The organism is Pseudomonas sp. CF161, from assembly GCF_000416215.1.
GTDB lineage: Bacteria > Pseudomonadota > Gammaproteobacteria > Pseudomonadales > Pseudomonadaceae > Aquipseudomonas.
The window spans coordinates 57550-112678 of the sequence record NZ_ATLP01000117.1 but is presented as its reverse complement, the minus strand read 5'-3'; the positions used below and the strand labels follow the sequence as shown (position 1 = coordinate 112678).

At 64.4% G+C, this 55129-nt stretch carries 55 protein-coding genes and 1 pseudogene (2 of these 56 running past the window's edge); 27 read left to right on the top strand and 29 right to left on the bottom strand.

Annotated elements, in window-relative coordinates:
- Positions 1-1429 carry the 5' portion of a quinoprotein ethanol dehydrogenase gene (gene exaA / locus CF161_RS27990; protein ID WP_078473730.1) on the bottom strand. Its footprint begins 467 nt before the window's first position, so the window shows 1429 of its 1896 coding nt (coding positions 1-1429); it begins with the start codon at positions 1427-1429; the stop codon falls past the left edge of the window.
- A 252-nt stretch (positions 1430-1681) separates the two neighbouring features.
- Between exaA and pedF the strand changes: the two genes are divergently transcribed.
- From pedF to CF161_RS27960, 6 genes are all read left to right on the top strand, one after another.
- Positions 1682-2143, top strand: a complete 462-nt coding sequence (gene pedF, locus CF161_RS27985) for a cytochrome c-550 PedF (protein WP_020299999.1) — start codon at positions 1682-1684, stop codon at positions 2141-2143.
- Between the two features lie 5 nt (positions 2144-2148).
- On the top strand, positions 2149-3024 hold the full coding sequence (locus tag CF161_RS27980; RefSeq protein WP_020299998.1) for an ABC transporter substrate-binding protein: 876 nt from the start codon (positions 2149-2151) through the stop codon (positions 3022-3024).
- A 9-nt stretch (positions 3025-3033) separates the two neighbouring features.
- Entirely contained in the window at positions 3034-3795 is a 762-nt protein-coding gene (locus CF161_RS27975; protein WP_020299997.1) for a quinoprotein dehydrogenase-associated SoxYZ-like carrier, read from the top strand.
- Positions 3796-3836: 41 nt separating this feature from the next.
- A complete protein-coding gene (locus CF161_RS27970; protein ID WP_020299996.1) occupies positions 3837-4769 on the top strand; it encodes a quinoprotein relay system zinc metallohydrolase 1 in 933 nt (310 codons plus the stop codon).
- A gap of 186 nt (positions 4770-4955) precedes the next feature.
- The gene (locus CF161_RS27965; RefSeq protein ID WP_020299995.1) at positions 4956-6728 is read left to right on the top strand and encodes a PQQ-dependent methanol/ethanol family dehydrogenase; all 1773 of its coding nucleotides are present in this window, start codon (positions 4956-4958) and stop codon (positions 6726-6728) included.
- A gap of 284 nt (positions 6729-7012) precedes the next feature.
- Positions 7013-8533 carry an aldehyde dehydrogenase family protein gene (locus CF161_RS27960; RefSeq protein WP_020299994.1) on the top strand — a complete coding sequence of 507 codons (1521 nt, stop codon included), beginning with the start codon at positions 7013-7015 and terminating at the stop codon, positions 8531-8533.
- A gap of 206 nt (positions 8534-8739) precedes the next feature.
- On the opposite strand, the gene CF161_RS27955 is transcribed toward CF161_RS27960, so the two are convergent.
- From CF161_RS27955 to CF161_RS27945, 3 genes are all read right to left on the bottom strand, one after another.
- A complete protein-coding gene (locus CF161_RS27955) occupies positions 8740-9111 on the bottom strand; it encodes a MerR family transcriptional regulator (RefSeq protein ID WP_043230645.1) in 372 nt (123 codons plus the stop codon).
- Between the two features lie 61 nt (positions 9112-9172).
- Positions 9173-9748, bottom strand: a complete 576-nt coding sequence (locus tag CF161_RS27950; protein WP_020299992.1) for an NAD(P)H-dependent oxidoreductase — start codon at positions 9746-9748, stop codon at positions 9173-9175.
- Positions 9749-9804: 56 nt separating this feature from the next.
- Entirely contained in the window at positions 9805-10689 is an 885-nt protein-coding gene (locus CF161_RS27945; RefSeq protein ID WP_020299991.1) for a LysR substrate-binding domain-containing protein, read from the bottom strand.
- A gap of 109 nt (positions 10690-10798) precedes the next feature.
- Here CF161_RS27945 and CF161_RS27940 point away from each other — a divergent pair, with 109 nt between their 5' ends.
- Positions 10799-11563, top strand: coding sequence for a sulfite exporter TauE/SafE family protein (locus CF161_RS27940; protein WP_020299990.1), 765 nt, complete (start codon positions 10799-10801; stop codon positions 11561-11563).
- A 570-nt stretch (positions 11564-12133) separates the two neighbouring features.
- Here the strand turns inward: CF161_RS27940 and CF161_RS27935 are convergent.
- Positions 12134-12448 carry a putative quinol monooxygenase gene (locus CF161_RS27935; protein ID WP_020299989.1) on the bottom strand — a complete coding sequence of 105 codons (315 nt, stop codon included), beginning with the start codon at positions 12446-12448 and terminating at the stop codon, positions 12134-12136.
- Between the two features lie 199 nt (positions 12449-12647).
- On the opposite strand from CF161_RS27935, the gene CF161_RS27930 reads away from it, so the two are divergent.
- From CF161_RS27930 to CF161_RS27890, 8 genes are all read left to right on the top strand, one after another.
- On the top strand, positions 12648-13238 hold the full coding sequence (locus CF161_RS27930) for an NAD(P)H-dependent oxidoreductase (protein ID WP_020299988.1): 591 nt from the start codon (positions 12648-12650) through the stop codon (positions 13236-13238).
- Positions 13239-13338: 100 nt separating this feature from the next.
- Positions 13339-14250, top strand: a complete 912-nt coding sequence (locus CF161_RS27925; protein WP_020299987.1) for a LysR family transcriptional regulator — start codon at positions 13339-13341, stop codon at positions 14248-14250.
- Between the two features lie 103 nt (positions 14251-14353).
- Complete coding sequence (locus tag CF161_RS27920) at positions 14354-15247, top strand: NAD-dependent epimerase/dehydratase family protein (protein ID WP_020299986.1); 894 nt, start codon at positions 14354-14356, stop codon at positions 15245-15247.
- Positions 15248-15679: 432 nt separating this feature from the next.
- Positions 15680-17125, top strand: a complete 1446-nt coding sequence (locus tag CF161_RS27910) for a SulP family inorganic anion transporter (protein ID WP_020299985.1) — start codon at positions 15680-15682, stop codon at positions 17123-17125.
- A 246-nt stretch (positions 17126-17371) separates the two neighbouring features.
- Complete coding sequence (locus CF161_RS27905; protein ID WP_043230583.1) at positions 17372-17701, top strand: hypothetical protein; 330 nt, start codon at positions 17372-17374, stop codon at positions 17699-17701.
- 249 nt (positions 17702-17950) lie between these two features.
- Positions 17951-19300: a gluconate:H+ symporter gene (locus tag CF161_RS27900; RefSeq protein ID WP_020299984.1), complete on the top strand. Its 1350-nt coding sequence runs from the start codon at positions 17951-17953 to the stop codon at positions 19298-19300.
- Entirely contained in the window at positions 19301-20161 is an 861-nt protein-coding gene (locus tag CF161_RS27895) for a MurR/RpiR family transcriptional regulator (protein WP_020299983.1), read from the top strand.
- A gap of 1 nt (position 20162) precedes the next feature.
- A complete protein-coding gene (locus CF161_RS27890; RefSeq protein ID WP_020299982.1) occupies positions 20163-21602 on the top strand; it encodes an amidohydrolase family protein in 1440 nt (479 codons plus the stop codon).
- Here the strand turns inward: CF161_RS27890 and CF161_RS27885 are convergent.
- Complete coding sequence (locus CF161_RS27885; RefSeq protein WP_020299981.1) at positions 21599-22627, bottom strand: AraC family transcriptional regulator; 1029 nt, start codon at positions 22625-22627, stop codon at positions 21599-21601. The two genes, CF161_RS27890 and CF161_RS27885, sit on opposite strands and share 4 nt — an antisense overlap.
- Positions 22628-23146: 519 nt before the next feature.
- Here CF161_RS27885 and CF161_RS27880 point away from each other — a divergent pair.
- Positions 23147-23539, top strand: coding sequence for a DUF3077 domain-containing protein (locus tag CF161_RS27880; RefSeq protein WP_020299979.1), 393 nt, complete (start codon positions 23147-23149; stop codon positions 23537-23539).
- 150 nt (positions 23540-23689) lie between these two features.
- On the opposite strand, the gene CF161_RS33815 is transcribed toward CF161_RS27880, so the two are convergent.
- Both CF161_RS33815 and CF161_RS33810 read right to left on the bottom strand, forming a co-directional pair.
- A complete protein-coding gene (locus CF161_RS33815) occupies positions 23690-24394 on the bottom strand; it encodes a methyl-accepting chemotaxis protein (protein ID WP_371106558.1) in 705 nt (234 codons plus the stop codon).
- Between the two features lie 201 nt (positions 24395-24595).
- Positions 24596-25474 (bottom strand): annotated as a pseudogene (locus CF161_RS33810) (methyl-accepting chemotaxis protein); the annotation flags it as partial.
- 498 nt (positions 25475-25972) lie between these two features.
- Here CF161_RS33810 and CF161_RS27870 point away from each other — a divergent pair.
- Entirely contained in the window at positions 25973-26653 is a 681-nt protein-coding gene (locus CF161_RS27870; protein ID WP_043230639.1) for a histidine phosphatase family protein, read from the top strand.
- Between the two features lie 275 nt (positions 26654-26928).
- On the opposite strand, the gene CF161_RS27865 is transcribed toward CF161_RS27870, so the two are convergent.
- The 3 genes from CF161_RS27865 to CF161_RS27855 all read right to left on the bottom strand — a co-directional run bounded on the left by CF161_RS27865 (position 26929) and on the right by CF161_RS27855 (position 29293).
- Positions 26929-28383 carry a glycosyltransferase family 39 protein gene (locus tag CF161_RS27865; RefSeq protein ID WP_020299976.1) on the bottom strand — a complete coding sequence of 485 codons (1455 nt, stop codon included), beginning with the start codon at positions 28381-28383 and terminating at the stop codon, positions 26929-26931.
- 111 nt (positions 28384-28494) lie between these two features.
- Positions 28495-28839 carry a hypothetical protein gene (locus CF161_RS27860; RefSeq protein WP_020299975.1) on the bottom strand — a complete coding sequence of 115 codons (345 nt, stop codon included), beginning with the start codon at positions 28837-28839 and terminating at the stop codon, positions 28495-28497.
- Positions 28840-28843: 4 nt separating this feature from the next.
- On the bottom strand, positions 28844-29293 hold the full coding sequence (locus tag CF161_RS27855) for a hypothetical protein (protein ID WP_020299974.1): 450 nt from the start codon (positions 29291-29293) through the stop codon (positions 28844-28846).
- Positions 29294-29589: 296 nt separating this feature from the next.
- Here CF161_RS27855 and CF161_RS27850 point away from each other — a divergent pair, with 296 nt between their 5' ends.
- Positions 29590-29907, top strand: a complete 318-nt coding sequence (locus CF161_RS27850; protein ID WP_020299973.1) for a hypothetical protein — start codon at positions 29590-29592, stop codon at positions 29905-29907.
- An 83-nt stretch (positions 29908-29990) separates the two neighbouring features.
- Here CF161_RS27850 and CF161_RS27845 read toward each other — a convergent pair whose 3' ends face one another.
- A complete protein-coding gene (locus CF161_RS27845) occupies positions 29991-30773 on the bottom strand; it encodes a helix-turn-helix domain-containing protein (RefSeq protein WP_020299972.1) in 783 nt (260 codons plus the stop codon).
- A 117-nt stretch (positions 30774-30890) separates the two neighbouring features.
- Here CF161_RS27845 and CF161_RS27840 point away from each other — a divergent pair, with 117 nt between their 5' ends.
- Positions 30891-31775 carry an amino acid metabolite efflux pump gene (locus CF161_RS27840; protein ID WP_020299971.1) on the top strand — a complete coding sequence of 295 codons (885 nt, stop codon included), beginning with the start codon at positions 30891-30893 and terminating at the stop codon, positions 31773-31775.
- Positions 31776-31777: 2 nt separating this feature from the next.
- Here the strand turns inward: CF161_RS27840 and CF161_RS27835 are convergent, their stop codons facing one another.
- Positions 31778-32386, bottom strand: a complete 609-nt coding sequence (locus CF161_RS27835) for a TetR/AcrR family transcriptional regulator (protein WP_020299970.1) — start codon at positions 32384-32386, stop codon at positions 31778-31780.
- A gap of 140 nt (positions 32387-32526) precedes the next feature.
- On the opposite strand from CF161_RS27835, the gene CF161_RS27830 reads away from it, so the two are divergent.
- Both CF161_RS27830 and CF161_RS27825 read left to right on the top strand, forming a co-directional pair.
- Complete coding sequence (locus CF161_RS27830; RefSeq protein WP_020299969.1) at positions 32527-33594, top strand: sugar phosphate isomerase/epimerase; 1068 nt, start codon at positions 32527-32529, stop codon at positions 33592-33594.
- Between the two features lie 11 nt (positions 33595-33605).
- Positions 33606-34487: an alpha/beta fold hydrolase gene (locus tag CF161_RS27825; RefSeq protein ID WP_020299968.1), complete on the top strand. Its 882-nt coding sequence runs from the start codon at positions 33606-33608 to the stop codon at positions 34485-34487.
- Positions 34488-34563: 76 nt separating this feature from the next.
- On the opposite strand, the gene CF161_RS27820 is transcribed toward CF161_RS27825, so the two are convergent.
- Entirely contained in the window at positions 34564-35052 is a 489-nt protein-coding gene (locus tag CF161_RS27820; protein WP_020299967.1) for a hypothetical protein, read from the bottom strand.
- Positions 35053-35229: 177 nt separating this feature from the next.
- Here CF161_RS27820 and CF161_RS27815 point away from each other — a divergent pair, with 177 nt between their 5' ends.
- The 4 genes from CF161_RS27815 (at position 35230) to CF161_RS27800 (ending at position 38629) form a co-directional block, all read left to right on the top strand.
- Positions 35230-35937 carry an AzlC family ABC transporter permease gene (locus tag CF161_RS27815; protein ID WP_020299966.1) on the top strand — a complete coding sequence of 236 codons (708 nt, stop codon included), beginning with the start codon at positions 35230-35232 and terminating at the stop codon, positions 35935-35937.
- Complete coding sequence (locus CF161_RS27810) at positions 35934-36242, top strand: hypothetical protein (protein ID WP_043230580.1); 309 nt, start codon at positions 35934-35936, stop codon at positions 36240-36242. The genes CF161_RS27815 and CF161_RS27810 overlap by 4 nt, the downstream gene beginning before the upstream one ends.
- Positions 36243-36446: 204 nt before the next feature.
- On the top strand, positions 36447-38087 hold the full coding sequence (locus tag CF161_RS27805; protein ID WP_020299964.1) for a glycosyltransferase family 39 protein: 1641 nt from the start codon (positions 36447-36449) through the stop codon (positions 38085-38087).
- Positions 38088-38167: 80 nt separating this feature from the next.
- Complete coding sequence (locus CF161_RS27800; RefSeq protein ID WP_043230576.1) at positions 38168-38629, top strand: GNAT family N-acetyltransferase; 462 nt, start codon at positions 38168-38170, stop codon at positions 38627-38629.
- Positions 38630-38797: 168 nt separating this feature from the next.
- Here CF161_RS27800 and CF161_RS27795 read toward each other — a convergent pair whose 3' ends face one another.
- The 4 genes from CF161_RS27795 to CF161_RS27780 form a co-directional block, all read right to left on the bottom strand.
- Positions 38798-39376, bottom strand: a complete 579-nt coding sequence (locus CF161_RS27795) for an SMI1/KNR4 family protein (RefSeq protein ID WP_020299961.1) — start codon at positions 39374-39376, stop codon at positions 38798-38800.
- 27 nt (positions 39377-39403) lie between these two features.
- Positions 39404-39871 (bottom strand): hypothetical protein, encoded by a 468-nt coding sequence (locus tag CF161_RS27790; protein ID WP_043230573.1) that lies wholly within the window; start codon positions 39869-39871, stop codon positions 39404-39406.
- 32 nt (positions 39872-39903) lie between these two features.
- Positions 39904-40671, bottom strand: a complete 768-nt coding sequence (locus tag CF161_RS32945; protein ID WP_156882743.1) for a hypothetical protein — start codon at positions 40669-40671, stop codon at positions 39904-39906.
- A 79-nt stretch (positions 40672-40750) separates the two neighbouring features.
- Positions 40751-42430: a M24 family metallopeptidase gene (locus CF161_RS27780; RefSeq protein WP_020299958.1), complete on the bottom strand. Its 1680-nt coding sequence runs from the start codon at positions 42428-42430 to the stop codon at positions 40751-40753.
- Between the two features lie 76 nt (positions 42431-42506).
- Between CF161_RS27780 and CF161_RS27775 the strand changes: the two genes are divergently transcribed.
- Positions 42507-43994, top strand: coding sequence for a PLP-dependent aminotransferase family protein (locus CF161_RS27775; protein ID WP_020299957.1), 1488 nt, complete (start codon positions 42507-42509; stop codon positions 43992-43994).
- 60 nt (positions 43995-44054) lie between these two features.
- On the opposite strand, the gene CF161_RS27770 is transcribed toward CF161_RS27775, so the two are convergent.
- From CF161_RS27770 to CF161_RS27720, 11 genes are all read right to left on the bottom strand, one after another.
- Positions 44055-44486 (bottom strand): hypothetical protein, encoded by a 432-nt coding sequence (locus CF161_RS27770; protein WP_020299956.1) that lies wholly within the window; start codon positions 44484-44486, stop codon positions 44055-44057.
- A 77-nt stretch (positions 44487-44563) separates the two neighbouring features.
- Positions 44564-46201, bottom strand: coding sequence for an NAD(P)/FAD-dependent oxidoreductase (locus tag CF161_RS27765; RefSeq protein ID WP_020299955.1), 1638 nt, complete (start codon positions 46199-46201; stop codon positions 44564-44566).
- 21 nt (positions 46202-46222) lie between these two features.
- Positions 46223-46594 carry a ferredoxin FdxA gene (gene fdxA / locus CF161_RS27760; RefSeq protein WP_020299954.1) on the bottom strand — a complete coding sequence of 124 codons (372 nt, stop codon included), beginning with the start codon at positions 46592-46594 and terminating at the stop codon, positions 46223-46225.
- A gap of 44 nt (positions 46595-46638) precedes the next feature.
- On the bottom strand, positions 46639-48144 hold the full coding sequence (locus tag CF161_RS27755; protein WP_020299953.1) for an NAD(P)/FAD-dependent oxidoreductase: 1506 nt from the start codon (positions 48142-48144) through the stop codon (positions 46639-46641).
- Positions 48145-48183: 39 nt separating this feature from the next.
- The gene (locus CF161_RS27750) at positions 48184-48939 is read right to left on the bottom strand and encodes an SDR family NAD(P)-dependent oxidoreductase (RefSeq protein WP_020299952.1); all 756 of its coding nucleotides are present in this window, start codon (positions 48937-48939) and stop codon (positions 48184-48186) included.
- A 36-nt stretch (positions 48940-48975) separates the two neighbouring features.
- The gene (locus tag CF161_RS27745) at positions 48976-49815 is read right to left on the bottom strand and encodes an alpha/beta hydrolase (RefSeq protein WP_020299951.1); all 840 of its coding nucleotides are present in this window, start codon (positions 49813-49815) and stop codon (positions 48976-48978) included.
- Positions 49812-51335 (bottom strand): NAD(P)/FAD-dependent oxidoreductase, encoded by a 1524-nt coding sequence (locus CF161_RS27740; protein WP_020299950.1) that lies wholly within the window; start codon positions 51333-51335, stop codon positions 49812-49814. Before CF161_RS27740 ends, CF161_RS27745 begins: the two co-directional genes overlap by 4 nt.
- Entirely contained in the window at positions 51332-52231 is a 900-nt protein-coding gene (locus tag CF161_RS27735) for a diiron oxygenase (protein ID WP_020299949.1), read from the bottom strand. Before CF161_RS27735 ends, CF161_RS27740 begins: the two co-directional genes overlap by 4 nt.
- Positions 52232-52267: 36 nt before the next feature.
- A complete protein-coding gene (locus CF161_RS27730; RefSeq protein WP_020299948.1) occupies positions 52268-52534 on the bottom strand; it encodes a phosphopantetheine-binding protein in 267 nt (88 codons plus the stop codon).
- Between the two features lie 20 nt (positions 52535-52554).
- Complete coding sequence (locus CF161_RS27725) at positions 52555-53337, bottom strand: MaoC/PaaZ C-terminal domain-containing protein (protein WP_020299947.1); 783 nt, start codon at positions 53335-53337, stop codon at positions 52555-52557.
- Between the two features lie 2 nt (positions 53338-53339).
- Positions 53340-54608, bottom strand: coding sequence for a beta-ketoacyl-[acyl-carrier-protein] synthase family protein (locus CF161_RS27720; RefSeq protein WP_043230615.1), 1269 nt, complete (start codon positions 54606-54608; stop codon positions 53340-53342).
- Between the two features lie 439 nt (positions 54609-55047).
- Between CF161_RS27720 and CF161_RS27715 the strand changes: the two genes are divergently transcribed.
- Positions 55048-55129: the 5' end (the start) of an acyl-homoserine-lactone synthase gene (locus CF161_RS27715; protein ID WP_020299945.1), read on the top strand. It continues 599 nt past the right edge of the window; the window shows 82 of its 681 coding nt (coding positions 1-82); it begins with the start codon at positions 55048-55050; its stop codon lies beyond the right edge, outside the window.

Genomic DNA, 55129 nt, shown 5'->3' with positions numbered 1-55129 from the left:
CCTTCCACTGGTTGCCCGGGATGTAGAACAGCCCGGTGTCCTGGCTGTAGGCCATGGGGTTCCAGTTCTTGCCACCCAGGAACGGCGGCGAGACTTCCACCGGCTTGCCCTTGGTTTCACCCGGCAATGGCTTGGCCGGACGCTGGCCTTCGTTTTCCACGGGGCGCCCGGTCTTCAGGTCGATATGGCTGGCCCAGGTGATGTTGTCGACGAAGGGGAAGGCGTTCTGCAGTTTGCCGTTGTTGCGGTCCACGACGTAGAAGAAGCCGTTGCGGTCGGCGTGACCGGTGGCCTTGACCACCTTGCCGTCCTTGTCCTTGTAGTCGAACAGCACCAGCTCGTTGTTGCCGGAGAAGTCCCAGGCATCGTTCGGCGTGTGCTGGTAGAACCACTTGACCTCGCCGGTGCTCGGGTCGACGCCGACCTGGCCCGAGGTGTAGAGGCTGTCGTAGTCGTGGGGGTTGCCGTCTTTCGAGGTCCGGGCCCAGGTGTTCCATGGGCCTGGGTTGCCGGCGCCGACGATGATGGTGTTGGTCTCGGCATCGAAGCTCGCGCTCTGCCAGGGGGCACCGCCGCCGTGGCTCCAGGCTTCGACCTTGCCGGTTTCGGTGGTCTTGTCATCGGGCCAGGACGGCGCCTTGACGTCGCCGGTGGTGGTGCTGTCCTTGCCATTCAGGCGGCCCATGTGGCCTTCGACGAAAGGCCGCATCCACACCTCTTCACCGGTGTCCGGGTCGCGGGCGAACAGTTGGCCGACCACGCCGAATTCATCGCCGGAGCTGCCGTGGATCAGCAGCACCTTGCCGGTCACCTTGTCTTTGATCAGCACCGGGGCGCCGGTCATGGTGTAGCCGGCGCTGTGGTCGCCGAATTTCTTGTTCCACACCACTTTGCCGGTGTTTTTGTCGAGGGCGATCAGGCGCGCATCGAGGGTGCCGAAGTAGATCTTGTCGCCGAAGATCGCCGCCCCGCGGTTGACCACGTCGCAGCACGGACGGATGTTGTCCGGCAGGCGGTGGTTATAGGTCCACAGGCGCTTGCCGGTCTTGGCGTCGAGGGCGAACACCCGGGAATAGGAACCGGTGACGTAGACCACGCCGTCGCTGACGATGGCCTGGGATTCCTGGCCGCGCTGTTTTTCGTCACCGAAGGAGTAGGACCAGGCCGGGGTCAGCTTGAACACGTTCTTGTCGTTGACCTGGGCCAGGGGGCTCCAGCGCTGGGCATTGGTGCCCATGCCGTACTGCAGCACGTCCTTGGTGGTCAGGTGATCGTTGGCGATGTCTTCCCAGGTCACGTTCTTGGTGGCAGGCGCCGCCGGGGCAGTGGCGGCCACGGCGGCCGAGGTCAGCGACAGGCTGCTGACCAGCAAAAAGGCTTGCACAGACAGGGTCAGGGGCGAAAGGGCGGGTAGCGATCTTATTGTCATGGTTGCAGTTCCCAGTGGAGGTTTTGGCCTGCATAGGGTGGGTTGCCGCCGGTTTTGCAGATACGGAAAAAGTCCCGCCCTTGCCGGGAAAAGTTCCCAGGCGGCACATGATTTAGGCCCTCGCCACAAGCCCTACTACCAAGGGAGTAGGGGCCGACCACCAAAGCAGCATACGGCTGGCGCGGGGCTGTTCCTAAGATGGCGGCATAGCCTCTGTAGAGAGGTCTTGCGTGCAATCTTGAGGGCATAACAATGACAACAAAACGCAACGCCTTGCTCGCGGTAGGGCTCCTGGCCGGGTTGATCAGTACCGGTGCTGTCTGGGCCCATGGCAACGTGGTGCCGCAGGCGGTGGAAACCAAAGGCCTGACCCCTGTCAAGGACGCAGGCGTGACCGTGGATGGCGACGGCTGGGCGGCGGTCAACCCGTACCGCACCTCCGCGGAACACGACAAGGCGGTGGAAATCGGCGCCTCGGCCTACAACCAGAACTGCGCGGCCTGCCATGGCCTGGAAGCCAAGTCCGGCGGTATCGCCCCCGACCTGCGCATGCTCGACGTCGGCGAAGCCGGCGATGAGTGGTTTGTCGAACGCGTGCGCCATGGCGCCGTGCGCGACGGTCGGGTGTACATGCCGAAAATGGCCGACTACCTGAGCCAGGAAGCCCTGTGGGCCGTGCGCACTTACCTGGACAGCGTGCACGTCGAGGAGTAAGCGCCATGCGCCTGTTTGCCGCGCTGTTGACCGGCCTGCTGCTGTGCTGCCAGGCGGCGCAGGCGCAGGTGCGCACCTTCGACCAGATGATCGCCGACGGCGAATTGAAGGTCGCGGTCTACAAGGATTTTGCCCCCTACAGCTTCGAGGACCAGGGCCAGGCCAAGGGGGTCGACGTCGAGTTGGCGCAAGCCCTGGCCAAGGCCCTGGGCGTGCGCCTGCAACTGATCTGGGCGCCGCCCGGGGAAAAACTCGACGACGACCTGCGCGACTACATCTGGCGCGGCAGCCAGCTGCGCAACCAGCAGTTGGCCGACCTGATGATGCGCGTGCCCTACGACCACGACTACGCGCAAAAACGCAATGAACTGGGGGAGCTGAACAATGACCATGTGGTGATGTTCGGCCCGTACCAGAGCGAGTGCTGGCAGGTGGCCTATGACCGGCGCCGCCTGGACTCGGTGGCCAGCGTGGCGGTGTTCGAACAGCACCCGATCGGGGTCGAGGTCGACAGCGTGCCGTCGTTTTACCTGACCTCGGTGTTCAACGGCATGCTCAGTGCCAAGACCCATCATTACCCCGATGTCGGCCAGGCCTTTGCCGCGATGAAAGCCGGCGAGGTGGACGCCGTCATGGCCATGCGCGGCGAAATCGACTGGCAGGTGCACCGCGCCGCCGACCCGCAACTGGCGCTCGCCGAAAACGCCTACCCGAACATGGGCAAGCAGCTGTGGGAGATCGGCATGGCGGTGCATGAAAGCAATCGCCAGCTGGCCTACGCCGTGGAAGAGGCCCTGGAAGGGCTGATCCGCGACGGCACGCTCAAGGCGCTCTACGCCGGCTACGGCCTGCGTTACGAAGTCCCGCAGATGTATCAATAGGAGCGTGCGATGAACTGGCGAGCGAGTTGGCTGCTGATCTGCTGGCTGCCCCTGGCGGGCCAGGCGGCGCCGGTCGACCCGGGCAAGGACCCGGTGCCCTCGGTGATGTGGGCCTTCTACCACAAGCAGATGCTCGGCGATGCGCCCTTTGTTTTCGATGACCGGGTCAAGCTGCTGGCGCCGCCCTTTGCCGAGGATGCGCGGCAGGTGCCGCTGGAAATCGACGCCCGGGCCTTCGCGGGGCAGGTGGTGAAGATCCTCGCCTGGGCCGAACTCAACCCATTGCCGAAGATTGTCGACTTCGAGCCCGGGCCCGGGGTGCGGCCCTGGTTGTCGATCCGGATCCGTATCGAACAGGCCACGCCTTTGCGGGCGGCGGTGCAGACCCGCGACGGCCTGTGGCACGTCGGTTCGACCCTGATCGACGCCGCCGGCGGCGGTTGTACCGCGCCCAGTGTGGTGCGCACCCAGCCCGGCTGGGAGGAACACATCGGCGAAGTCCTGGGCGGGCGCTACCCGCGCGGCGACTCCAGCCGCCTGCGTTTGCAGGTGGCGCACCCGATGGACAACGGCATGGTCAGCGGCATCCCCGAGTTCTTCCTCAACCACGCCGAACTGCAGGACGCCCAGGGCCAGGTGCTGGCGCGCCTGGAGCTGTTTCCGGCGGTCAGCGAAAACCCCAACCTGGGGTTCGACCTCGAAGGCGCCGGGCAGACCCGCCTGCTGCTGCGTGACAACAGCGGCAATGAGTTCGAGGCCGCGATTCCCTGAGCCCATTGCCGGACCCCATTCGCTGAACAAGGGAGCGCGCCATGCGCTGGATACTGCTGTTGTGCCTGAGCCTGTGCCTGCCGGCGTGGGCCGAGCTGGACTATCAACTCAAGCCCCGGCAGATCGCCGAGGGCACCTGGCTGCTTGAGGGCAGCACCGACAACTTCGCCAAGGCCAATGGCGGCAATATCGTCAACACCGGGTTTATCGTCACCGACAGCGGGGTGGTGGTGATCGACAGCGGGCCTTCCCGGCGTTACGGCGAAGCCTTGCGCCGGGCGATCGCCGCGACCACCGACAAGCCGGTGATCCAGGTGCTGCTGACTCACCATCACCCGGACCATGTGCTGGGCAACCAGGCCTTCGCCGACGTGCCCATCGGCGCCCTGGCCGGCACCACCGACCTGCTGCGCCAGCAGGGCGATGCCATGGCCGAGAACATGTACCGCATGGTCGGCGACTGGATGCGCGGCACCGAGGTGGTGCTGCCGACCCAGGTGCTGGAGCCCGGCACCCTGAACATCGGCGGCCACCCGTTGCGCCTGCTGGGGTTGGGCGGGCACACCGGGGCGGACCTGGCGATCCTGGATGAAAAGACTGGGGTGCTGTTCGCCGGTGACCTGGTGTTTTACCAGCGCGCCCTGACCACCCCCAACAGCCCCGGGTTGGACGTGTGGCTCAAGGACCTGGACACCTTGCAGGGCCTGCCCTGGAAGCTGATCGTCCCCGGTCACGGGCCGCTGGCCAGCGACGCCGCGCCCTTTGCCCAGATGCGCGATTACCTGGGCTGGCTCGACCAACTGATGCGCGACGGCGCGGCCCAGGGCGATGACATGGCCGAGATGATCCGCCGCCCCATCCCCGAGCGTTTTGCCGGCATCAGCCTCAGCCGTTACGAGCTGATCCGCAGCGTCAGCCACCTGTACCCGCGTTATGAGCGGCAACGGTTGCGGCGTGTCGACACGCAGCCCTAAGCCCTAAGCGGCAAGCTACAAGCCGCTTGCCGCTCGAAACTTGCCGCTTGCCGCTGCTCCTCCCCTACGAAGGAACTAGAAAACTCCGTACTGCGGGTAATTGTTGGGAAGCGGGCCGAGACCAAGAATCTGCGCCAGACCGGGAAAATTTCCCGGGTACAACAAAAAACCGCAGAGGTAGCCGTCATGTCCCATCCCGCACGTCGCCCGTCCTTCGCCGTGAGCCTGTTGCTCAGCGCCATGCTGCTGTCCGGCACGGCGCTGGCTGGTGTCACCGATCAGGAGATCCTCCAGGACCCGCAGAACCCCGAGCAGATCGTCACCAACGGCCTTGGGGTCCAGGGTCAGCGCTACAGCCCGCTGGACACCCTCAACGTCGACAACGTCAAGGAGCTGCGGCCGGTCTGGGCGTTTTCGTTCGGCGGCGAGAAGCAGCGCGGCCAGCAGGCCCAGCCCTTGATCAAGGACGGGGTGATGTACATGACCGGTTCCTATTCGCGGGTGTTCGCCGTGGATGCGCGCACCGGCAAGAAGCTCTGGCAATACGACGCGCGCCTGCCGGATGACATCCGCCCCTGCTGCGACGTGATCAACCGGGGCGTGGCGCTGTATGGCGACCTGGTGTTCTTCGGCACCCTGGACGCCAAGCTGGTGGCCCTGAACAAAGACACCGGCAAGGTGGTGTGGAGCAAGAAGGTCGCCGACCACAAGGAAGGCTATTCCATCAGCGCCGCCCCGATCGTGATCAACGGCAAGCTGATCACCGGGGTCGCCGGTGGCGAGTTCGGCGTGGTCGGCAAGATCGAAGCCTACGACCCGAAAAACGGCGACCTGCTGTGGACCCGGCCCACGATCGAGGGCCATATGGGCTACGTCTACAAGGACGGCAAGGCGGTGGAGAACGGCATCTCCGGTGGCGAGGCCGGCAAGACCTGGCCCGGCGACCTGTGGAAGACCGGCGGTGCGGCGCCGTGGCTGGGGGGCTACTACGACCCGGAAACCAACCTGCTGCTGTTCGGCACTGGTAACCCGGCACCCTGGAACTCCCACCTGCGCCCTGGCGACAACCTCTACTCATCGTCGCGCCTGGCCCTGAACCCGGACGACGGCAGCATCAAATGGCACTTCCAGAGCACGCCCCACGACGGTTGGGACTATGACGGCGTCAACGAGCTGATCTCCTTCAACTACAAGGAAGGCGGCAAGGACATCAAGGCTGCGGCCACCGCCGACCGCAACGGTTTCTTCTACGTGCTGGACCGCACCAACGGCAAGTTCATCCGCGGCTTCCCGTTTGTCGACAAGATCACCTGGGCCACCGGCCTGGATAAAAACGGCCGGCCGATCTACAACGAAGCCAGCCGTCCGGGCGCCCCGGGCAGCGAGGCCAAGGGCTCCTCGGTGTTCGTCGCGCCGGCTTTCCTCGGGGCCAAGAACTGGATGCCGATGGCCTACAACCGCGACACCGGGCTGTTCTACGTGCCGTCGAACGAGTGGGGCATGGACATCTGGAACGAAGGCATCGCCTACAAGAAGGGCGCGGCGTTCCTTGGTGCCGGCTTCACCATCAAGCCGCTGAACGAGGACTACATCGGCGTGCTGCGCGCCATCGACCCGGTCAGCGGCAAGGAAGTCTGGCGCCACAAGAACTACGCGCCCCTGTGGGGCGGCGTCCTGACCACCAAGGGCAACCTGGTCTTCACCGGCACCCCGGAAGGTTTCCTCCAGGCCTTCAACGCCAAGACCGGCGAGAAAGTCTGGGAGTTCCAGACCGGCTCCGGGGTCCTGGGCTCGCCCGTGACCTGGGAAATGGACGGCGAGCAATACGTCTCGGTGCTCTCCGGCTGGGGCGGCGCGGTGCCGCTGTGGGGCGGCGAAGTGGCCAAGCGCGTCAAGGACTTCAACCAGGGCGGCATGCTCTGGACCTTCAAGTTGCCCAAGGCTTTGGTGAAGCAGTAGTGAGCGGCAAGCGCCAAGCTGCAAGTTAAGAGCGTTCGGTGGAGCGCTTTGGATTTGCCGCAGGCGCAGCCGTAGTGAGCGGCAAGATGCAAGCCGCAAGCTGGCTGCGTTCTGCTCCACGCTTGCGGCTTGCAGCTCCACGCTTGCCGCTGGGCCGCAAGCGGCCCTACTACCAAATAACGAGAGTCCCCCTGCCAACGGCGCATTCGTCTGGGGCCCGGGGCTCTCTACCATCGGGGTATCGCCTGTTGACCGACAGGCTTCGACCCAAGCAGAGGCCCAGCATGATCTACGCACAACCCGGAACCCCAGGCGCTGTCGTTTCCTTCAAGCCGCGCTATGGCAATTTTATCGGCGGCGAGTTCGTGGCCCCGGTCAATGGCCAGTACTTCAGCAACACCTCGCCGGTCACTGGTGAAGTGATCGCCGAATTCCCTCGCTCCAGTGCCGAAGATGTGGAAAAGGCCCTGGACGCCGCCCACGCCGCCGCCGATGCGTGGGGCAAGACCTCGGCCCAGGACCGCTCCCTGGTGCTGCTGAAAATCGCCGACCGTATCGAGCAGAACCTGGAAATCCTGGCGATCACCGAAACCTGGGACAACGGCAAGGCCGTGCGCGAAACCCTGAATGCCGACGTGCCCCTGGCCGCCGACCATTTCCGCTATTTCGCCGGTTGCATCCGCGCCCAGGAAGGGTCGGCCGCGGAGATCAACGAACACACCGCCGCCTATCATTTTCACGAGCCCCTGGGCGTGGTCGGGCAGATCATCCCGTGGAACTTCCCGCTGCTGATGGCCGCCTGGAAACTCGCCCCGGCCCTGGCCGCCGGCAACTGCGTGGTGCTCAAGCCCGCCGAGCAGACGCCGCTGTCGATCATGGTGTTCGCCGAGCTGATTGCCGACCTGTTGCCGGCCGGGGTGCTGAACATCGTCCAGGGCTTTGGCCGCGAAGCAGGCGAGGCCCTGGCCACCAGCACGCGCATCGCCAAGATCGCCTTCACCGGCTCCACGCCAGTGGGCTCGCACATCATGAAATGCGCGGCCGAGAACATCATTCCGTCCACCGTGGAACTGGGTGGCAAGTCGCCGAACATCTTCTTCGCAGACATCATGCAGGCCGAGCCGCAGTTCATTGAAAAGGCCGCCGAAGGCCTGGTGCTGGCGTTCTTCAACCAGGGCGAAGTCTGCACCTGCCCGTCGCGGGCGCTGGTCCAGGAGTCGATCTACGAACCCTTCATGGCTGAAGTCATGAAGAAGATCGTCAAGATCAAACGCGGCAACCCGCTGGACACCGAGACCATGGTCGGTGCCCAGGCGTCGCAGCAGCAGTACGAGAAGATTCTCTCGTACCTGAAAATCGCCCAGGAGGAGGGCGCCGAGCTGCTCACCGGCGGCGCCGCCGAGCACCTGGAGGGCGACCTCGCCAGCGGTTATTACATCCAGCCGACCCTGCTCAAGGGCCACAACAAAATGCGCGTGTTCCAGGAAGAAATCTTCGGCCCGGTGGTGGGCGTGACCACCTTCAAGGACGAAGCCGAAGCCCTGGCGATTGCCAACGACAGCGAGTTCGGCCTGGGTGCCGGGCTCTGGACCCGCGACATCAACCGCGCCTACCGCATGGGCCGGGCGATCAAGGCCGGTCGCGTGTGGACCAACTGCTACCACCTGTACCCGGCCCACGCCGCGTTCGGTGGCTACAAGAAGTCCGGCGTGGGTCGGGAGAACCACAAAATGATGCTCGACCACTACCAGCAGACCAAAAACCTGCTGGTGAGCTACGACATCAATCCCCTGGGCTTTTTCTAAGGGCAGGGTCGTAGCGTAATGCCAGTCAGTTAAGGGCAAGCACTGTCATGGTGGCGAGGGAGCTTGCTCCCGCTGGGCAGCGGAGCGGCCCCAAGCCTGCCACTCCGGTCTATCAGGCACACCGCGCGCTCAGGTGTCGCGGTCGCTGCGCAACCGAGCGCGAGCAAGCTCCCTCGCCACACAGCCTCCAGTGTCGCTGCGGTGTTCTAGAGGGTGCCCAGGGGGCATTGATGGCGCGCGGTTTCCAGCTGGGCTTCGAAGTCATCGATGCGGGCGTGCAACTGTTGCAGGGCGTCGATCTGCTGCGCCAGCTCGCGCTTTTTGCTGGCCAGGGCTTCCCGCGCCAGCTCCCACGGAAAGTCCGGGCCGCTGTGCCGGGCCAGCAACCCTTGCAGTTCCTTGAGCTTGAAACCCAGTTGCTGGGCGCATTTGATAAAGATCAGCAGGTCGACGCTCTGCTGGTCATAGAGGCGGTAGTTGCCCTGGCGCTGCGCCGGCGGCAACAGGCCGATGCTCTCGTAGTGGCGAATGGTCTTGACCGTGGTCGCCGACAGCTGCGCGGCTTTGCCGATAAACATGCACATTCCCTTTTCCAATGCCGCCGACAGCGTGTAAGCGTCGGCGCATTATCCGAGAGAATCAGCGGCTGGCAAGCGCCGCCGCCTGGTCCAGCCAGCCCTGTTGCCGCGCCGGGCTGGAGCCGAGGATCGGGCCGAAGGTCAGGGTCTTCAGTGGCCGGATACCGCAGAACGCCAGGGTGGTCTTGCGCACCTGATGCAGCCCGGGCATGTGGTAGACCCACTGGTAGTACCAGGGCGGGGTGTCCATGGTCACCAGCAGGTCGGCGGTGCGGCCGTGCAGCAGTTTTTCGGGGAAGGCCTTGCCCGGGCGGTATTTGAAGGCGAAGCCGGGCAGGAACACCCGGTCGAAGAAGCCCTTGAGCAGGGCCGGAATCCCGCCCCACCAGATCGGATAAACCAGGGTCAGGTGTTCGGCCCAGGTGATGTCGGCCTGGGCCTGCACCAGGTCGGCCTCCAGGGGCTGGATCTGCTGATAGCCCTCGTGCAGCACCGGGTCGAAGTCCAGTGTGCCGAGGCGCAGTTGTCGCACTTCGTGCCCGGCCTGCTGCGCCGCCTGCACGTAGCGCTCGGTCAATGCGCCGCAGAAACTGGCGCTTGAAGGGTGGCCCAGAATCACCAGTATGCGTTTGCCCATTGCCGCCTTCCTTGAACACCAAATCGTTAGCTTAAAGCCGGCCCCTGGGGGGAGAGTCAAGCCGGGACCAGGGCCTCCAGCAGGGCGCGGGCATAGGCCGGCAGGGCGCCCAAATCACGGGCACAGAGCAGCAGTTTGCGCTGGGCCCAGGGCTCACGCAGCGGACGCACCTGTAGCGCCAGCCCCGGTGCGCAACGCACCAGCGCCGCCTGCGGCACCACCGCCAGCCCGGCACCGTGGGCCACCATGCGCAGCACGGCATCGAAACCATCGGCCCGGATCCGTATCTGCATCCGTCGCCCGGCGTGCAGCGCCTGTTCTTCGAGGTACACCGCCAGGGCGCTGTGGGCCGTGAGGCCGACGTAATCGTGATGCAGGGTGTCGACGAAGCGCGGGTCCGGGTGGCTGGCCAACGGATGCTGGGCCGGCAGCACCAGCAGCAGCGGGTCATCGCGAAAGGCCCGGGTGTCCAGGCCCTGGGTGTCCACCGCGTCGGAGACGATCCCCAGGTCGGCCGCGCCCTGGCGCAGGGCGTGGGTGATGCGTTGGCTGGGCAGTTCCTGCAGGTCGATGTCGAGGTTGGGGTGTTGGCAGAGAAAATCCGCCAGCAGCTCCGGCAGGTATTCGGTGATCGCCGTGGTGTTGCACAGCAGGCGCACCTGGCCCTTGGCGCCCTGGGCGTACTCGGCCAGTTCCTGGCGCAGGTGCTCGGCCTGTTGCAACAGGAGGCGGGCGTGCTGCGCCAGGGCGTTGCCGGCGGCAGTCGGGGTCACGCCGCGCCGGCCACGTTGCAGGAATTCGATCCCCAGGGAGGCTTCCATGGCCCGGATACGTGCACTGGCGGCGGCCAGGGACAAATGGCTGCGCAGGGCGCCCGCGGTGATATTGCCGGCCTCGATAATATTCAGGTACAGCCGTAAATCGACTAAATCAAACTGCACAGTCACCTCCCTCATTGCCGCCTGAAAAACCCTAGCCTCTTGCTGGGAAAGAGGCTGGCTCAGTATATGGCAGATTTTCAGCGACCTGCCCAAGGCCCAGGATAGGGCCATGAATACTCTTCTCGCGTTTTATCAGAACCTTGGCCCGGCCCTGTCACTGCTGGTGATCGGCACCTTTTTACTGGCTGGAATGATCAAGGGTGTGATCGGCCTCGGGCTGCCGACCATCGCCATGGGCCTGCTGGGTATGGCTATGGCGCCCACGCAGGCAGCCGCTCTGCTGATTATCCCGGCGACCCTGACCAACCTCTGGCAACTGGCCTTTGGCGGGCATCTGCGCGGCTTGCTGGAGCGGTTGTGGCCGCTGTTGCTGATGATCGTGCTCGGCACCGGGGCCGGCACCCTGTGGCTGGGGATCGACGGCGGGGGCGGGGTGGTGCGGGCATTGGGCGCGGCCTTGCTGCTGTACGCCCTGAGCGGCCTGTTGCTGCCCACGCTGCAGGTGAGCCCGCGCCATGAGCGCTGGCTGGGGCCGCTGTGTGGCCTGGTGACCGGGATCATCACTGCGGCCACCGGGGTCTTTGTGATTCCGGCGGTGCCTTACCTGCAAGCCCTGGGGCTGAACAAGGATCAACTGGTCCAGGCCCTGGGCCTGTCGTTCACGGTCTCGACCCTGGCCCTGGCCGCCGGGCTGTCATGGCGCGGCGCCCTGGGCGCTGGCGAGTTGAGCGCATCGCTGCTGGCCCTGGCGCCGGCGCTGCTGGGGATGTTGTTCGGCCAATGGCTGCGCCAGCGCATCAGTGCCCGGTTGTTCAAGCGGGTGTTCTTTATCGGCCTTGGGGTGCTGGGGGCGCATCTGCTGATCAGTGGCTAGGGACGCGCCAGGCCTTCACCCAGGCCAGCACGGCGGTAATGACGGCGGTCGTCCAGCATTTTCGGACACATCCTAAAGCTCATCAGAAGCACTTCGAATAGGGTGCTCGACGATGAAAAAGGAGGGCCGCGATGGCCGATACCGTTCGATGACGACCACTGGCCACAACAGCCGCCTCCCTATGCCGGGAGGCCAGTAAGTCATGCCCCGAGAGTCGTTACCGACCCTGGCGTTGTATGCCCTGGTATCGCTGGCGGTGTGCCTGGCGTTCTATCTGACCTCAAGAAGCATTTCAGGCGTTCGCCGCACGCCGCGCAGGTTCTGGTGCTTTTTTGTGCTGCTGGTGCTGTGGGGCGCAGGTCAGCTGAGTGTGGCTCGTTACGGTTGCAGTGTTTTACAGCCCCCGTCCAAGGGCTTGGCGGAACGCGACTGCATGATTCGCTGGGTGGCTTTTGTCAGCGCCGTGCTGCAGATGTTTTGTCTGCCGAGTTCGGCCAATCCAGAACCGTGGTTTTCCCGCAAAGCCACACCTCGCCAATCAATCTTGACCCGCTTGCTGCGCCGGCGCGATCAGCCATTCGCCGAAGATCGGCTCAGCATGTCGATCCGCCGAATCTCGAAATCCCGCTCCAGGTAGTCCATGCGCTGTTCGAAAAAGCGTTTCATGTGCGGCAGGCTGGAATGCACGTTCAGGTGCGCCTGGGATTGCCAGATCTCATAGAAGATAAACAGCGTCGGGTCCTGCTGGTCGCGCAGCATGTGGTACTCGATGCAGCCCGGCTCGGCGCGGCTGGGTTCGACGTAGGCGCGAAACAGCGCTTCGAAGGCCTCGGCTCGTTCGGGGCGGGTTTTGGCATGGAGGATAAAACCGTGTTGCTCGGACATGGGGCGCTCTCGCTGAGTAGGATTTGAAAATCCTATAACAACAATCGCCTGCTGATTCGTGCGTATGGGTCAAATGTATTTTGTCCGACCCAGGCTTATTCCTGCGCCTGGGCATCGATACCCTGCCGCCATCGTTTTTAATCTCTTCAACCCGGCGTCCCGCAGCGCGGCAACGGGTTGTTCCCGATGAGGCTGGATCATGAAAAAAGTACTGTTGCTCAACGGCGGCAAAAAGTTCGCCCACTCCGATGGCCGCTACAACACCACCCTGCATGACACCGCCCTGGCGGTGCTCGACCGTGGCGGCATGGACGTCAAGGTGACCCACATCGACGCGGGTTATGACATTCAGGAAGAAGTGGCGAAGTTCCTCTGGGCCGACGTGATCATTTACCAGATGCCGGGCTGGTGGATGGGCGCGCCGTGGATCGTCAAGAAGTACATCGACGAAGTGTTCACCGAAGGCCACGGCAGCCTGTACGCCAGCGATGGCCGGACCCGGTCCGACGCCTCGCAGAAGTACGGCAGCGGCGGCCTGTTGCAGGGCAAGCAGTACATGCTGTCGCTGACCTGGAACGCGCCGCAGCAGGCGTTCGATGACCCCAGCGACTTCTTCGAAGCCAAGGGCGTGGATGCGGTGTACTTCCCGTTCCACAAGGCCAACGAGTTCCTGGGCATGAGCGGCTTGCCGACCTTTCTCTGTGTCGACGTGATGAAGCGCCCGGCCATCGAGGCCGACATCAAGCGCTACGAAGAGCACCTGCAGTCTGTGTTCAATCTCCCGGCGTAAATCCGACTACTATTGACGGCCTTGAACGCGCCTGTGCGCTTTCGTCGCGGGGGCCCATGCTCCCTCGCCGCGCCGTCAATTGTTGCCAGAGAGGGTTCACGTGAAAGCCAGATCCGACGAATTGCAGATTTTTGTCTGCGTCATCGAATGCGGTTCGATTTCCGCCGCAGCCGAGCAGATCGGGCAGACACCCTCGGCGGTCAGTCGCACCTTGTCGCGGCTCGAGGCCAAGCTCGACACCACCCTGATCAACCGCACCACCCGGCGCATGGACCTGACGGAGGAGGGCAAGTATTTCTTCGAACAGTCCAAGCTGATCCTCGACCAGATGGACGAGCTTGAAGAACGCCTCAGCTCACGCCAGCAGACCCCCTCCGGGCGCTTGCGGATCAACGCCGCATCGCCCTTCATGCTGCACGCCATCGTTCCCTATGTGGCCGAGTTCCGCAGCCTGTACCCGGATATCCAGCTGGAACTCAACAGCAATGACCTGATCATCGACCTGCTGGAACAGAGCACCGACATCGCCATCCGTATCGGCGTGCTGGCCGACTCGACCCTGCACGCGCGTTCCCTGGGCTGCAGCCCGCTGCATATCCTCGCCAGCCCGGCCTACCTGGAACGCCACGGCACGCCGCAGAGCGTGGCGCAACTGAGCGAGCACACGCTGCTGGGTTTTACCCAGACCGAGACCCTCAACCACTGGCCGCTGCGCCACGTGCACGGCGACCGCTGGCAGATCGAGCCGGGCATCAGCGCCTCCAGCGGTGAAACCCTGCGCCACCTGGCGCTGGAGGGGCAGGGCATTGCCTGCCTGTCGCACTTCATGACCATCGACGACATCAACGCCGGGCGCCTCAAGGTGCTGCTGGCCGAGGCCAACAGCGGCTATCGCCAGCCGATCAATGCCGTGTACTACCGCAACTCGCAGTTGGCGCTGCGTATCCAGTGTTTCCTCGACTTTATCCAGGGCAAGCTGGCCGGCTATGCCAACCCGGTGTTCAAGGGCTGATTCGTGACTCCCACGCAAGATTGAATTGGGCCAGCCTGGCTGTTTCCGCATGGAGCAGGCCTCGATACTGGCTGCATCACTTTTCAACCCTGGGAGTTACTCCATGAACGTATTCGTTACCGGTGCGGCAGGTTTTATCGGCGGCTCGATTGCCACGGGTCTGGTCAAGGCCGGCCACCAGGTCACCGGCCTGGTGCGCAGCGCCGAACAGGCCGCAGAACTGAGCGCGCTGGGAATCACCCCAGTGCTCGGCACCCTGGACGACCAGGCCCTGCTCACCGAGCAGGCGCGCAAGGCCGATGCGGTGATCAACGCCGCCAGCAGCGATCACCGGGGCGCGGTGGAAACCCTGCTCGCGGCGCTCAAGGGCAGCCACAAAACCTTCCTCCACACCAGCGGTTCCAGCATCGTCGGCGACGCCTCGGGCGGGCACGCCAGCGACAGGCTGTACCTTGAGGACCAACTGCCGCAGCCCACGCCGGACAAGGCCCCGCGCGTTGCCATCGACAACCTGGTGCTGGCGGCGGCCGGGGACGGAGTGAACTCGGCGGTGATCTGCAACACCCTGATCTACGGCCACAGCCTGGGGGTCAGGCGCGACAGCGTGCAGTTGCCTCGGCTGCTGAAACAGGCACGCAACAGCGGCGTGGTGCGCCATGTCGGGCCGGGGCAGAACATCTGGTCCAATGTGCATATCGAAGACGTGGTGGCCCTGTACCTGCTAGCGCTGACCGGCAACACCCCGGGTACTTTCTACTTTGTCGAAAGCGCGGAAGCCTCCTTTGTCGAGATGACCACCGCCATCGCCCAGGCCCTGAACCTGGGGCAGCCGCAGGATTGGCCGCTGGCCGATGCCGAAGCCGAATGGGGCTATGAAATGGCCAACTATGGCCTGGGTTCCAACAGCCGGGTCCGGGGCAAACACGCTCGCGAACAGCTGGGTTGGGTGCCCAAGCGCACCTCGGTGGTGGAGTGGATCCGCAACGAAATGCTCTGATGTGCAGCCGCGAGCGCCAATGCCGGTAGCGTGTTTTTGGGTGAGGAATGACCGACCTCGCCACCGGTAAGCTGTTCACCCCGGGCTAATCGACCTCAGCCCGGGGTCGACTTTTGTGGTTGATCCGATTTGCCCCGATCACGAATTTGGGCAAAAGGTTCTGCCTGTTAAAAAACGATAAAAAGACAGACTTCATGCCCACGGCGCCGTGGGGTGGGCCTGATCGCAGGTCACCCATGGGCAGCGCCAGCTCGCCGCCGCTCAACCTGGCTGCGCCCCGTCCGCCGCCGCGCAGCCTATCCCGGCGCGGGGCGTGATGCTGCTCCCCGGCGCCGGCCAACTGGCCGAATCGCCCTCAATTCCGTAACATTCCCCGCCTTCTTCCCGCCACGCCCAGGCCCGGCACCGCCGGCCTGCATTTGTAGGTAAACCATGAAAGCCACACGTCTGCGGGCCGATGCCCTGGCCGGACTCACCACCGCGTTCGCCTTGCTCCCCGAATGCATCGCTTTTGCCCTGGTGGCCCACCTCAACCCGCTGATGGGCCTGTATGGCGCCTTTATCATCTGCACCCTGACCGCGTTGTTCGGCGGCCGGCCGGGCATGGTCTCGGGGGCTGCCGGCTCGATGGCGGTGGTGATCGTCGCGCTGGTGGTGCAGCACGGCGTGCAGTACCTGCTGGCCACGGTGCTGCTGGGCGGGCTGGTGATGATCGCCTTCGGCCTGTTGCGCCTGGGCAAGCTGGTGCGCATGGTGCCGCACCCGGTGATGCTGGGCTTCGTCAACGGCCTGGCGATCATCATTGCCATGGCCCAGTTGGAACACTTTAAAAGTGGCGAACACTGGCTCAGCGGCAACCCGCTGTATGTGATGAGCGCCCTGGTGCTGCTGACCATGGCCATCGTCTACCTGCTGCCGCGCCTGACCCGCGCAGTGCCGCCGGCCCTGGTGGCGATTCTCGGGGTGGGGGCGCTGGTGTACCTGTTGGGCCTGCCAACCCGGACCCTGGGCGACATGGCGCACATTGCCGGTGGCCTGCCGAGCCTGGCCTTGCCCCAGGTGCCGTGGACCCTGGAAACCCTGGGCATCATTGCCCCGTACGCGATCCTGATGGCCCTGGTCGGCCTGCTGGAAACCCTGTTGACCCTGAACCTGACCGATGAAATCACCGAGAGCCGGGGCTTTCCGGATCGCGAGTGCGTGGCCCTGGGCGCGGCCAATATCGCCTCCGGGATGTTCGGCGGCATGGGCGGCTGCGCGATGATCGGGCAGACCGTGATCAACCTCAGTTCCGGTGGCCGTGGCCGGCTTTCGGGAGTGGTGGCGGGGGTGATGATCCTGCTGTTTGTGCTGTTTCTGTCGCCGCTGATCGAGCGCATCCCGCTGGCGGCGCTGGTGGGGGTGATGTTCGTGGTGTCGCAGCAGACCTTCGCCTGGGCCTCGCTGCGGGTGATCAACAAGGTACCGCTCAATGATGTGCTGGTGATTATCGCGGTCACCACCATCACCGTGTTTACCGACCTGGCCACCGCCGTGCTGTGCGGGATCGTGATTGCGGCGCTCAACTTCGCCTGGCAACAGGCCCGCGAGCTGTATGCCGACAGCCATCTGGAGGCCGACGGCAGCAAGCATTACCACCTGCACGGCACCCTGTTCTTCGCCTCGACCGCGCCGTTTCTCAACCAGTTCGACCCGGCCAACGATCCGCCGCACGTGACAATCGACTGCCGCCACCTGAGCTTTGTCGACTACTCGGCCATCGCCGCCCTGATGACCCTGCGCGAACGCTACGCCAAGGCCGGCAAACACCTGCGGGTGCTGCACCTGTCGGAACGCTGCAAAAAACTCCTCAAACGCGCCCGCGTGCAACACGACTGACGTAGCCGCTGCGCCCGAACCAGGCACCCAATTCCCCCAGGACATGACGTCGTCCCTGAGGGCCTGCGCAGCCTGGCGGCAGCGGCTACGGGTTTGACGGGGTTACGCGGGCCCGCATCCGCACACAGCCACTGACTCCAGCAACGATTGCAAAAGGCCGCTATGAAAGGCGGCATTTTGCTGGCCCCCGACGCTGCGCTTCGTTGCCAAACTTGCTGTCTTTTCAGAAGCTTAGGTGTTGGCTAAATGCGGACTTTGGTATTGCCCCTGGCACTGTTGGTCCTGGCGGGTGGCGCCTTTGAGGTGCAGGCCCGGGAGTTGAGCAAGCGTGAGCGTTTTGCCTGCAGTTGGGGTTCGGGCATCGCCGCCGGGGCCCAGCAGTCGAAGCTGTCCGGGGTGTCGCTGTATGGCGCGCGCAAGCAGTTGCAGGTGCGCAAATTCCCCCAGCCGTGGATGCGCATGTCGGCCATGGGCATCACCGAGCAAACCTACAACAGCCAGTCGCGGCTCAAGCCGGCCGCGGTCAAGCAGACCTATTACGAACAGTGCACGCAGCATGATTTCGCCCGCCGCTAGGGCCTGAAACCGTCTCCCCGAGCCCCTTGCCTGCGGCCCCGCTGCAACGCTGCGCGCCGGGGCACGGCGTCCCGCAATGGGATGAAAATACGCCTGCCGATTTTCATAACCGACGCCGGCGCATGTCGTTTCGCGACAAAGCGTATCTCTTCACGAAAGTTAGTTTCATATGGTTTGAAAGCTACTCCTCGAAATGCTTTAAGAGTTTCACAACCATTCGACGTGACCCTGTCTTTCGAGGAGTAACGCATGACACCTGCATCGGGATACTGGCTGCTGGGCTATGCCGCCATGGCCATCATTGCGCTGATCGTTCTGATCGCGCGCTATCGAATCAACCCATTTATCGTCATCACCCTGGTCTCGGTGGGCCTGGCGCTGCTCGCCGGGATGCCGCCGTCGGGGGTGATCACCGCCTACGAGGCCGGGGTCGGCAAGACCCTGGGGCATATCGCGCTGGTGGTGGCCCTGGGCACCATGCTCGGCAAAATGATGGCCGAGTCCGGCGGTGCCGATCAGGTGGCGCGAACCCTGATCGACCGCTTCGGCGAACGCAACGCGCACTGGGCCATGGTCTGCATCGCCTTCCTGGTGGGCCTGCCGTTGTTTTTCGAAGTCGGGTTCGTGTTGTTGGTGCCGATTGCCTTTACCGTCGCGCGCCGGGTCGGGGTCTCGATCCTGATGGTGGGCCTGCCGATGGTCGCCGGGCTTTCGGTGGTGCATGCCCTGGTTCCGCCGCACCCGGGGGCGATGCTGGCGGTGCTGGCGTATCAGGCATCGGTGGGGCAGACCTTGCTTTACGCGATTCTGATCGGGGTGCCGACCGCGATCATCGCCGGGCCGCTGTACGCCAAGTTCATCGTGCCGAGCATCCAGCTGCCGGCGGACAACCCGCTGGAGCGCCAATTCACCGAGCGCGAACCCCGCGAGCGCCTGCCCAGCACCACGCTGACCCTGTGCACGATTCTGCTGCCGGTGGTGCTGATGCTGATCGGCGGCTGGGCCAACCAGTTGTCCACCCCGGGCACCGGCTTCAACCAGTTCCTGCAATTTATCGGCAACTCGGTGATTGCCCTGTTGCTGGCGACCCTGGTGAGCTTCTGGACCCTGGGCATCGCCCAGGGCATGAGCCGCGCCTCGATTCTCAAGTTCACCAACGAATGCCTGGCGCCCACGGCCAGCATCACCCTGCTGGTGGGCGCTGGCGGCGGCCTGAACCGGATTTTGATCGACGCCGGCGTCACCGAGCAGATCGTCGGCCTGGCCCACGAATTCCAGCTGTCGCCGTTGTGGATGGGCTGGCTGTTCGCGGCGCTGATGCGGATTGCCACCGGCTCCGCCACCGTGGCCCTGACCACCGCCTCGGGGGTGGTGGCGCCGGTGGCGATTGGCCTCGGCTACCCGCACCCGGAACTGCTGGTGATCGCCACCGGCGCGGGTTCGGTGATCTTTTCCCACGTCAACGACGGCGGCTTCTGGCTGATCAAGGAATACTTCAATATGACCGTGGTCCAGACCTTCAAGACCTGGACGGTGCTGGAGACGCTGATTTCGGTGATCGCCTTCGGCTTGACCCTCGGGCTTTCGGAGCTGCTGTAGATGGACATCCTTTATCAGATTCGCGCCCGCCAGGACTCCTTCAGCGCCGGCGAAGGACGCATCGCCCGGTTGATGCTGGACGACGTCGGGTTCGCCGCGTCCGCCAGCCTCGACGAACTGGCGCAGCGCGCCGAGGTCAGCACCGCGACCCTCTCGCGCTTTGCCCGCAGCGTGGGCTGCCGCGACCTGCGTGACCTGCGCCTGCAACTGGCCCAGGCCAGCGGCGTCGGCAGCCGCTTTCTCGACCCCGCCGGCGCGCCGGAGTCATCGGGTTTTTACCGGCAGATCCTCGGCGATATCGAAACCACCCTGCATCAGCACCTGGCCGGTTTCGACGAGGCACGTTTCACCGATGCCGTGCGCCTGCTGGGCAAGGCGCGGATGATCCACGTCTTCGGCCTGGGCGGCTGGTCGGCCCAGTGCAGCGACGAATTGCAGGTGCGCCTGGTGCGCTTTGGCTATCCCATCGTGGCCTGCCATGACGCGGTCATGATGCGGGTCACCGCTGCGGTACTCGACGAAGAGCACCTGGTGCTGGCCTGCTCCCTGACCGGCCGCACCCCGGAGATCCTCGACGCCGTGGCCCTGGCGCGCAACTACGGGGCCAAGGTCATCGCCATCACCCGCAGCGCTTCGCCGCTGGCGCAGTTGGCGGACGTGCTGTTGCCGCTGCAAAGCGCCGAAACCTCATTCATCTACAAACCGACCGCCGCGCGCTACGGCATGCTGCTGGCCATCGACGTGCTGGCCACCGAAGTGGCGCTGGTGCTGCCCGAGGAGAACCAGGAGCGCCTGCGCCGGATCAAACTGGCCCTGGACGACTACCGCGGCGGCGACGACCACCTGCCGCTGGGAGACTGACATGCACTACGACACACTGATCCGCAACGCCCTGATCATCGACGGCAGCAACCGTCCCGGCTACCTGGCCGACGTGGCCCTGAGCGAAGGCCGCATCCAGCGCATAGGCGAGCTGCAGGGCGCGCAAGCCAAAGAGCAGATCGACGCCGCCGGGCGCGTGCTGGCGCCGGGTTTTATCGACGTGCACACCCATGACGACACGGTGGTGATCCGCCAGCCGCAGATGCTGCCCAAACTCAGCCAGGGCGTGACCACGGTGATTGTCGGCAACTGTGGCATCAGTGCCTCACCGGTCAGCCTGCGCAGCGATCCGCCGGACCCGATGAACCTGCTGGGGGCGCGCGGGGCCTTTGTCTATCCGCGTTTCAGCGATTACCGGGCGGCGGTGGACGCGGCGGTTCCGGCGGTGAATGTGGCGGCGCTGGTGGGGCACACGGCGCTGCGCAGCAACCATCTGGATGACCTGCAACGCACCGCCAGCCTCGCGGAAATTGCCGCCATGCGCGAGCAACTGCGCGACAGCCTGGCGAGCGGCGCCCTCGGCCTGTCCACCGGCCTGGCCTACGCCAGCGCGTTTTGCGCCGAGACCGATGAGGTGCAGCAACTGGCCGAAGAACTTGGCACCTGTGGCGCGTTGTACACCACCCATTTGCGCAGCGAATTCGCCCCAGTGCTGGAGGCCATGGACGAAGCCTTTCAGATCGGCCGTCACGCCCGGGCGCCGGTGATCATTTCCCACCTCAAATGCGCCGGCGCCGGGAATTGGGGGCGCAGCCCGCAGCTGTTGGCGTCCCTGGAGCGGGCGGCATTGAGCCAGTCGGTGGCCTGTGATTGCTATCCCTATGCCGCCAGCTCCTCGACCCTGGACCTCAAGCAAGTCACCGATGCCCATCGCATCACCATCACCTGGTCGACCCCGCACCCGGAAATGGGCGGCCGCGACCTGCTGGACATCGCCGCCGAATGGGCGTGCCCGCTGCTCGACGCCGCGCGCCGCCTGCAACCGGCCGGGGCGGTGTACTACGGCATGGACGAGGCCGATGTGCAGCGCATCCTGGCCCACCCGCTGTCGATGATCGGCTCCGACGGCCTGCCGGAAGACCCGTTCCCGCACCCGCGCTTGTGGGGCGCTTTCCCCCGGGTGCTCGGGCATTTCAGTCGCGACCTGGGCTTGTTCCCGCTGCACACCGCGGTGCACAAAATGACCGGGTTATCGGCGGCGCGTTTTGGCCTGGAGCAGCGCGGCGAGATCCGCGAAGGTCACTGGGCCGATCTGGTGCTGTTCGACCCGGCCCGGGTGCGCGACGTCGCCGATTTCAAAGACCCGCAACGGGCGGCCGAGGGCATCGACGAGGTCTGGGTCAATGGTGTGCGCAGCTATGCCGCGGGCCAGGCCAATGGTCAGCGGGCTGGGCGTTTTTTGCCGCGCAAAGGGTGCTAGTGCCGGCCTGAAGGGGGACGATGGCTGTGGCGGTACTCGCCGGGGGGCATGCCGCTGCGACTTTTGAAGGTGCGGTGGAATGAGCGCTGATCGGAGAAGCCCAGGTAGTGGGCGATGTCCTGGATCGGCAGATCGCTGTGCAGCAGGTAGTGCTCGGCCAGTTCCTGGCGCAGGTCATCGAGGATCTGCTGGTAGGAAGTGCCAGCCTGTTGCAGTTGGCGCTGCAGGGTGCGCACCGACATCGCCAGTTGTTCGGCCACCTGCTCCTTGCGCGGCAAGCCCTGCTTGAGCAACTGGCGCAGGGCGTTTTTGACTTGCAGCGCCAGGGAGGCATCTTCCAGTGACGCCATCAGGCCCAGGGCATGCTCTTCCAGGGTGCGCAGCAACTGCGGGTCGGCCTGGCGCAGGGGCAGTTGCAGGTAGTCAACGGGCGCCAGCAGGGCCGAGCAGCCTTGCTCGAACAGCACCGGGCAGCCAAAGAAGCTTTCGTACTGTTCGCGCCGGGCTTTGTCCGGCAGCGGGTGCTCGAACCACACGGCGCTGGGCGAGAGTGGGGTGTCGGCGATCCAGCGTGCATACAGCAGCCAGGAGGCCAGCACATCCTCCACCATGTGTCGGCGGGTTTCGGCGCGCTGGTGGCGGCAACTCCAGATCAGCCGCACCTGACCATCGACCACTTCGGCGCGGCTGACCCCCATGTCGCCCACCAGTTTTTCAAAGGGCATGATGCGATTCATCGCCTCGCCCAGGGTCGCGCAGTTCATGGTGATGTAGCCCAGCACGCTCCACGAGTTGGGCAAGACGAACCGCGCCGAATGCAGGCCGAACAGGGGGTCGCCGGAGTGGGCGCAGAAGTAGTCGAGCAGGCGTTCGTGAACCTCCACCGGCAGGCGCAGGCTGTTATCGCGCAACTGCCCGGCCTCCAGGCCGGCCGCGGCCAATGCCGGGGCGGTTGGCAGGCCCAATTGTTCGGCATGGCGCAGGTATTTGAGCAGCGGCGGGACCGAGGTGTAGCCAAGGGTCATGGCGAGGCGTCCTGGCGGCGAGTCCTTCACGTGGCGAGCTGCAAGGTAATTTGAAACCCACGGCAAAGTAAATGGCCATCCCCGACCTCCAACCCTGTGGCCGCTGCCGAAGGCTCGGGTCGCGTTCGGACGTCGGTTCGGAAGGACTGTGTGTTAGAGCCGCGATAAGTTCGACTGGCTAATGCGGTTTTTCTCTTTGATTTGTAGGGCTTTTCCGAGAGAATCGGCCGGTTACATTTCAGCGGTTTCACTGTCTTGCGCCTTCTGAATGTCCGGGTCTAGTCTTCGCCCGTCGCTGCCCATTCAGCGACCGGGTCTGCAAGCCCGAACAAGCAAGAAGCGCTCAGCGTCCACGGTGAATCACTGAGTTTTCAGTTCGATTTATGGTGGCTACGTGTGGGAGACCTTCGGGTCTGCCGGGCTTGCTTCTTCTTCCCGGTCTTGCAGACCTGCACGTAGCCGCCACCCATCATCTGCAAGTGATGCTGGCGGCCTTCATCCAAGAAGGAGCTGTGTGCCATGAACAAGATCGTTCCCGATCCACCTTTCCCGTCACCCAGTCGTGAGCTGATCAGCGCACTGGAAGTGCCCAATAAAACCCTGCTCCAGGCTCTGCAAAGCAGCGATGCCACGCCGCCGTTGCATCACACCTTGAGTGTCACGGGGGCCACGACCTTTGGTTGCCGCGACGGTGAAGGACGGCCGCTGTTCGCCGTACGCCAGGGCGTGAACGCCGAAGAAGCGCTGCTGCATGTCTCGCTGTTGCTCAAGTGTGCCGAGGAAACCGCCGATGAGATCACCAGCGCCAGCGGTATCGAGCGCGGTCTGATCTGGTCGATGATCCATTCCGTGGAAATGGCCAGGGCCGTGGTCGATGCCTTGCTCGACGGTGTGCCGCGCCCAGTGAGTTGAGGCCTGTGTAGCTGCTGCCGCTAGGCTGCGCTGGCCCGGAAGGGCGCCGTGGAGTGGCAGGTGTAGGTCGGTTGTTCTGGCAGTCCAGCGTCCGAACGCGGCCTACAGTTCGCCCTTGCAGCGAGGGCTGCAGGGGCGATGGGGGGAGGGTCAGACGCGGAAGTGGCTGACCATCATTTGCAGTTGGTTGCCCAGGCGTGCCAGTTCGACGCTGGAAGCGGCGGTTTCGTCGCTGGCGGCGGCGGTCTGTTCGGATACGTCGCGCACGTTGATGATGCTGCGGCTGATCTCTTCGGCCACGGCGCTCTGCTGTTCGGCAGCGGCGGCGATCTGCTGGTTCATCGACTGGATGTTGGACACCGTGCGGGTGATGTTTTCCAGGGATACACCGGCCTTGCGGGTCAGTTCGACGCTGCTGTCGGTCAGGCTGCGGCTGTTGTTCATCACGTTGGCCACTTGCTGGGTACCGTTCTGCAGGCCGGCCACCAGGGCTTCGATTTCCTCGGTGGATTTTTGCGTGCGTTGCGCCAGGGCCCGCACTTCGTCGGCGACCACGGCAAAACCACGGCCGGCTTCACCGGCGCGCGCGGCTTCGATGGCGGCGTTGAGGGCCAGCAGGTTGGTCTGTTCGGCCACGGCCTTGATCACGTCCATGACGCTGCCGATCTTGTCGCTTTCCTGTTGCAGCACGCTCATGGCGTCGGTGGAGCGCACCACTTCGCTGGCCAGGCGTTCGATCTGGGTGATGGCTTCGGCCACCACTTTGTCGCCCTGGCGGGCTTCGCCGTCGGCGGCGGCTGCGGCCAGGGAAGCCTGTTCGGCGTTGCGTGCGACTTCCTGCACGGTGGCGGTCATTTCATGCATGGCGGTCGCGACCTGGTCGGTCTCGATCTTCTGGCTGTTGACCCCGGCGCTGGTTTCTTCGGTCACGGCCGACAGCTCTTCGGCGGCGCTGGCGATCTGGGTCACGCCGTCACGGATGCCGCTGATCAGTTCGCGCAGGGTCACGCCCATGCGGGCAATGCCTTGTTGCAGCACGCCGAGTTCGTCGCGGCGGGTAACGCGCACGTCCTGGGTCAGGTCGCCGGAGGCGATGCGTTCCACCACGGCCAGGGTTTCGCGCAGCGGGCGGGTGATCTGGCGGGTGATGATCACCGCGGCCAGGACCCCGACCAGCAGGGCGAGCAGGGTGCTGATCAGCTGCAGGCTGCGGGCCTGTGCGCTTTCGGCATCGCGACGGTCGAGCTGGATCTGGTACAGCTCGTCGCTGCGGGCAACGATATCGGTGCCTTGATCGGTCATTTCCTTGCGTGCTTGAACCGCGTCGCTGAACGCCGCCTTGAACGCTTGCAGCGAGGTGCGATAGGCACTCAGCGCGGCTTCCAGCTGGCGCAGGGCGTCCTGCTGGGTGCTGCTGAAGTGGGTGTTGAGCTGGGCCAGTTCGCCGATGGCGTTGTTGAGCTGGGCCACGGCTTTCTGTTCGGTTTCCGGATTGCTGTTGGCGGTGTAGCCGCGCACTTCATAGCGCGCCAGCATAAAGGCTTCCTTGGCCTTGGTGATGGCCTGGAACTGCTCGAAGCGCTCGTCGCTCAACGGCATTTGCTGCACCCGGGTGTTGATCGCGTTGATCAGGCCGTTGGCGGTTTCGGCGTTGTTGCCCATGGCCTCGCGCGCGGTGTTGCCGGTGCGGTAGGCGCTGCGCATTTTGTTCAGCGAAGCCTGGTAGGCGCTGATGGTCGCGCTCTGTTCCTTGAGCAGCTTGAGGTTGTCCGGGCTCTTGAAGCTGTTGAGCAGTTTCTGCTGCTGGGCGACGAAGGCATCGAGGGTGGCCTGCACGCTCTGCGCGGCGGTTTCGTCGCCATTGGTCAGCATGTATTGCAGGCGCGACACCCGCAGCTTGGTCAGGCCGGCATTGAGCTGGGTGATGTCGCTCATCCAGTTACTGCGGTCGATCAGGCTGCCCAGACTGGTCCAGCCGGTCAGGGCGAGGATGGTGGTCAGGGCCAGGACCAGGCCAAACCCCAGGCCGAGCTTAAGGTTGACACTGATGTTGGCAAACCAGCTATTCATTCAATTCCTCCAGGAACGTTGCGCTTCTTTATCGTTAGGTAGCCGGAAGATTGTTGTTTTTGGTGGCCAGCAAGGTGTGTTCGTAGGGGGATATCGGCGGCAAATGCGATTGCTAAAACGTTTTTGTCGGGATTAGCGCAATAGGCGGATGGTCGGGGTTGTCTGGGGGGGATCAGGCCGGGTTGAGACTTTTTTCACATCCATTTCACTGCCGGCCTACGCCGGGCTGCTTAGAGTCTTGGCGTCACTCGGTGCTTGCCCGCCGGTTGACGACGCCGTTGCGCGTTCAATTGTCATCCGGGCCAGGTAGCGTCTGCGCTGGCTGCTGGTAGTCCCGGTCATTGTCAGAGAGGCGGCTTGCACGTGGAATCAAGACTCGGTTTTGCCCTGACCCGACGAGTGCCGGACCTCGGCCGCCTGGCGCGTTTCAAAAACGCCGCGGTGGTGTTGCTGGCGGCGCTGCTGGTGCTGCCGCTGACCCTGTGGCTGCTCAAACCGATGGCGGTGCCGGACCTGGCCCATGGCAATGGGGCGGGGCTCAAGGCGCTGAATGCGGGCTGGGCCAGGGGCCAGATGATCGTGCTGGTACGCCATGTGGAGCGTTGTGACCAGTCCAGGGCTGCATGCCTGGGGCCGGCCGACGGCATTACCGATCGCTCCCGTGATGTGGCGGTCGGGGTCGGGGCGCAGTTCGAACACCTGGGCTTGGACCGTGCCGATATCTATCACAGCCCGTTGACCCGTGCGGTGCAGACGGCGGGTTATATGTTCAGCGCCGCCGGCAACGGCGAGGACTGGTTGTTCAACTGCAAGAACTCCATGTTGCGCGATGCCCTGGCGCACAAGGTGCCGGGGCGCAATCTGATTCTGGTGACCCACAGCGAATGCATGGCGCAGTTGGAGAAAGACCTGAAGCTGCCGGTTTCTAGCTTTGGTTATGGCGCCTCGCTGTTTGTCTCCAGCGCGAGCCTGGAGGCCGCGCCGAAGATGCTCGGCTTTATTGAAGCCAGCGACTGGCGTTCGTTGGGGCTGGACCGCCGCTGAACCGGGGCGGGCTTTCAAGCGGGCTCAGCGCGAGAAAAAAAACGGCACCCCGATCGGGGTACTGCCATTCAGTTAAGGGCAAGCACTGTCATGGTGGCGAGGGAGCTTGCTCCCGCTGGGGCGCGCAGCGGCCCAAAAAAGGGCACTGTTACGCCCTGGAGCCCCGGCCGGCCCCACGGGAGCAAGCTCCCTCGCCACAGGTTATGTTTCGTTCGTTCTAGCGCTTAGCTGATCGGCATGAACCTGATCGGGGTGCCGTTTTTTTGCCGCGGGCCTCAGTGGCTGACGAAATAGTAAGCCTGGCGCCCGACTGTCATGCGTTTGACCACCCGCAGCGGAGCCTGGGGTTCCTGCTCGGCGGCCATCAGCGCCACATGTTGCGGCGAGGCCGCGAGGAAGGCGTGCAGCTGGGCCTCGGTCTGCAGGTCCGGCAACTGGCTTTGGGTGTAGAACACGCTGGCGCCGCCGACCCGCTCATTGGCTTGATAGATCCCGACCTGATGCTGGTCAGCCTGCAGCGCCTGCACCTGATTCATCAGCGGCAGAAACGACAGCGTGCGGTCGGCCCGGGGCGCAGCCCACTGGGCGGTGGCCAGGTAGCTGCACACCACCAGCGTCATGATGCCCACTGCCAGGCCACGACGGTGCTGGCCCAGTTTGCCCAGCCAACCGCCCGTGCCGACCTGCCGACCCAGGCGCTGGTACAGCACCGCGGCGTATTCGGCGGCCAGGACCGCGGCGGCCGGGGTCAGCGACATCAGGTACACCGTGCGCTTGCTCGACGCCAGGCACAGCAGGGTGAATTGGGCCACCAGCCACAGGCTGAAGAACAGCCGGTAGCGGTTCTCCATCAGGCTTTTGCGAAAGTGCCACAGGCCCAGGTAGACCAGGATGTTCCACGGCAGAAAGGCCTGGGGCAGCTTGGCCAGGTAGTAGTAGAAGGGCTCGTAATGCCCGGCTTCCTCGAAAGAGCCGTCGAAGCGCCCGACGCTGTTGGTCCACAGCACCTCGCCCAAGGCTTGCAGGCCGCCGCGCTGATACAGCAGGTAGAGCCAGATCAGCAGCGGGATCAGGCCCAGCAGGGTAAACAGCGCCGGGCGCAGCCAGTGGCCCACAGAGAAGCGTTTTTCCAGCAGGCTGTCGGCCACCAGGTAGGCAAAGATCACCACCCCGGGCATCGCCAGGCCGAGCACCCCCTTGCTCAGGGTGGCAATGGCGATCCCGACGGCGAACAGCAGCCAGGCCAGCAGCGCCGGTTGCTGATCGGCCTGGCGCCGCTGAGCCTGGAAGAACGCCAGCAGTGCCAGGGTCACGCCCAGGCTGAGCAAGGCGTCTTCGCCCACGCCGCGCACGTTGCTCCAGTAACTGGCCATGGTCGCCAGCATCGCCGCCGCGACCCAGGCCACCGTTGTCGGCCGGCCAAAACGGCGCAGCATGGCGTACAGCAGCATGACACTGAACAGGCCGGCAAAGGCCGAGGCCAGGCGCACGGCCCAGGGAGTGCCGCCGAAGGCGCGGATGGCGCCGGCGTCGAGCCACAGGCTCAGCGGTGGTTTTTCCAGGAAGGGCTGGCCGAACAGGCGCGGGGTCACCCAGTCGTTGTCCAGGTGCATTTGCATGGCGATCCCGGCGACCCGGGCTTCGGTGGAGCCTTGCAACTGATGATTGCCCAGGGCGAAAAAGAACAGCAGGCCGGCAAGCAGGAAGAGCAGCGGGGCGGGTCGCGACATGAGCTTGGGGCCACCAGTAGAGGGTTGATCGAAGTGCCGCGAGGCAATCGACGAAGTATACGGGGCCAATTCTTAACAATTCGTGAACGGCGGGCGCGATGCTCCCGGGCTTCAGCCTTCCGGCCGCCAATACGCCGCCGCGTGCTGGCCGAACAGCTCGGCGTAGGGCGGCTCGCAGATGCCCAGGACCGTGACTTCCATGGCGTCTTCCCCGCAGTCGGCAGAAAAGTCCTGGAGACACACCCCGGCGGCGACCAGCGGGCGGCCCTGGTAATGCACGCTCAGGCCCAGGTCGCTCTGGTCGCCCTCGGCCCGGGCGCGGATCAGCGCCTGCACCTGGGCATAGGCCGGCGCCGGGATAAACAGGCCGAACGCCACGCCCATGGGCGGGTCGCCGGACTCCAGTTCGGACCAGCCGATCAACTGTGCGTGATGCCAGACTTCAAAGCGCGGCATGGCCTCAGTCCTCCTCCTGAAACCAGGCGCAGGCGATGCGCCCGGGGGCCAGGGCCAGCACGCCGCTGTCGAAGGTGCAGTCACTGACGGCGGTCCAGCTGACCTCGCCGCCGGGGTTGTCCGGGGTCTTGATCAGTGGGCCGTTGGTATAGAAGGCCGCGCCGGGGGCGGCGAGGTGGGTCATCAGTTCGGCGGCGAAGCGCTGGGCCTGGGCCCTGGCCATGAGTTTCTGGCGGTGGACCATGTCGCGCCACAGCAGCCAGACCAGCACCTGCTCGGCCTCTTCGGCACTGATCGCGCAATAGATGCCCGGGCTGTCGAGCAGGCCGAAGCGGCGTGCGGCGTCTTCCACCGACCCGGCTTCCCAGGCCTGGATGCCCATGATCGAGTTGCCGACATCGCGCAGGTCGAGAATCTGGTGTTCCAGGGCGTCGAGGGAAAGTGCAACGGGCATTTCAGGTTTCCGGGCAAATCACGATAGTCTCTGCCAGCGAGGCTGGAAGCGCAGGGCAGTGATGCTAGCGCACTCGGGCCTCGTTGCGCTGTATCAACCCCCTTTGCAACACCCGAGAAGGAGATGGACATGTTCAGGTTCCTCACGATTACTGAGCCGCCGCAAACCCCCGCGCATTGCCATGGAGGCTCCGTCAACGGAGCCATAGCTGCCTGGGAGCTGAAAAATCTGGCTCTCAATGCAAAGGGGTTTGTTTCATGTCCAAAGAGTTACTCGGAGTTTCTGCTGTAGGGTTGATGGTGCTGGGCGAGTTCTGCGCCATCTACAGTGAAGTGGTCGCCGCGCGCCTGGCGCATACCGGCAACACCACCTGGGCCGACCTGGCATTGCCGGTGTTGATCATGTGCTTTGCCGGTATCTGCCTGATTGGCGCGTACTGGCTGGGGTATGTCGCGGTCGGTGATATCTGGCTGATTACCGTGGTCTCGGTCACCTCGTTGCTGCTCCTGGAGCCGCTGGTGATCTGGGCGATCTTCCATGAGCAGCCGGGGCGTGGTGCCTTGATCGGGTTCTGCCTCGGGGCCCTGGGCATGCTCTCGGCGGTATTCCTGTAGAACGCTGCGCTGGGCGCAGCCACTCGCCTCTGGCCCGGCAGGCAATCTGCCGGGCCAGGATGTTCAGGCCCCCGGGCCTGGACTCACACAGCCGGTTTGGGAAAGTAGCGACTGGGCGCATCCCCCAGTACTCGCCGAAACACACTGCTGAAAGCGCTCGGGCTGCTATAGCCCAAGTCGGTCGCGACCCGGGTGATGGCCTCGCCCTCGCCCAGGCGCGCCACGGCCGCCAACAGGCAGGCCTGCTGACGCCATTCGACAAAACTGATGCCGGTCTCCTGGCGAAACAGGCGGGTGAAGGTGCGCCGGCTCATGTTGACCTCGCGCGCCATGCAGTCGATGCCGATTTCCAGGGACGGCTGGGCCAACAAGCGCTGGCAGGCCTTTGCAAGGCGCGGCTCATCGGGCAGCGGGGCGTTCAGCGACAGCGGGGCCATGGCGGCGATTTCATGCAGCAGCAAGGTCATCAAGTGCCCGTCGTGGCTGTCTTCGGCGTAGAGCGGGGGAATGTCCATGGCCCGCAGCAGCAACTGGCGCAGCAACTCGGACACCCCGAACACCTGGCACCGTGCCGGCAGCTGGAGCGCGGTGGCGGCGGGGGTACGGATGTAGGTGTTGAGCATGGTCACCGGGCCGCTCATGTGCATTTCATGGGGCACGCCGGCGGGCACCCAGACCGCCCGTTGCGGCGGCACCACCCAGTTGCCGGCATCGGTGAACAGGGTGATCACGCCGCTGGCGGCCAGGGCGAATTGGCCGCGTTGGTGGCTGTGGCGCGGGAAGTGCTGGCCGGGGTGGTAGTCGTTGGCGGTGACCACGGCGTCGCGCGGGGTGTTTTCGTAAGGATCGATATCTATCTGGCGCATGGCCCGAATTTAATGATCAATGGCCTGGCATTGCAAGCGGGCCATGGCACGAGCTGGTCATAGTGGCGTCTTCGCCGGCGCGCCTCTGCGCCGGCCTTTGTGCTGGAACGCGAGCTGATGCAGAACCGACACTTGATCCTGGCCGTGCTGGTGACAGCGCTCTGGGGCTTTAATTTTCCGATCACCAAGCTTGGCCTGGCCAACCTCGACCCGCTGCTGCTCACGGGCCTGCGCTTTACCCTGGCGGCCCTGCCCTGGGTGTTTTTTATCCGCAGGCCCCAGGTCGCCATCGGTTGGCTGGCGGCGTATGGCGTGATCTTCGGGGTGGCGATGTGGGCCTTGATCAACCTCGGGATCAAGCTGGGCGTGGCGCCGGGCACCGCCGCGCTGCTGATCCAGTTCAGCGCCTTTTTCACCCTGGGCTGGGGCGTGTTGCTGTTTGGCGAACGCTTGAGCCGGGGGCAAGTGCTCGGCCTGGTGCTGGCGGCGCTGGGGTTGCTGTGCATCCTGCAAGGCAGCCCGGGGCAGGGCACGTCACTGGGCTACGGGCTGTTGTTGATCAGCGCCCTGAGCTGGAGCCTGGGCAACGTGATCATCAAGCGCTCCGGGGTGCGCGAGATATTTGCCTTTGTGGTCTGGTCGAGTCTGTTTGCGCCGCTGCCGCTGTTTGCGCTGACCTGGCTGAGCCAGGGTTCGGCGCCTTTTGCGAACCTGGCGAGCGGGCTGGATCAACGCACCCTGTGGTCCCTGGCGTTCCAGGTGTATGGCGCCACGCACTTCTGCTACTGGGGCTGGAACCTGTTGCTGCGCGAGTACCCGGTGTCGCGGGTGGCGCCCTTGTCGTTGCTGATCCCGGTGTTCGGCGTGCTGGGCTCGGTGTTGCTGTTGGGGCATCAGGTCGATGCCCGGGAGGCGCTGGCCATGGTGCTGATTCTGTCGGCGCTGGCCGTGGGCCTGATCAAGGGCCGGCGCCCGCCCCAGGAGCCCTGCGCCACCCGCTAGGTTTACGCCGGGCTGGTGCCGGCCGCGGCATCGAACACTGCCAGGGCCATGGGCAGGGTGGCCAGCAGCCGTGGTTGTTCGATGCCGTCCCGAGCCTGCACCGACAACCCGTGCAGCAGGGTGGCGTAGCAGTCGCCCAGGGCTTGCACCGGGGTCTGGCGCGGCAGTTCGCCGGACTCCACGGCCTGTTCCAGGCGCTGGATGATCGAGCGGGTGCGGTCGCGCCGATGCCCGGCCAGCCACTCGCGGATGCTGTCGTTATCCAGGGTGCAGTTGGTCGCCGATGACACCACCATGCAACCCAGGGGCCCGTCGGGACGAGTGTAGAGCTCGATGGCGTCGCGCAACATGCGCTCGATGGCCGCGCGTGCCGTGGGCTCCTCGCTCAGGGCCAGGTCGGCAAAGGCGCCTTCACCGTTCTCGTACAGGGCAATGGCTTCGCGAAACAACGCTTCCTTGGAACCGAAGGCGGCGTAGATGCGGGCCGAGGCGATGCCCAGGGCCTGCACCAGGTCGGCCATGGACGTGGCTTCAAAGCCGCGCTGCCAAAACACATCGCGGGCCTGGCGCAAGGCCTGGTCTCGATCGAACTCCCGGGGTCTGCCGGCCATGCTGTGGATGCCTCGCCTGAATGAAGGGGGTGTGCCGGCGTGCATTATTGATCGATCGACAAAAAAATCAAGCCCGCGTATTGACGGGGTCCTGGCGCGGCCTCTATTGTTTGTCGACCGACAAATAATAGGAGTGCCCGATGAAAACCCTCAAAGGACCGAGCCTGCACCTGGCTCAATTCAGTGACGCCACGGCGCCGTTCGACAGCCTGCCGTCGATTGCCGCCTGGGCCGCTGGCATGGGCTTCAAGGCCTTGCAGTTGCCGGCCTGGGATGAGCGTCTGTTCGACGTCAGCCTGGCCGCGCAAAGCCAGGATTACTGCGATGAAATCAGCGGCGTGGTGGCCGAGCACGGGCTGGTGATCAGTGAGCTGACCACCCACCTGTTCGGCCAGTTGGTGGCGGTGCACCCGGCCTATGACAGCCTGTGCGACGGCTTTGCCCCGGCCCGGCTCAAGGGCAATTCGGCGGGCAAGAGCCAATGGGCCCTGGAGCGTTTGCAGATGTCGGCCAAGGCCTCGCGGCGCCTGGGCCTGACAGAGATGGGCAGCTTCTCCGGCTCCCTGGCCTGGCCGTATTTCTTTCCGTTTCCGCAGCGCCCTGAAGGCCTGATCGATTCGGCGTTTGCCGAGCTGGCCAAGCGCTGGCTGCCGATCCTCGATGCCTGTGACGAGCAGGGGGTCAACTTGTGCTACGAGATCCACCCCGGCGAAGACCTGCACGACGGCGTGACCTTCGAGATGTTCCTGGCACGGGTGGGCAATCACCCGCGCTGCAAGATGCTGTTCGACCCCAGCCACTTCGTGTTGCAGCAGCTCAATTACCTGGACTACCTGGACATCTACCACGAGTTCATCGGCATGTTTCACGTCAAGGACGCCGAGTTCAATCCCACCGGGCGCCAGGGGGTGTACGGCGGTTATCAGGGCTGGGCCGATCGTGCCGGGCGCTTCCGCTCCCTGGGCGATGGCCAGGTCGACTTCAAGGGGATTTTTTCCAAGCTGGCCCTGTATGACTACGACGGCTGGGCGGCGCTGGAGTGGGAGTGCTGCCTCAAGGACCAGCAGCAGGGGGCTCGCGAGGGCGTGGCCTTTATCAACCAGCACATCATCCAGGTGACCGACAAGGTGTTCGACGACTTCGCCGGAGCCCCGGTGGATCAGGCCCAGATCAATCAACTACTCGGCATTGCGCCGGTCGCGGCATAAGGATGATGAGCATGGACAACGCTGAACAAATGGCCTTTGCCGGACACGAGCAGCGCCACGGTTATGTGCGTATCGACGGCCTGCGCCTGCACTACGTGACGCAGGGCCAGGGCCGGCCGGTGCTGCTGATACCGGGCTGGCCGCAGACCTGGTTCACCTGGCGCCACGTGATGCAGGCGTTGGCCGAGCAGGGCTACCAGGCGATTGCGGTGGACCTGCCGGGCATGGGCCTGTCGGATAAACCCCGGGACGGCTACGACACCGGCACCAGTGCCGGGCGCCTGAATGCCTTGATGCAGGCGCTGGGGCACGAGCGCTATGCGGTGCTGGGGCATGACGTGGGCATGTGGATCGCCTACGCCCTGGCCAGCGACCAGCCGCAGGCGGTGGAAAAACTGGTGCTCACCGAAGCCGTGATCCCGGGGCTGGCCCCGGCGCCGTCGATCTTCGCCCCGCCGGAGCTGAATATTTTCCTCTGGCACTTCATGTTCAACCAGTTGCAGGACTTGCCCGAGGTGCTGATCACCGGGCGCGAGGCGCAGTACCTGGCCTACATGTTCGAGAAGTGGTCGTTTCGCCAGGACCGGGTGGCGGTGGACACCTACGTCAAGGCTTACTCGGCGCCGGGCGGCCTGAGTGGCGGCTTTGGTTATTACCGGGCGATTCCCGAAACTATCCGCCAAAACCAGCGGCGGGCGGCGACCCCATTGGCCATGCCGGTGCTGGCGATTGGCGCGCAGCACGCCACCGACAATGCGCCGCTGGAGACCCTGCAAGGCAATGCCCTGGATCTGCGGGGCGCCATCGTCGCCGATTGCGGGCACTTCATTACCGAGGAGGCACCCGAGGAGTTCATCGCCCTGGTGCTGCCGTTCCTGTCGCAGCAGAACTGACAGCACCCGCCTCGGTAAACCAGCGCCTGCGCAGCGGGCAAAGGCGCTGCGCTGGGGGAAACGCCTGCGTCGCTGATCAGCGCAGGTGCCGGCCGCTGCGCCACCAGAACACCGCCCCCAGCAAGGCCCCCGAGGCGCTGAACAGCGGCGCCAGGGGCCAGCAGCGCTCCAGGGTGCTGGGGGATACCTGCTCTTCGGCTGGGTCGGTATAGAAATCGGGGTCCAGCTGCATCACCAGAGGAATGGTGGGCAACGCACTCAGGGCGCCGCACAGCAGGTAGATCGCGATATGGCGCCAGGTAAAGCGCTGGGCCAGCCAGAAGAACAGGGCGCAGGGCAGGGCCGCGACGGTGCCGACCACCATGACGCTCAAACAGCCGATCGCCAGGCTGAAAGACATCACCGACGGCAGGCTGCTCCACCGCGTGGGGCTGCCACCGAGCATCAGCAGGCCGAACGACAGGGCCACAACCAGGGACAGCGCCGCGACGCCGACCAGGTAGGTGATAAACCAGTCAATGACGCGCACGGTACGAATGGGGGTGGAGGTGGAGGTTCGGGACATGGGGAAGCGGACCATTGAGGGCTGATGACCGCACAAGGCTATCGATAGCGGGCGCGGCACACTGTGGAGTTTGCGTGGTTTTCCTGTGGTGAATCGGGGCTGAGGCCCGCCTGCACAATCGTACAAGACCCTGTTGCCTGAGCCTTGCATGCTGCCCGCCGGATATCGGAGGTGGTTATGCAAGGCAGTGAATTGGAATGGACACCGGGCCGCTCGAGTGTCTGGCGCCGGGTGGCACCGACGGCGCTGGCCATCGTGCCGGTCAGCCTGCTGTTCGGGGTGCTGGCGGAGCGTGCGGATTGGTCCCTGCTGGAGGTGGCCTTGATCGGCGTGCTGGGGTTTTCCGGCAGCGGGCAATTTGCGGTGCTGCCCCTGGAGCAGTCCGGGGCGGGTTTTTTCACCATGCTGCTGGTCACCGCCTCGATCAACAGCCGCTACTTGCCGATTGCCTTTACCACCGCGGGCCGCCTGCCCCGGCCCTGGGGGCGCAAGGTGCTGGCTGCGCACATGCTCGGCGATGAAGCCTACGCCACCGAACGGGAGCAGGACGGGCCCGGGGTGGTGCTGTTGATTCGGGCCACGATCTTTCTCACCTGGGCCGCCGCTGGGGTCCTGGGTGCGCTGCTCGGCCAGTTGCTGCCGGCGCAATGGATCGGCGCCGAGGTCAACCTGGGCTACCCGGCCAGCGTGGTGCTGATGTATTTGTCGATTTCCCAATTGCGTGGCCGCCTGCTGCACGTGGGTGAGCGCTGGCTGCCGATGCTCGGTGCGCTGACGGTGTGCGTGCTGTGCGCCTGGGGGCTGATCCAGTGGCTGGGGCCGGTGTATTTCTGGATCCCCAGTGTGCTGCTGGCGACCCTGATCCTGACCTGGGCCAAGCTATGAACCCCTCGACGCTGATGGCCATTGCCGCGCTGTTCACCGCCAGTTGCCTGGTGCGGATCGTCCCGGCGCTGGTCCGGGTGCCCTTGCCCGGCAGCCTGCAACGCTGCCTGGAGCGGGTGCTGCCGGTGGCGGTGTTTATCAATTTTGCGCTGTACATCGCCTACAGCGAGATCAGCCGCGACCCCCTCGCCGCCAGCCTGTCTATGCTGCTGGTGGCAGGCCTGGCGCTGCTCACGGGTTGCGGGTTGATCAGTACCGCCGTGATCGGCACCGCCGCCTACGCACTGCTGCTTCACCTGTATTGAAGTCCGCGCGGCGAGGGTGCTTGCTCGCGCAGCGGCCGTAAGGCCTGTGTTCGCGGTGTGGCGGCGGACACGCTGCCGCGCCACAAAAAAAGGCTGTTGCCCTCGATGGCCGGGGTTTTTCGCGCCTGTTCAGGAGGCGTTCAGGGGGTTCCCCGGCACCATGGCCACGCCTATTGAGCGGCGAATCAACCTGACGGGTCAGCGATGGATCACAACACAAGGTATCGCGTCGAATCGTTTTGCATCCTGCTACTGGCCCTGGCGCTGTTCACCCTGGGGATCTGGGACCAGCCGCCCCAGGGCTTCGATGGGCGCTGGGCGCTGTTTCTCCAGGAAATGTTCCGCCACGGCCCCAGCCTCTTTCCCACCACCTATGGCCAGCCGTACCCGGATTACCCGGGCACCGCGACCTGGTTCAGTTGGCTGTGGGCCCAGTTGTTCGGCGCGCCCAACCACCTAGCCAATGTCTTGCCGACCGCCATCGCCTCGGCCGGGGTCCTGGCGCTGTTGTATCGCCTGCTCGTGCCCTATGGCCGAGCCTGGGCGTTGCTGGCGGTGTTGCTCACGGCGCTGACCTCTCAGTTGCTGGACAAGTCGCGTTCGGTCTGTATCGACCAGATGGTTTCCCTGCTGTGCCTGGGGGCCTTCTACCTGTTGCACAGTGGCGAGCAGATTGGCTCGCGCTGGCGGCGCTACGGCGTATTACCGTTGCTGGTGCTGGCGTTCGTCATTCGCGGCCCGTTGGGGCTGATCGAAGTCTGCGGCGTGGCCTGTACCTATTGCCTGCTGGGCCCGCTGCGTTCGCGCGCCGAGCGCCTGCGGGTGCTCAAGCAGGTGCTGGCCTACGGCTTGCTCGGGCTGGTGCTGCTGGCTGGCTGCTGGTGGGGATTGATGCACCTGGCACGCCTCAGCGGCGGCCAGGCGTTTGCCGATCAGGTGTTCAACATGCAGGTCAGCGGTCGCCTCGATGAAAGCGGCGAGCCGTTCTTTTTCTACTTCCAGCTCAGCCTGTATCGCTACTTTCCGGTGGTGCCCCTGGCCCTGGCGACGCTGTTTGCCCTGCGCCGGCAGTGGCACCTGCGGCATGCCCGGGGCGATCTGCAATTGGTGCTGCGCCTGGCGGCATGCGGCCTGATGATTCTGCTGGGGCTGTCGGTGCCGCACTTCAAGCGCGCCTATTACATCCTGCCCATGGTGCCGATGTTCGCGGCGGTGGCGGCTTACGGCTTGCTCCATGCCCAGGGCTGGATGCTCAAGGTGCGTGGCGCCTACACCTGGCTGGTGGCGGTGTTGCCGACGGTGTGCATCGTGGTGCTGTTTGTTTGTCGGCACAGTTGGCACAAGCACGGCTACTGGCCGCCGGTGTCCCTGCCGCTGCTGGTGGCGGCGTTTGTGCTCCTGCAACTGCTGGCGATCCAGGGCTGGCGCACCACGCGCCAGGCCGTGGGGCGCCGCCTGGTACTGCTCAGCCTGATCGCCCTGGCGGCTCAATGGTGGCTGTTGATCAAGGTGGTGGAGCCGGCCAAGGACCTGCAGTTCGACACCCGGGGTTTTGTCGGCCAGGTCGAAGGGTTGCGCGCCGCGAGCCCGGGGCCTCTGGTGTTTTTCAACCTGGGCCAGGACACCTGGGCCGTGCGCTACATGATGAACCTGGACCACGACGAGCAGCCGTTGTTTATCGCCCAGGCCCAGCGTGCACAGCTGGACGCCTTGCCACGCGGGGCCTGGGTCATCGTGGCGCGCAAGGATCGGGCGCTGTTGCAGGGCAGCGTGCTGGAGTCATCCACCCCGGCCTTTGAAGGACGCTTGAACGACAGCCCGTGTCTGGTGTTCCAGATGCCATAAGCCTTGGGCGCTGTACGAAAACCACCTGGGCTTCGATTATGCTGCGCAGTCCAGTGTGCGGTTTTATAGCGGGAGAAGTTATGCCGTGTCTGATTCGATTGGCCCGTGACAGCGATGCACCCGGAGTCAGCCGGGTGATTCTTGCCGCGTTGCTCGGCAGCAACGCCCAGGACTATCCGCCCAGTGTCATCGCCCGGGTCCAGCAGAGTTTCACGCCGGCCGCGGTGGCCGAACTGATGAAGAAACGCCAGATGTACGTGGCCTTGATCGGCGGTGTCCCGGTCGGCACCGCCAGCCTCGACGGGCGCGCCGTGCGCTCGGTCTTCGTCGACCCCCGGATGCACAAGCGCGGCATCGGGCGGCACCTGATGTTCGTGGTCGAGCGCGCAGCCCGCGAGGCGGGGGTGAGGGTGCTGGCAGTGCCGTCATCCTTGACCGCCCAGGCCTTCTACGCGCGGCTTGGCTACCAGGTGGTGCGCGAGATCGAGGACGACGGCGAGCGCACCATCGTCATGGAACGCGAACTGTCCCCTGAGCCGTGAACGCGAAGCCTGTTGTGCGGCCGCAGCCTGTATTCGTTTCGCGCCACTGACGAAGGACCGCACATGCCCAGGCCCCGAGCCCTGCTGGCGCTGATCCGGCAACCCCTGCCACCGGCCCTCAGCAGCCTGGGCTTGGCGAAGGCGCGCGGGGTGTTCTGAACTCGCCTGCTAGACCTCGCAGAGCATGCCGTCCGTGAGGTCGAGAGTGCCGTTGGCCAGCCCCCTGGCGACATGCTCGATCAGCCCCTCGATCCCGGGCGCGACCCGGCTGCGGTAGGTCTCGTCATGGAAGTAGGCGAGCACTTGCCCAGGCTGCCCGCCGGGTGCCGGGTCAAGGTCGACGCACAGATAATCGCCGCCGCCATTGGCCATGATCGGCAGCCACTGCGGCCACCACCAGGTCGGGCGAATACCGGCATCCACCTGCATCGGCTCGTGGTCGGGGTCTTCTTCGTTGACCCCGCCCGGGAAGAACTCGTTGAGGAAGGCCGCGCGCTCCACCACCTCGCTCAAGGGCATCCAGGCAAAGGCATCCAGCAGCGTGGCGGCACCTTCGGTCTGGCCGTCGGCGATGGCGTAAAGCGCGCGCAACATGGGCGGCAGGGGCAGCCCGAGCTGACGCTCAGCCTCGGCCATTTCGGCCTCTGATGCGCCGGGCCGGAACATCGGCGGCAGGTCCGGCGCGCGTTGCGCAACCCAATGGGCGATGGCGGCCAGGGTCTGGGCGTGGGAGGAGGTAGCGCTCATGGGGTCAGCCTCAAAGGGGGAGTGTACTCAGGCGTCTGGTTGATCGTCTTCCAGGCAGAGCTGGGCAAAATCAACGCAGTCCTCGGGCACTAATGGATGGACCTGGACGTCCTTCAGCAGTTGCGTAAAACGCGCCCGGGAAATCAGCCCCAGGGCGTCACGCTCGGCGTCTTCGAGCTGCATCGTGCGGCTCAGCCAACCGAGAACCTGGGTGCTGGGCTGGCGCGCCAGGGACGCCAGCAGCGCCCCTTCGTAGGCGGGAATGGCCTGGGCTTCGATCAGCATCCCGAACGGCCCGGGGCCGCCGTAATCCAGTTCCGGATAGGTTTCGACCAAGGCCAGGATCTGCTCCAGTACCTGCGGGTAGTCATGCAGGCGCAGGGCGTCGAGGTGCTGGTAGGCGCAGTCGATGACGATCCATTTATCGTTCTGGGCGCGTGATTGTTCGGCGGCCTCGGCCAGGGTGGTGAAAATCGAATTCAAGGCTGTGGTCATGCTTAATCACCAAGCGGTTGGAAAGGCTAGGGTCAGGCTATCGCCGCGACAAACACCGGAAGGATATGGCGCGTCGCCTCAGGCGTGTGGATCTGCCTCGGCAGTTCGTGCCAGTCGGCATACAGGCGCTGGGCGATGTCTTCGACCTTATCGGTGCGCCGGGTCTTGCGCCCAAAGGGCAGGCGGCCGTGGCTTTGCGAGACCAGGCTGAAGCGCAGCTGGCGTACCTGGGCGTCGTGCCAGCAGTAGAACAGCATCGCGCTGGGGCCCAGGCTGGCGCGACGGGCTTCGAGGATGGCGTTGATAAAACCACCGATGCCGGCCACGGTGATGCCCGGGGTCTGCTCGTCGGTGGGTGAAAACTGCCACAGGTTGCTCTGGGCTTCGTGGTTGATGTGCTGCGGATCGATCACCACCTCATCCTCCCGGGCCAGGTCGAGCCACTGTTGCAGCACTTGGGACCCGTCGAGCCGGTAGTAGTCGGTGCGGATACGGGCCATGGCGTGGGCCACGGGCTCGGGGTTCCAGGCGGTGATTTCTTCCTGGAGGCGTGCATTCCACAGGCAGATGACGTCGATATCAGGGTCCAGCTGCACCGCGAACGCCGAAGGCCCGGTGCCGCAAATGGCCCAGACATCCGGCAGTTCACCGTTGCGGAAAAACCGCACCTGGCCCGTCAGTGAGGGGAAGTGCCGATACAGCTCGGCAAACAACGTTTCGCCAAAGCCGCTGTAGCGAGCCAGGGCCTGCTGCTCGCTTTCGGCTTGGTAAGACACTGCCGGGTTTAATAGATCGTGCATCCTGCACCGGGTGTAGATAGGGGGCGGCAAGCTTATCAGAGGCCGAATCGATACCGGTACAGGGCGCAACGCTTGCGGTTTACGGGGCCGGGCTGGGCTCGCCGATCAGGATGTCCTCGAAAAATGCACCGACGGCTTCGGTGGGATGGCAGAGCTGAATTTCCAGGACCCAGACCATCTCGCTCGGCACGATGTCCAGCTCGGCCAGTTTTTTGTTGCCGAACAGGGCGTGGGGGAAGTCGGCGATGCGATGCCCGGCCAGGTTTCGCTCCAGCCTCCAGCCCTTCGCCGCCGCGCTGCGCTCTGCGAAATCGTAGAGCCCGCACCCGGTCAGCCCCCGCTGCCAGGCCTCGCGGGTTTCGTCGAAGACCTCATGCAAGGCCGTGACGCACGCCCGGTGCAGCGGGTGCTCGCCGAACACGAAGGTGTCGCCATAGTCGCCTTCATAGCCGTCCCACACCGGGCCGAGATCGACCACGGCGATATCGGTCGCGCGCAGTTGGCGCAGGGGGTCGATGCCTTCCCGTGGCGAGCGAATGGTGTCTTCGCCGAAGCGGATGTAGGTCGGGTGCCAGGTGTGGGAGGCGCCCATCCGGGTCAATTGCCGGTTGGCCATGTCGATGGCTTCGGCGGTGGTCATGCCGACCCGCAGTTGGCTGGCGATCAAGGCCAGGGCGCGCACCGATTGCTCACGGGCTGCCAGCATGCCGTCCAGGGAATAGCGCGGGCCGACCTTCTCCCACACCGGGTCCAGGGGCTTGAGTGTCGACACCGTAGCTGGCATGCCGTTGGGCACAAAGGCTTCCGCGACAAAACGGTGGGCCGCCAGCCCGGCAGCCAGGCATTGCGCGCGGACCTGGCTGATCATTGTGCTGTTGCCGCAGGCGTAGACCTGGGCCTCTGCCCAGGGATGCCCGTGGTCGAGTGCAACCTGTTGCACCCGGGCTTGCGCCGCCAGCACCGGGTGCCAGGCAAACCCCGGGTGCTCGACGCTGGCCCGGTCCAGGAAGTCGCGGTCGTAAAAGTCCGCCGGGCCTGAACCGCCCCAGTACAGCATCAGCCTCGCTCCCCGGGCCAGGGCGTTGAGCAGGATCGGCCTGACCCCGGCATAACCGGTGCCGGTGGCGAACAGGACGACCGGACGATCGTCATCGTGCTGCCAGGTACAGGCGCCGAACGGGCCTTCCAGGGTCAGGGTCTGGCCGATCTCCAGGGTCGGCAGGATGCCCTCGGAAAACCGCCCGCCACGCACCTGGCGAATATGAAAGGTCAGTTGCCCCTGATCCTCGGCCGGGAGGTTGGCGATGGAGTAACAGCGGCTGTGGTCCTCCCCCAGACGCAACTTCAGGTATTGCCCGGGCCTGACTTCAAGGGGCTCCCGGGTGCTCGGCTGCAGCACCAGCTCGATGACGTCGGTGCTCAAGGCACGAAGGCTCAGCACGCGGGCGTCGATCGCCAGGGTCGGGGTGTCCAGGGACCAGCCGGGGATCTCCAGGCGCATGTCGGCGCAGGCATGGCTCTGGCACAAAAGCAGTTCATCGGCTGCCAGGGGGAAGGAGGCCGGAGCACCATTCGCAGCCGGGGGCGTGGCGCGGTATTGCCCGCTGATCACCTTGACCTTGCACGACCCGCACGCCCCACGGCGGCAGGAGAACGGCACCGGCAAGCCGCTGGCGAGCATGGCGTCGAGCAGCAGCTCATCCCCGGCGTCAAAGGTTTTTCCCGATGGCGACACTGCAATGACATGGCGTTGGTTCATAAGGACCTCGGGTAAGTGAGGCCTGATTGTTGCGCTAGACTAGGACCATTAGAACCTCCAGTTTTGGATACTTCAGATGGTCCAGATGCGTAAATGGCGGCCCTTGCTGCAACTTGAGGGGAGCGAGACCCGGGCCTCTTACCGGCGGATTGTCGACGGCCTGGTAAAGGCCATCGTCGACGGGCGCCTGAGCCCCGGGACGCTGCTGCCCGGGACACGGGAAATGGCGCAGCTGCTCGACGTCAATCGCAAGACCGTGATCCTGGCCTATGAAGAAGCCATCACCAAGGGCTGGCTGGTCAGCGAGCCGCGCCGGGGCACCTTCGTCAACGCGCAACTGGCCGCCCAGCCCAGCGCCCGCGGTGCCCAGCCGTCATTCGCCCTGGAACTGCTGGCGCACCCCGCGGTGGCGTATTTCACCCAGGGCGAGCAGGTGCCGGCCTTGCAGCATCGGCCCGGCACGCTGTTCATCGATAACGGTGCGTGCGACCACCGCCTGCTGCCTCAAGCCGTATTGCACCGCTACTACCGCACGGCGCTGCGCAGCAGTTTCGCTTCCAACACCGTGCGTCACGGCAGCGAGCAAACCAGCCACTACCTGCGCAGCGCGCTGGCCGACATGCTGCGCCACAATCGCGGCCTGGCGGTTGGCGCCGAGCATATCTGCCTGACCCAGGGCACCCAGATGTCGCTGTACCTGACCGCCAGCGCGCTGCTCCAACCCGGCGACGTGGTGCTGGTGGAACGCCTGAGTTATCCACCGGCGTGGGAGATATTCCGCAAGCTGGGGGCGCAACTGGTGACCCTGGACCTGGACAGCGAAGGCTGCCGGGTCGATCAGATTGACGCGCTGTGCCGGGTGCACAAGGTGCGGATGATCTACCTCACGCCTCATCACCAGTTCCCCACCACCGTCAGCCTGCACGCCGGACGCCGGCAACAGTTGCTGGCATTGGCCAGGCACCATGATTTCTGCGTGATCGAGGAAGACTACGACCACGAGTACCACTTTGACGGGCGGCCGTACCTGCCCCTGGCCAGCGACAGCACGCAGCGCCACGTGATCTACATCGGCTCGCTGTCCAAGGCCCTGGGGTCGACCTTCCGTTGCAGCTATGTGGTGGCGCCCACCAATGTCATTGAGGTGCTGGAGCGACATGCCGCGCTGACCCTGGGCCAGGGGGATGCGGTGATGCAGCGGATGCTCGCGGACCTGATCAATGACGGTGAACTGAAGAAGCACCTGCGCCGGGTTTCGAAGGAGTATCTGCGGCGCCGTGAAGCCCTGCACAGTGGCCTGCTGGCAGCGTTCGGCGAGCGGATTTCAGTCCGTGAGCCGGAAGGCGGGCTGGCGCTGTGGGTCGGTTTCGAGACGGCAATCGATGTGGATCAACTGGTAAAAAAGGCCCTGGAATTTGGCCTGGTGGTGCGCAACGGTCGCCAGTTTTCGCCGCTGGATCAACCCGAGAATGCCTTGCGCATAGGCTTCGCCTCGCTCAATCGGGAGGAAATCCGGCAGGCCACGGCGCGTCTGGCGCAGGCGGCAGCAGCCATCGCCCCCTAGGCAATGCAGGCTCAGCCGCTGCCCAGAGGGGTTGCCCGCGCGCCTTAGCAGGGCGGCGGCCTAGGCCAGTGATCCCCACACCTGCACCAGGCCGAACAGGTGCACCAGGCCATAGACCAGGCACACCACCGAGCTGACCACCACGAAGCGCACGCTGCGCCCGGTGCCGACCAGGGTGAAGGGCCCCAGCAGGCCGCGCAGCAGGTAGACCAGGGTGATTGCGCACAGGGCCGGGCGCAGCAGGGGCAGCGGCTCGATGACGCCGGCCGCAGACAGGGCGTACGCCGCCCATGCGCCGAGCACCAGGGCAATCCCTGCCGTGACCAGCGCCGGAAACCAGCGCCCGGCCTGGGCCGCCCGCACAAAGCGTTCGCCCGCGCCAAACAGGCGATACCAGGAGGGCCCGCCCACGATCACCCCGACATGCATCAGGGCCGCCAGCAGGCTGAGCCCGGCGCCGATCACCAGTGCCATGTTGTATTCGTTTGTCATGCCATCGCTCCTTGAGGCCCGAGGGCCACCCTGAGCCCGGAGGCGTTGCCGCGCCAGGGCTCAGGGTAGCCACTTGATCAGCTGGTTGCCGCTTCGGCGCGGGTGCCGACGTCCATCACCTGGTAACGCACGTGACGCCCGCACACCGCCGCGGCCGCTTCCACGCCGCCGGTCATGGCGCCAAAGATACCGTGCCCGGTACGGGTGGAAGCGCCGCACAGGTACAGGTTGCGGATCTCGGTCTTGGCCCCCGGCCGGTTGTGCAGGAAGTACTCCGGGGTAAAGGCCAGGCCGTAGGAGGTGCCGCCTTCGGAGCCGATAAAGCGCGTCACCGAGAACGGGGTCGAGACCTCCTGATACACAATGTGCGCCGACATGTTCGGAATCACCCGTTCCGCCAGGGCAATCAACTGGCGCGCGTAGCGGTCTTTCTTCGCCAGGTAGGCCGGGTTGGTGCGGTAGCTGCCATCGTCCAGCTCAGCCTGGGTCACGCCCCAGCTGTGGGGGGTGGAGGGCACGGCCGACATCAGTTGCAGGTTGTAGATGCCTGGCGGGGCGATGGCCGGGTTGTCCGGGTCTTTCATCGTCGCGTTGCCGATGAACAGATGGGGCTCGTCGGGGAACTCGCCGGCGAACACGTCGCGGTAGGCCTTCTCGTAGTCGTAGCCGGGGTAGAGGCGGTAGTTGGTGTTCTTCAGGCCCATGGCCTTGAGGTCCATGTCGATGCCCAGGTAGACCACGCCCATGGCCGGTGACATTTCAAACTGCTCGGCACGGCGCACGGTCTGCGGCTTGAGGTGTTCACGGCCGATCAGGCCCAGCAGGGACTGCTTGAGGTCGGCATTGCAGATCACCGAGTCGGCCTTGACCACCCGCTTGCCCAGGTGCTTGTTGCTGAACTCGACGCCCACCGCGCGACCGTTCTCGATCAGGATGCGTTCGACCTTGGAGCGCAACAGGATCTTGCCGCCCTTGCGCTCGACCACTTCGCCGAGCTTGTCGGAGAACACCTGGCCACCGCCCGAAGGGTAGTAGGAGCCCTGCAGGAAGTGGTTGACCACCGCCGCATGGCCGGCCATGGTCGCGCGGCTTGGCGGCTGGTGATAGACCCCCAACTGCCCGGTCAGCACCGCCCGCAGGCGTTGATTCTGGGTGCAGGTGTCGAGGAACTGCGCCACCGTCGATTTGGCATGGCGCATCAGCATCCACGAACGTGGCAGCACCCACAGCGCGGTCAGCGGCCGCGAGTGGATGCCCATGAAGTCCCAGACCTGCTGCAGCATCTTGAAGTAGCGGTTGATCCCCGCCCGCTCCTCGGGAAAGGCCTCCAGCAGCTTCTGGCGAAAGCGTTCATAACCACGGGGCACCGCGAACTCGAAGGCAGGGAAACACAGGGTCTCGAAGCCCTCCGGGTCCTGCTCGATAAATTTGATTTCACCGTCATTGATCCCGGCGCCACGCAGGATTCGCGGAATCAGGCCGTGCTTGCCGCAGTCCCCGATGTAGTGCAGGCCGACATCGAACTCGTAGTCCTTGCCCTTGCGGTGGAACACCGTGGCGCAGCCGCCCATTTCGTAGTGCATGTCGAGCACCAGCACCTGTTTGCCGCGATTGGCCAGGGTTGCCGCCGCCGTCAGGCCACCGATGCCGGCGCCGACCACGATCACGTCAAAGGTGTCGCTCTCTAGGGTCTTGAATCGATCAAAGCTTTGCATGGGATAGGTTCCAGTGGCGCATCAGGCATGGGCTAGGTGGTGGTCGCGGGTCGGGTCGACCGCCTCGGCTTCACGGATCAGGTGGGGCAGCTTGTTCGGCTGGCGGCTCCAGTGTTCGTGGTTGGCCAGGGGCGGGATCCGTTGCAGGATCACCGGCCAGTGCTGGACCAGCTCGGCGTTGAGTTCGATGAAATGCCGGTTGCTGTCATCGAGCTGGTTCTCCGGCTGGATCGCTTCCTCGGGGCATTCCGGCAGGCACAGCCCACAGTCGACGCATTCCTGGGGGTTGATGGCGATAAAGTTCGGCCCTAGGTGGAAAGCATCCGCGGGGCAGATATCGACGCAGCTGGTATGGCGGCATTGAATGCAGTTGTCAGTCACTACGTAGGTCATGGTGTGTCTCGTAAAAGTCGGGTTTGACAGGGGGAGGGCGCCACTCAGAAGTAGCGGTCGACCAACAACCGCGCCGACAGCATCGTTCCGATGAAGCCTGCGCCCGGGAAGGTCCAGGCCCCGACCTGGTACAGCCCCTTGACCGGGTATTTCTGCGGGAACCGGTTGAACAGCCCGGATTGCCGGGTGTTCTGCTCGAAGCCGTAGATCGCGCCCGCCGGGTTATGGGTGAACTTGGTCATGGTCCGGGGCGAGCCGCTCTCGCAGACCTCGATGTGCTGCCTCAGGCCGGGAATGACCCGTTCGGCGTTGGCGATCAGCAGCTCGGTGAGTGCCTGCTTCTTGCGCCGGTAGTCGAGCTTGTCCAGGGCCAGCCACTCCTTGGCGCCGGTCAGGGTGAACAGGCCCAGGCTCGACTTGCCGGCCGGGACCATCGACGGATCGACGTTGGAGAAGTAGTTGATCGACCAACTGGTGTTGTCGCCATGCAGCTCGCCGGCCTGGATGTGCTCGAACTGTTCGCTCTGGGTTTTCTCCGGGGCGAAGAAGTGGATGTACTCCTCGGGGCCCACGCCCAACTCGCTGAGCGGGCAATCGAGCCCCAGGTAGACCTGGAACCCGGACACCGACAACTTGAGCCGGCGCAGGCGCGAGCGGTACTTGGCGTCGAAGTGCTGCTCGCCGGCCAGGGCCACCACCGCATGGGGTGAAATATTGGCCACCACATTGCGCGTCTTGACCCGCCCCGACTTGCGCGTCACCACGCCATTGATGCGCCCGCGCTCGATCACGATCTGGTTCACCGCCGACTCCAGCTCGACCCGGCCACCGTGCTGCTCGATGACTTCCACCAGGGCGTTGGACAGGGCCTGGGAACCGCCCTTGATCGAGTAGCCGCCGTTTTCCAGGTAGTCGATAAAGGGGTAGGAAAAGTAGCCGAACGCCAGGTCCTTGGCCGGCAGGCCGTAGTAGCTCCACTGCGCCGACAGCACTTCCTTCAGGCGTTCGTTGGCGGTGAAACGCGAGAAATAGTGGTCCACGGTTTCGTGGCCATACTTGAGCACCCGCGGGTAGACCAGGGGCGTGGCCATCAGCCTCATCCAGAACGGTTTGCGCGAATACAGGAAGCCGCACAGGTCCTTGTAGTTGCGCTGGGACTCGGCGAACAGGCGGTTGATGTTGTCGACTTCCTCGGGAAAGAAGCGGAACAGCTCGCGCTTGTAGCCTTCCAGGTCGCGGTGCCCGACGGTGATGTCGACGTCCTGCGAGCGATAGCGGTACAGGGTCGGGTGATGCAGAAACTCGACCTTGTCCGCCACGCCGCAGGCCTCGATCACATTGAACGACTCGGCGCCGCGCACCACGCCGTCGAACGAGTGCAGGGACACATCGAAGTTGAAATCCTTGCGCCGGAAATTGCTGGCATAACCGCCGGGCACATTGTGTTTTTCCACCACCAGTACTTTCTGGCCGCGTTGCGCCATCAGGCTGGCACTCGCCAGCGCGCCAAGGCCCGCGCCGACGAAAACCGTATCGTATTCTTGACTCATTACATCTCCAGGCTCTGCGGCCGGATCGGGACAGCTCAATCAGACCGTCAGGCCGCCGTCGATTACGAATGTCTGGCCGGTGATGTAGTCGGCCTGGTTCGACAGCAGGAAGCTGGCCAGGGCCGCCACTTCACGCACTTCACCGAAGCGCTTGAGGGGAATGGTGTCGGTGATCGACTTGCGCACCGGATCGGCGATCTGCTCGACCATTTCGGTGGCAATGAACCCCGGGGCGATGGCGTTGACGTTGATCTTGAAGCGCGCCAGTTCCAGGGCCATGGTCTTGGTGATGCCGATCATCGCCGCCTTGGTCGCCGAGTAACTCAACTGCCCCTTGTTGCCCTTGAAGCCACTGACCGAGGACATGTGCAGGATCTTGCCGCGGCGCTCGGCCGCCATGGCCGGTGCCAGGCATTTACTGAAATACACCGCCGAATCGAGGTTGGTCGCGATCACATCGCGGTAACGCTCGATGTCGAACTTGAGCAGCAATTGGTCACCGGTGACCCCCATGTTGTTGATCAGGCCGTAGGGCTCGCCGAGGGTTTCCACCAGCTGTGCGCACACCGCCTCGACCGACCCATGGTCGCGCCCGTCACAGGCGTGGCCGTGGGCCAGGCCACCGCTGGCCGCCACCTCCTGCTCCAGTTGCCGCGCCGAGTCGGCTGAAGACTGGTAGGTGAACGCGACTTGATACCCTTCCCGGGCCAGGGACGAAACCAGTGCGCGGCCAATGCCGCGACTGCCGCCACTGACCAGCACCCATTTGCCGTTTGAAGCCTGCTGAACATCCATGATCTACATCCTTTAGCCTGAGGGTCCTTGCCGTTGTTACGCGGGCACGACGGGGGTTTTAGCTTCTGCACGGTGGAAGAAATCGAAGATTTCCTCGAAGTAGCGGTCCCGATGCTTCTTGTGGTTTTCCAGGTGGCGACAGCCTTCGAAACCCACCAGGTGCAGCGCCGCGCAATCCAGGCTCAGCCCCGCGACGCTGGCCGCCGGAATAAAGCGGTCGTCGAGCCCGTAGAAATAGGCGATCGGCAACCGGCCCACGCTGCGCAACGAGTGGTCGATGGCGCAGGTGCCGGTGGGCACCGCCAGGCGGCTGCCGCTGATCCAGCGCATGGCCAGGCGCAGCGGGCCGCGGGTGAAATAGCTGCGCACCGACACCGGCACACTGTCCAGCACCGCCGAGGTAAAGGGCGTGGTATCCCGGGCCAGGGCATGGGACAGGTGATAGCCGCCAAACGAACAGCCCACCAGGTGGATCGGCAGGCCTGGGTTGTCTCGCTGCACCCGCCGGGCAATGGCCAGCACGTCGTCGGCAAAGGCGTGGCCGCCGATGGTGCTGCGGCCGAAGCCTTTGAAGTTGAAGGCGACCACGTGATAACCCTGGTCGAGGAACGCCTGGTCCAGCTGGTTCTCGAAGAAGTAATGCATGCCGTACTTGAGGAACGGGTGGCACAACAGCACCACGCCCCGCGGGTGCGTGACGGTGGTGCGCAGGGACGCCCCCTCCAGCCGGCTGCCGTCGCGCGCGACTTCGACAAAGCCGGCCGCGCGACTGGGGACGTCGCGCTTCCAGCCCTGGACCTGGCGGAACATGGTGCGGATGAACAGCTTGGAAATGGCCACACCCAGCCAACCCGTCGATTGCTCGTTTTTGCTCATGCTCGTTTCCATTGTCTGGCCTTCATCTCGGCATAACCGAATGCCGCTTCGTAACTGGGACCCGCCACCCAGGCGCTGAGAAACTGCACGCCCTGCACCGGGAAGCCGTGATGGAAGACATGGCCGCTCAGGTCCGTGCTCACCATCGCGCCATAACCCGAACCGTCGGTGTTGTTGGTGAACCGCACATAGGTGTGGGGCGTGGCCACCTCGGTGTGCAGCACATGCCCGCGCAATCCCGGTACCTGGCGCAACAGACGCTCCACCAGCACGGCGCCGGCGCGCTGTTTCTTGGCCCGGTACTGTTCGGTGCGGCGCTGCGGCCAATGGGCGATCGAGTCGAGCACGTTGATGCACACCACCAGGCCCGCCGCCGGGTCCAGGGCGTGATAGTTGGTGACCTCGACCGGCGACATTTCCCAGAAGGCCCGTTCACTCAGCGCCGCCTCGTAACCGCTGCGTTCGGCAGCCATGCGCAGCTCGGCGCCGACGGCCGGGTCGTCGGGGAACAACATCGACTCGCTGTGCAGCAAGCCCAGTTGCGTCGGTGGCAGGTCGGTCACCAGGTACACGGTGGTGGTCGAGCGGGCCGGTTTCAGCGCGCTGAGTTTCTCCCGCGTGGGGGCCAGCTCCACGTCCGCCGCGAACAGCGACTGCACCGCGTAGTGCGGTGAAGCGTTGATGTACACCCGCGGCGAATGGAACACGCCGCGTTTGGTGCTGACCCCCGTGACGGTGCCTTGGCCGTCGGTGAGCACTTGCTCGACCGCCGTGCTGAGCAGCACCTGCCCGCCGGCCTGCTCGATCCGCTGCGCCAGCAGGTTGGACAGGTGCTGGGACGAGCCCCTGACATAGGCGTTGCCCCGGTTGAGGGTGGCGTACACCACATGCAGGTAATACAGGTAGCCCAGGTCCTCGGAGTAGCCGCCGACGTAGATGCCCGGCGCCGCCAGGATCTCGATCAGGTACGGGTCGTCGAACAGCTCGTGCAGCGCCTGGCGCACGGTCTTCTGCTTCAGGTGGCGATGGGCGAAGCGTAATTGGGCCATGTCCGGCTCAAAGGTGCCCTCCAGCATCTGGAACTGGTAATAGCCGTTGCGCCCGTAAGTCCGAACCTGTTCGAAGAAGGTTGCAATGCCCTCGGCCTGATGGGGAAAGCGCTGCAGCAACTGCTGTTGCGCGTCGTCCACATCGTTGGCCAGGGGCAATGGCGTGCCGTCCTGGTAAGCGCAGAAGTAGTCCTCGGGATAGACCAGGTCCAGCGTGTCCTCCAGCTCCAGGCTGCGCAGGATGCGGATCAGGTTGCCGCCCTCGGCCATGCCGCTGAGCTTGTGCAGGCTGCAATCGAACACCGCCTCCTGCTTCGGTCGGCTGAACGTGGAGGCATACCCGCCGACGACAATATGCTTGTCGATCACCAGCAGGCGTACCCCAGGGTCACGTTTGACCAGCATGGCCGCACAGGCCAGGCTGGTGATCCCGGCACCGACGAAAATCGCGTCCCAGGACGGCTGGCTCATTGACGCAACCCCAGCTTGTCGACCCAGGCGTAAATCTCGGTGAAACGCACGTCATTGATCCGGGCGTTGCTGTCCGAGCGCCAGACTTCTTCGATCTTCGCCTTGTCGTCCATCGCGATCGGGAACTCGAACGACGTGTGCCGGGCGATTTCCGGGTTGTAGGTGAACATGTCGATCAGCGCCGGGATGATCCGACGGCTCATGGCCTTCACCTGGGCGATGGACTCCGCGCTCGCCGTTTCAAAGAACGACTCGCTGATCCAGCGACCGAAGGCAATGTGCCGGGCCTCGTCATGGTGGTGTTCACGGAACAGGGTCCGGGTCATGGGTTCAATGCCAGGCCCCTGGGAGGTGTGCATCGCGCCCATTTCCGCCACCCACTCGATCAGCAGGGTGAACAGCACGCCCACCGCCGGCTCCATTTTCGGCAGGGTCACGGTCAGCAACTCGTAGAGCCCGACCGGCGGGTTCCAGATCTCCAGGCCGGCTTTGACCATGAAGCGTTTGAAGGTCAGGGTATGCACGATCTCCTCCTTGGAGAAGATCATCAGGTACTCCTGCAGGTCCTGGGAGATGCGGTCGTGGAACTGGGTGATATAGCCCATGTACAACGACGGAATGGTCTGCTCCAGCCAGATGAACATGGAGATATCACGGCCGGTTTCCAGCCAGGCCAGCTCCAGTTTCTGCGCCTCGCTCAGGCCTTCACAGAAGCGCGTGCCATTGATCCACAGATGATTGGGGTCCTTGGGATAAAGGCTGCGATCGACTTCCTGATGCCAGGGCAAGACGGTCGCGTGGTCCATGGTCTTGTGATGCGAGACCTCGCTCAGCTTGCGGACCTTCGATTCCCTTGCCTCTGAAATGGTGAGCACACTATTGGTCAGCGTGGACATTCCCTTGCTCCTAATGGGTAACGGTAGATCTGCCGGTCAGGCAGGTGCGGTGGCCGATTCCTTGACCTCGACCACGAATTCGCACAGCTGGCGCAGCGTGGCGATCTGGCGGCTGGCGAACGAATCGGGATCCAGTGCCACGCCGATCTTCTTCTGCACCACAAGCTGCATCTCGACGAAATCCAGGCTGTCGAACGCCATCGATTCGATCTTGGTATCGAGGGTCACATCGTTTTCGTCGACGTCCTTGAGTTCCAGAATGAGGTCACGAACAACGGCAAATACTTTCTCTACGGTGGTCATTGCACAGCTCCTTGGTGGGGTTAAAGGGTTTTTGCCATCAGCCCGAGGGTGATGGTCATGACGTGGCGATCGCTGACATGCACCCCAAGATCGAGGGTGCCCACGGCCTTGCCGGGGCTTTCGATCAGGTTGATGTTGCCGATCTCACAGCGGATATCGGTCTGCAACCCGCCCAGGGAACGCAGCGAGGTGCAGAAGGTGATCTGGTGGCTGGTCTGCACCACCAGCAGGTCCGACAGGTCCTCAAGCCGGTTGGGTCTTTCCCGCTGGCGGAACTGCGCTGACAGGGAGTCGAAGACCACCCCCATGTGGTTGCGAATGAAGTGGGAAAAGATCAGCGCATCGAGCGCGACCCAATCATCGAAACCCTGGCCCAGGCCCTGGCGAAATTCCGCGAGCCAGGCCGTCACTTCCTCCCGTGCCAGAAGGAAGTCCGCGGTGCTGGAGGACCAGAGCGGCGCGTCGACGATGCGCACGTGGCCGATCATGTGTTCGCTGTTGCCAACGCTCGACTGCAACTTGAACGCGGTGCTGTCGCTGCGCTCGCGGGTCGACAGCGCGACCAGGCTGTCGCGCAGCACCGGCGTCTTGAGCAGCGCCTTGAACTGCATCCAGTCCTCGGGCTGCACCGGGTTGACGCGGCCCATGCGCTGCTTGACCGGCAGCAGCGCGAGCATGCCGTGCACCACCACATCGGCGGCGTCCATGCGGCGCGCCGCTTCCAGGTCGAAGTGAATCGGGTTGCGATCACCGGAGAGGCCGGCCCAGGCCTCGATCTGCTCGGCTGCAAATTGCAACTGCATGCTCAAACCACCTTGCGCAGCATGATGCCGGCGTTGGCGCCGCCGAAGCCGAAGCTCAGGTTCATCACGTTGTTCAGGCGCTGCCCATGCAGGTGCTCGTTGGGCACGTAGTTGAGGTCGCACTCGGGGTCGGCCTGATCCATGTGGATCGTCGCCGGGATGGTGCCGCGGGCCATGGCCTTGAGGCAGAACACCGCTTCCATGGAGCCGGCGGCGCCGATCAGGTGGCCGGTGTAGGACTTGGTGCTGGACATCGGAATGCCGTACGCGGCGTCCCCCAGGGCCAGCTTGATCGAGCGGGTTTCGTTGACGTCGTTGAGCGGGGTCGAGGTGCCGTGCAGGTTGATGTAGTCGATCTGCGCCGCCTGCACGCCGGCCTGCTTGCAGACCTCATTGATCACCCGTACCCGGGCCTGCATATCTTCGGCCGGGGCGGTCATGTCGTAGGCATCCGAATAGTTGGCGTAGCCGGTGATCTCGCCAAGAATCTTCGCGCCCCGGGCCCGGGCCGACTCGTAGTCCTCCAGGCACAGCACCGCCGCGCCCTCGGACAGCACGAAGCCGCTGCGGCCCTTGCTGAACGGGCAGCAGGCCAGGCGGGTGTTTTCCTGCTCTTTGCTCAGGGCCTGGATCACATCCACCGACCACACGTTGAACTGCTCTTTGAGGGACTCGCTGCCGCCGGCAATCATCACTTTGGCGCGGCCGCTGCGAATCGCCTCGTACGCTTCGCCGATGGCAATGGTGCCCGTGGCACAGGCCGCCACCGGGCTGTTCTGGATGCCGCGCATGTTCCAGTTCATGGTGATGCCGGCCGTGGCCGCATTGCACATCGACATCACCGTGGCGAAGGAGGTGGAGATGCCGTGGGCCCGGTATTCGTTGTTATTGTTGTTGGCGGTGTCGAGGCCACCCCAACCGGTGCCCAGGATCACGCCGCGATCGAAGGGCGAGACGATCTCATCCAGCGGCGTATCACCGAACGCCATGCGGATCGCCTCGTGGGTCGCCACCAGGCTGTATTTGGCGAACAGCGGCAACATCTTGGAGATTTTCTTCGAAAACGGACGCATCGCCGCATGCCCGAAATCATCGATAAAACCAAAGTAACGGGCGTGGATGCTCGGATCATCGAAGGTGTGCTGACGGTAGCCCACCTGGTAATCCATCATCGCGTCCCAGATAGCGTCGGCATTCTCGCCAAGCGAGCAGATGGCGCCATAACCGGTTACCACGACCCGGCGCGGTTCTAAAGAAGCAGACTTTTCCATGATCTTCCCTGTTTCGATGTCTTTGGCTTGAATGCCGCACAGCATGAAGAAGCCTGATCCAGACACTCAGACTGTCATTGGCGTAATGGGCGATAGAGGCAGATGGAGTACTTTCAATTACAAGCGATGAGCGCAACTTAGAACAATCGTCCAATATTGAAAGTTCAGCGTGTGGCGTCATCCGGGCTTAACCACTGCCGGGCATAAGTTGTCGTAATTGCCAGGGCAGGACAACTGTATCTAGGTACAGATAGGTGATTAAAGTCAAAGTGCGCAGGCCCCAACTGCACTAAGGTACAGGTCGCTGCTGAGCGGATATTGATAAACTAAGGAAAGTCGTCGGGTTATCTTCGATATGCGGAAGTTAATGCCGGGCGGTCTTGTCCCTATCGCGCTACTTAGTACTTAAGTACTACCTTCATGGAAGAACGTTAATAATATGAACGCCATCGATTTTTACACGCTTGACTATAGTGCGACGCCCCATGCCTGGGTCGCTGACTTGTATGGCCTGCGCAAGG

Excerpts from the sequence above, each read along its gene's own strand:
- pedF (WP_020299999.1), top strand. The coding sequence starts at position 1,682 with ATGACAACAAAACGCAACGCCTTGCTCGCGGTAGGGCTCCTGGCCGGG.
- CF161_RS27980 (WP_020299998.1), top strand. The coding sequence starts at position 2,149 with ATGCGCCTGTTTGCCGCGCTGTTGACCGGCCTGCTGCTGTGCTGCCAG.
- CF161_RS27975 (WP_020299997.1), top strand. The coding sequence starts at position 3,034 with ATGAACTGGCGAGCGAGTTGGCTGCTGATCTGCTGGCTGCCCCTGGCG.
- CF161_RS27970 (WP_020299996.1), top strand. The coding sequence starts at position 3,837 with ATGCGCTGGATACTGCTGTTGTGCCTGAGCCTGTGCCTGCCGGCGTGG.
- CF161_RS27965 (WP_020299995.1), top strand. The coding sequence starts at position 4,956 with ATGTCCCATCCCGCACGTCGCCCGTCCTTCGCCGTGAGCCTGTTGCTC.
- CF161_RS27960 (WP_020299994.1), top strand. The coding sequence starts at position 7,013 with ATGATCTACGCACAACCCGGAACCCCAGGCGCTGTCGTTTCCTTCAAG.
- CF161_RS27955 (WP_043230645.1), bottom strand. The coding sequence starts at position 9,111 with ATGTTTATCGGCAAAGCCGCGCAGCTGTCGGCGACCACGGTCAAGACC.
- CF161_RS27950 (WP_020299992.1), bottom strand. The coding sequence starts at position 9,748 with ATGGGCAAACGCATACTGGTGATTCTGGGCCACCCTTCAAGCGCCAGT.
- CF161_RS27940 (WP_020299990.1), top strand. The coding sequence starts at position 10,799 with ATGAATACTCTTCTCGCGTTTTATCAGAACCTTGGCCCGGCCCTGTCA.
- CF161_RS27935 (WP_020299989.1), bottom strand. The coding sequence starts at position 12,448 with ATGTCCGAGCAACACGGTTTTATCCTCCATGCCAAAACCCGCCCCGAA.
- CF161_RS27930 (WP_020299988.1), top strand. The coding sequence starts at position 12,648 with ATGAAAAAAGTACTGTTGCTCAACGGCGGCAAAAAGTTCGCCCACTCC.
- CF161_RS27920 (WP_020299986.1), top strand. The coding sequence starts at position 14,354 with ATGAACGTATTCGTTACCGGTGCGGCAGGTTTTATCGGCGGCTCGATT.
- CF161_RS27910 (WP_020299985.1), top strand. The coding sequence starts at position 15,680 with ATGAAAGCCACACGTCTGCGGGCCGATGCCCTGGCCGGACTCACCACC.
- CF161_RS27905 (WP_043230583.1), top strand. The coding sequence starts at position 17,372 with ATGCGGACTTTGGTATTGCCCCTGGCACTGTTGGTCCTGGCGGGTGGC.
- CF161_RS27900 (WP_020299984.1), top strand. The coding sequence starts at position 17,951 with ATGACACCTGCATCGGGATACTGGCTGCTGGGCTATGCCGCCATGGCC.
- CF161_RS27895 (WP_020299983.1), top strand. The coding sequence starts at position 19,301 with ATGGACATCCTTTATCAGATTCGCGCCCGCCAGGACTCCTTCAGCGCC.
- CF161_RS27890 (WP_020299982.1), top strand. The coding sequence starts at position 20,163 with ATGCACTACGACACACTGATCCGCAACGCCCTGATCATCGACGGCAGC.
- CF161_RS27885 (WP_020299981.1), bottom strand. The coding sequence starts at position 22,627 with ATGACCCTTGGCTACACCTCGGTCCCGCCGCTGCTCAAATACCTGCGC.
- CF161_RS27880 (WP_020299979.1), top strand. The coding sequence starts at position 23,147 with ATGAACAAGATCGTTCCCGATCCACCTTTCCCGTCACCCAGTCGTGAG.
- CF161_RS33815 (WP_371106558.1), bottom strand. The coding sequence starts at position 24,394 with ATGACCGCCACCGTGCAGGAAGTCGCACGCAACGCCGAACAGGCTTCC.
- CF161_RS27865 (WP_020299976.1), bottom strand. The coding sequence starts at position 28,383 with ATGTCGCGACCCGCCCCGCTGCTCTTCCTGCTTGCCGGCCTGCTGTTC.
- CF161_RS27860 (WP_020299975.1), bottom strand. The coding sequence starts at position 28,839 with ATGCCGCGCTTTGAAGTCTGGCATCACGCACAGTTGATCGGCTGGTCC.
- CF161_RS27855 (WP_020299974.1), bottom strand. The coding sequence starts at position 29,293 with ATGCCCGTTGCACTTTCCCTCGACGCCCTGGAACACCAGATTCTCGAC.
- CF161_RS27850 (WP_020299973.1), top strand. The coding sequence starts at position 29,590 with ATGGTGCTGGGCGAGTTCTGCGCCATCTACAGTGAAGTGGTCGCCGCG.
- CF161_RS27845 (WP_020299972.1), bottom strand. The coding sequence starts at position 30,773 with ATGCGCCAGATAGATATCGATCCTTACGAAAACACCCCGCGCGACGCC.
- CF161_RS27840 (WP_020299971.1), top strand. The coding sequence starts at position 30,891 with ATGCAGAACCGACACTTGATCCTGGCCGTGCTGGTGACAGCGCTCTGG.
- CF161_RS27835 (WP_020299970.1), bottom strand. The coding sequence starts at position 32,386 with ATGGCCGGCAGACCCCGGGAGTTCGATCGAGACCAGGCCTTGCGCCAG.
- CF161_RS27830 (WP_020299969.1), top strand. The coding sequence starts at position 32,527 with ATGAAAACCCTCAAAGGACCGAGCCTGCACCTGGCTCAATTCAGTGAC.
- CF161_RS27825 (WP_020299968.1), top strand. The coding sequence starts at position 33,606 with ATGGACAACGCTGAACAAATGGCCTTTGCCGGACACGAGCAGCGCCAC.
- CF161_RS27820 (WP_020299967.1), bottom strand. The coding sequence starts at position 35,052 with ATGTCCCGAACCTCCACCTCCACCCCCATTCGTACCGTGCGCGTCATT.
- CF161_RS27815 (WP_020299966.1), top strand. The coding sequence starts at position 35,230 with ATGCAAGGCAGTGAATTGGAATGGACACCGGGCCGCTCGAGTGTCTGG.
- CF161_RS27810 (WP_043230580.1), top strand. The coding sequence starts at position 35,934 with ATGAACCCCTCGACGCTGATGGCCATTGCCGCGCTGTTCACCGCCAGT.
- CF161_RS27805 (WP_020299964.1), top strand. The coding sequence starts at position 36,447 with ATGGATCACAACACAAGGTATCGCGTCGAATCGTTTTGCATCCTGCTA.
- CF161_RS27800 (WP_043230576.1), top strand. The coding sequence starts at position 38,168 with ATGCCGTGTCTGATTCGATTGGCCCGTGACAGCGATGCACCCGGAGTC.
- CF161_RS27795 (WP_020299961.1), bottom strand. The coding sequence starts at position 39,376 with ATGAGCGCTACCTCCTCCCACGCCCAGACCCTGGCCGCCATCGCCCAT.
- CF161_RS27790 (WP_043230573.1), bottom strand. The coding sequence starts at position 39,871 with ATGACCACAGCCTTGAATTCGATTTTCACCACCCTGGCCGAGGCCGCC.
- CF161_RS32945 (WP_156882743.1), bottom strand. The coding sequence starts at position 40,671 with ATGCACGATCTATTAAACCCGGCAGTGTCTTACCAAGCCGAAAGCGAG.
- CF161_RS27780 (WP_020299958.1), bottom strand. The coding sequence starts at position 42,430 with ATGAACCAACGCCATGTCATTGCAGTGTCGCCATCGGGAAAAACCTTT.
- CF161_RS27775 (WP_020299957.1), top strand. The coding sequence starts at position 42,507 with ATGGTCCAGATGCGTAAATGGCGGCCCTTGCTGCAACTTGAGGGGAGC.
- CF161_RS27770 (WP_020299956.1), bottom strand. The coding sequence starts at position 44,486 with ATGACAAACGAATACAACATGGCACTGGTGATCGGCGCCGGGCTCAGC.
- CF161_RS27765 (WP_020299955.1), bottom strand. The coding sequence starts at position 46,201 with ATGCAAAGCTTTGATCGATTCAAGACCCTAGAGAGCGACACCTTTGAC.
- fdxA (WP_020299954.1), bottom strand. The coding sequence starts at position 46,594 with ATGACCTACGTAGTGACTGACAACTGCATTCAATGCCGCCATACCAGC.
- CF161_RS27755 (WP_020299953.1), bottom strand. The coding sequence starts at position 48,144 with ATGAGTCAAGAATACGATACGGTTTTCGTCGGCGCGGGCCTTGGCGCG.
- CF161_RS27750 (WP_020299952.1), bottom strand. The coding sequence starts at position 48,939 with ATGGATGTTCAGCAGGCTTCAAACGGCAAATGGGTGCTGGTCAGTGGC.
- CF161_RS27745 (WP_020299951.1), bottom strand. The coding sequence starts at position 49,815 with ATGAGCAAAAACGAGCAATCGACGGGTTGGCTGGGTGTGGCCATTTCC.
- CF161_RS27740 (WP_020299950.1), bottom strand. The coding sequence starts at position 51,335 with ATGAGCCAGCCGTCCTGGGACGCGATTTTCGTCGGTGCCGGGATCACC.
- CF161_RS27735 (WP_020299949.1), bottom strand. The coding sequence starts at position 52,231 with ATGTCCACGCTGACCAATAGTGTGCTCACCATTTCAGAGGCAAGGGAA.
- CF161_RS27730 (WP_020299948.1), bottom strand. The coding sequence starts at position 52,534 with ATGACCACCGTAGAGAAAGTATTTGCCGTTGTTCGTGACCTCATTCTG.
- CF161_RS27725 (WP_020299947.1), bottom strand. The coding sequence starts at position 53,337 with ATGCAGTTGCAATTTGCAGCCGAGCAGATCGAGGCCTGGGCCGGCCTC.
- CF161_RS27720 (WP_043230615.1), bottom strand. The coding sequence starts at position 54,608 with ATGGAAAAGTCTGCTTCTTTAGAACCGCGCCGGGTCGTGGTAACCGGT.